Source organism: Gemmiger formicilis (assembly GCF_016900095.1).
GTDB lineage: Bacteria > Bacillota > Clostridia > Oscillospirales > Ruminococcaceae > Gemmiger > Gemmiger formicilis_A.
Genome location: NZ_JACJJP010000007.1, coordinates 56,060 through 113,345, shown reverse-complemented (window position 1 = coordinate 113,345; position 57,286 = coordinate 56,060). Strand labels below are relative to the sequence as shown.

The following is a 57,286-nucleotide window of genomic DNA, read 5'->3' as shown; positions in this document are numbered from 1 at the left end:
ACCGGCAATCCCGACGCCTATTTTGTCATGACCTGCGGCAGTGAGGTGGGCAACCCGGAACCCAACAATCGGGCGGTGTGCGGTACGGCAGGGCTGGAATACCGGGGCACGGCGCCGGTGGTCATGCCGGAAAACTACATTGCCATGTTCAGCGCTCCCGGGCCGGAGGAAGCCCGGCGCATCGTGGAGGCGGCCTCCCTCACCCTGGAAAAAATTGCCGAGACCTTACGCGGCGGCAAGGACCTGCCCCCCCTGCCGGTACACATGCTGGACAAGCTGAAATCCGGCCCCGTCAACGCCGGATTCTACCGGTTCTACGTCAAGGCCAAGCCCTTTACAGTGTCGGATGCCTGCGTGTCCTGTGGCCGATGCGAGGAAGCCTGTCCCCTGGGCAACATCCTGCTGCGGGACGGCCTGCCGGAATGGGGCGATTGCTGCACCCACTGCATGGCCTGCATCTGCGGGTGCCCGGTGCGCGCCATCGAGTACGGCCGCACCAGCAAGGGCAAAACCCGGTACCAGTGCCCGCCCTACAAAGCAAAGTAAAGCAAAACCCCGGAGCCGTGCAGGCTCCGGGATTTTTTTATGTGTGGGCGGTGCGCTTGCGGTAAACCCAATAGCCCACCGCGGCGGTAACCACCTCGGTGACCCAGAAGGCGTGCCACACGCCGTTGGCCTGCCAGAACAGGCTGAGCACAAAGGCGGTGGGGATAATGAACACCGCATACCGCAGCAGCGAGATGATGAGGGAGGCCCCGCCCATACCCAGGCCTTCCAGGGCACCGGAGGAGATGACCGACACCGAGGAGATGAGAAATCCCACGCTGATGATGCGCAGGGCGGCGGCCCCGGCGGCCACGGTTTCGGGATTCTGGGAAAACAGGCCGATGAGCTGCCCCGGAACGGCCTGGCAGAGCACGGTGCCCACCGCCATGATGGCGGCCGCCAGCCCCAGTGCCACCCGGTAGATTTTCTGCACACGGGCGTGTTCCCCGGCGCCGTAATTGTAGCCGATGATGGGCCGCATGCCCTGCACAATGCCGTTGGCGGGCAGATACAGGAAGGTCTGCAGCTTGTAGTACACCCCCAGCACCAGCACGTAGATCTGGGAGTAGGTGGCCAGAATCACATTGAGGGCGGAGATCAGCAGGGAGGGCAGGGCCAGGTTCAGGGAAGCGGGCACACCCACGGCGTACAGCCGGCCCAGAATGCGTCGGTTGGGGCGCAGATACCCTCGGCCGATGCGGATGTTCAGCGGGCGCAGGGTGTAGAAGATCAGGTACAGCAGCAGATTCACCGCCTGACCAATGCCGGTGGCCAGGGCGGCCCCCTCAATGCCCATGCGAGGGAAAGGGCCCAGACCGAAGATCAGAACGGGGTCCAGCAGGATGTTGGTCACACAGCCGCAGAGCATGCTGACCATGGACAATACCATCTGCCCCGCCGCCTGGTAGATTTTTTCAAAGGCCATGCCAAGGGCGTTGATCACCGAGAAAAGGAAGGCGATGCGGGCATACCGCACCCCCATATCGATCACCGCGGCGTCGGTGGTAAAGCACCGCAGAAACGCCGGCATCAGGGCGATGCACCCCACCGTGAGCACCAGGCCGTGCAGGGCGTTGCAGACCACGCCTTGTGTGGCGGCCTGGTTGGCGCGGCAGTTTTCCCCCGCGCCCAGGTAGTAGGAGATGACCGCGTTGATGCCGATGGCAAATCCGATGGCCACGGCGCTGATGAGGTTCTGTACCGGGAAGACCAGGGACAGAGCCGTCATGGCCTGCTCACTGATGCGGGCCACAAAATAGCTGTCCACGATGTTGTACAGCGACGACACCAGCATGGACAGCACCATAGGCAGAGACATGGACAACACCAGGGGCAGGACGGGTTTTTGCTTCATGAATGTTTGTTCCATAAGGGATGGGTTCCTCTTTCTTTTGCTCGGGCGTCACACACAAAAAAGCCACACGCACCGCCCTTTTCAGGGCCGGTTCGTGTGGCGAAAAGTAACGCGTATTTACCTAAAGTCCACAGCCGTCCCGTTGGGGGACGGTTTAACGGTTTATTATAATACCCCGTGCCGGGACAAATGTCAAGGGCTGCGACGCCGGAAAATCCTGCCGCATCTCAGTTTTTGATGTCCTCATAGAAGCTGAACCCGTTTTTGCCGTTTCGCTTGCTGTGGTACATGGCGGTGTCCGCCCGGTTCAGGGATCGGGCATAGTCAAAGTGTTCGCTGGTGACGCAGGTCAGCCCCATGCTGCAGGTCAGCACGTTGCCGGAATGGATGCGCAGCTGTTCCAGGAACTGGGTCAGGCGCTGTTCCAGGCTTTCCCGGGGGATGCTGCCCCGGATGTAGACCAGGAATTCGTCCCCGCCCATACGGCCGATCACGTCCCCCTTGCGGAAGGTCTGCAGCAGCTGCTGGGAGACGGTCTTGAGCATGGCGTCCCCCTCGATATGGCCGTGCAGGTCGTTGATCTGCTTGAAGTTGTCCACGTCCAGAAGCAACAGATACCCACAGGGGCTGGCGGTGGACTCGATGATGCTGCGGGTCATCTCCCGTTCAAAAGCGGTGCGGTTGTAGATATCGGTGAGGGGATCCCGGTTGGCCGCATCCAGCTGGGCCAGCTCCCGCTCCTTCTCGGCGTTCACATCCTTGAGGTACAGAAGGGCGTACACGCTGCCGGAAAGCTGTTCCCGGAACAGGTAGACGGTCAGCTCCACCCAGTGCCGCTCGTTGCCGATGTTGCGCCGGTAGTAGAACCGGTGGCTGAGATTGCCCTCGGCAAACATCTGTTCCCGGGCGGCGGCATCGGTGTAGCTTTGCAGCACCTTCACTTCCTCGCCGGTCAGGCACTGTTCCAGCGCTTCGGTCAGCGCCCGGAAGAAATGGCGGCCGGTGTTGCGGTAGTCCTTCTCATAGCAATGCCAGACGCCGCCCGCCGTCTGCAGTTCGTCCCGGTCCATGTCCACCTCGGCATAGGCGATGGCCTCGGACAGCAGCACCTGATAAAACCGCCGCATACGCATGGACTCCACATCCTGGGTATGCTGGGCGCCCATGGGCTCCACCAATACCAGGATGGTGTCCAGGTCCTGCAGTTTCTGGCTCAGATGCTGCAGGGTCAGGCGGAACCACTCATATTCCCCGTTTTTGGACCGCAGCTGCAACTGCAGCTGGCCCAGCTCATCCCGCATGCGCAGGCGGGAGAAGGCTTCCCGGAAGGCCGCGGCAAAGGCCGGGTGCACCAGCCCGCTTTCAATCCAGCTTTCGGGGAAGTTCTGCTCCTGCTGGTCCTCTCCCTGCAGCAGGAACCGCCGGGTGTGGAAGTAGACGGACCCGTTGAGTTCGTTGTACTCAAAGATATCCCGGTCGCAGGCTGCCGGAATGTAGGGCTGCATCTCCACGTCGTCCACCAGGCGGTGGTACCCTTTCAGGCAGATGCGGCCACCCTCATCGGCGGTGCGTACCCCGGTGCAGCGCACCATCACGTCTCCCCGCAGAGGATGTTTCCAGGTATATTCCATCTGGACCACCTTGCCGGAATCGATCATGCTCTGCATCGCCCGGTCCACATACTCGTAGTAGCCGGGGTTGATGCGGGAATACCAGAACTGGTAATACTCGGTTTCGTCCATGGTGTGGTCCACGCCCATGGCCGTGTTCATGGTGTCGTCCCCCAGCATACTCCGCCGGGCGGAGTGGGGGTCCTGGTAGATGGTCCACAGCCCCAGGCCCAGGCGGTCGATGATTTCCTGGCCATCATACTGCAAAAGCTGCTTGTACCGGCACTCGCTGCGCTCCTGGTGCAGGCGGGTGATCAGGAAATGGGCCAGAACCCGGATCTGGGAGTCGTCCCGGATGGAGTTCCGGGGGTTGTCCACCCCGATGAACCCGATGGTCCTGCCGCCATCCCGCAGGGGTACGGCGATGAGGCGGGTGATCTTCTGGGCGTTGAGCACCTCCCATTCCTCGGGGTTCTGGTCGCGCACCACATCCATGTTCAGGATATAGATGGTGCGGTCGCGGTCAAACTGCTGCATCCAGCGGTCCAAAGCCACCGGCGGCACCTGCTGCAAGTTGCCGTGCTGGGCTTCCACCCCGTCAGCACACCATTCAAAGGTATTGTCCCAGAATCCGGTCTGGCCGTGGGTGGGTTCAAACAGATAGGCGCGGTCGGCCTGGTAGTACTGCCCCACCGAGGCCAGTACCTTGTCCACGGCTTCGTCGTACCGGCTCTCCCCCGAAAGAATGGCGGTGTTTTCCACAATCTTCTGGGCAAAGGCCAGGCGTTCGCCGGTGTCCCGGCTGACATTTTCGTGCTTGGTGATGTCCGAGGCCACCTCCAGGCGCACCGGACGGCCCCGGTACTGGATCAGCTTGTCCCGCAGAAGGAAATGGCGGCCGCAATATTCGTTGTAGTGGTCCCAGACATAAAATCCGTCCTGCCGCAGCTGGCTGTTGGTGCAGTTGGGACAGGGGGTATCCCGCCCCTGCAACACCCGGTAGCATTTGCGGCCCTGGTAATCCCGCACCCCGAACAGGCTTTGCCCCGCCGGGTTCAGGTAATACAGCTCGCAGGTTTCGGGGTCGCTGATGTAATAGATGTTGCTTTCGGAATTGAGGATTTTCAGCGCCAGATCGCTTTCGGCACAGGGCGGTTCCGGCGGATGGACCGCGGCGCGGCGGGCATTCAGGGCCGCGGCCCGGTCCTTCCATTCCCGGTAGAGCGGGCTGTCCTGGTCCAGGAATCGGGCTTCCAGCTCCGCCGGTTCGCAGGGACGGGCGATCAGATACCCCTGCAGCAGCATGGGACGCAGTTCCTGCAATACCTGCAGTTCCTCCTCGCTCTCCACCCCTTCGCAGCAGACCCGGATGCGGCTGCTGTCCGCCAGCTGGATCATGTTGCTCAGCAGACGATAGTTGTAGGCGCTGCGATGGATGTTGTTGACGAACATGCCGTCAATCTTGATTTCGTCCACTTCCAGGTCTTTCAGCCGGCTCAGCCCGGAATAGCCGGTGCCGAAATCATCCACCGAAATTTCGATGCCGCTGAGTTTCCAGCGGCGGAAAATCTCGTTGATGCGGGCGTACTCCACCAGTTCCAGGCTCTCGGTCACTTCCAGGGTCAGGGCATTGCCGGGCAGGCCGCTTTCCTCCAGGGCATTCAGCACGTCCCGGGCAATGTTTTCCTGATAAAGCTGGGCGAAGGAGAGGTTGACGCTCATGCGGAAATCCGGCACCCGCTGCCGCCAGATCCGGCACTGGGCCAGCGCCTTGCGCAGGGTCCACAGCCCCACCTTGCCGATCAGCCCGGTCTGCTCCAGCAGAGGGATGAAATCCGTGGGGGAAACCGCCCCCCGCTGCCGGGACTGATAGCGCAGCAAAGCCTCGGCGCCGTACAGACGGAAGCTGTTGGTGAGCACCTGGGGCTGGTAAACCAGAGAGAATCCGCGGAAGTTGTCCTCCACGCTGTGGGTGAGCTCATCCTTGAGCTCCAGCACGCTGAGTTCCTTCTCGTAGTCCTCGGCGGAGAAGAAGACGATCTTGTCCCGGCCCTGCCGCTTGGCCGCTGCCAGCGCCACCTCGGCATACTGGTACAGGGTTTCGGCATCGGGGATCTTATAGGTCAGCAGGGGCACACACCCCGCCGAAAGGGTACAATAGTCGGCCATGCGCTTCTGCACATACCGGAATACCTGGGTGGCCCGCTCCTGGTCGGTGTCTGGCAAAACGGCCGCATAGCAATCGCCCACCGTGTGGTAGACCCGCTGGCGGCCGTAGACGGCCTCCTCAAAGGCGGCGTGAAGGCGCACCAGAAGGGTATCGCCGTAGCGGCGCCCATGCTTCAGGTTGATGGAACGCAGGTTGTCCACCCCAATGACCAGCAGGCTCGCCGGGGTCTTTTCCGCCAGATAGATTTCGGCGTCCTGCTTCAGGCGGTCCAGGTCGAACACGTCCGGACGGGAAACCTCCTCGGTTTCGCAGGCGGCAATGCGGCCGATCATCCACACGGGCCGGCCGTCCTCCTCCAGCTGGGCCTTGCCGCAGCTGGTGACCCAGATGTAATCCCCCGTATGGGTGCGCAGACGGTACCGGCCCTCATAGCGCACAGCCTCGCCCCGGCACAGGCGGCGGAACTGCATATCCACAATGGGGCGGTCCTGGGGGTGCACAATCTCGTACAACTGCCGCGGAGTGACGGTGTTGTCCTCCCCCCGCGGCAGGGCAAACCGGTCCCACATGTTTTGGGAAAAAACAGCGGACCGGTTTGCAAATTCATAGTAAAAATAGTATTCGTGGGAGCTTTCTCCCAAAAAATCCATAGCGTCCCGCGCGCCGCGAGACAATTGCTGCAGATCAAAGGCCATGATCTTCCCCCGACACCATTTTTGTATATTTTTATAAAAGGCCGCACCTATGTACGGTTCCTGTCCCATTATAACAAAGGCCGCCGGGGTTCGCAACCGGCGAAGGGTCTATCCTGAACAGGGCGGGACTGGTATAATAAGGAAAAAGCCGAAAGGAGGGGGCACCCATGCCACGGTTTTACCGCATCAGCGAACTGGCGCGCCTGTACGGCGTGAGCCCGGACCTGCTGCGCTATTACGAGGAGCAGCAGCTGCTGTGCCCCAAGCGCAGCGAAAACGGCTATCGCGCCTACAGCATTGAGGACGTGTGGCGGCTGAACGTGATCCGGGACCTGCGCACCCTGGACGTGCCGGTTCCCACCATCCGGGCCTATCTGCAGGACCACAGCGCCGCCACCACCCGCCAGCTGCTGGAGGACGAACTGGACCTGCTGGACAGCCGGATTGCCCGGCTCCAGGCCCTGCGCCGCACGGTACGCCAGCGGATGGACAGCTGTGAACGGGCGTACAGTCTGCCCCTGGGGGAGTGCTTTGCCCAGAAATTTCCCGCCAGGCGGTGCCATGCCCTGCACCAGCCCTACCACACCGACGCCGAGATGGACCCTCTGATCCAGCAGCTGCGCAGCTTTGACCCCGACCACCTGTATGTGTGGGGCAACGACGGCATCGGGTCCTATCTGGACCTGGACGCCGCCGGGCAGGGGGACTGTCAGCGGTACACCGGGGTGTTCATCCTGCATCCTAGGGGCGAAAGTTCCCTGCCCCGGGGGTTGTATCTCTGCCTGGCCTACCGGGGCCCCAACAGCCGGAATGCCGAGCTGGTGCCCCGTCTGCTGGCCGAAGCCGCCCGCCGGGGATACGAGCCCCAGGGGCCGCTGCTGGAATTTCTGTTGGCGGACATCCACATTTCGGGGGATGACGCCGACCACGTGACCGAACTGCAGCTGCGGGTGCGCCCGGCCAAAGACATGACATGAAACAGGCCGTTCCCCTTGCCGGGGAACGGCCTGTTTTACGGGAATCGGGACCCGTTTTCTCAGTTGTTGGTGTATTCGTCCGCCAGGGCCGCCAGAATGCGGGGGCTGGTCTCCCGGGTATCGGTCATGCGGATGGCGTTGCGCAGGGGCAGCACCGCACGGGGAGAGACGGACAGCTCATCGATGCCGATGGCCAGGAAGGTCTCGGTCAGGGTCAGGTCGGCGCCCAGCTCACCGCAGATGCCGGTCCAGATGCCGTTCTTGTGGGCGTTGTCGGCCACCATCTTCAGCATGCGCAGCACCGCCGGGTGATGGGGGTCATAGAAGCGGCCCAGGTCGTTGTTCTGACGGTCGCAGGCCAGAGTGTACTGGGTCAGGTCGTTGGTGCCGACGCTGAAGAAGTCCACTTCCTTGGCCAGGCGGTCGCTGAGCATGACGGCGGCGGGGGTTTCGATCATGATACCGATCTCCACGTCCTCGCTGTAGGGGATGCCCTCGGCCTTCAGTTCCCGCTTCACATCCTCACACTGGCGCTTGGCTTCCCGCACTTCCCACACGTTGGTGACCATGGGGAACATGATGCGCAGCTTGCCGAACGCAGAGGCACGGTACAGCGCGCGCAGCTGGGTGTGGAAGACTTCCGGCCGGGTCAGGCAGATGCGCAGGGCGCGCATGCCCATGGCGGGGTTTTCCTCGTGGGGCAGGTTGAAGTAGCCGATCTGCTTGTCCGCGCCGATGTCCAGGGTGCGGATGATGACTTCCTTGCCGTCCATATCGGCCAGAACCTGCTTGTAGGCTTCAAACTGCTGGTCCTCGGTGGGATAATCCTCGCAGTTCAGGTACAGGAATTCGCTGCGGAACAGTCCGATGCCGCCGCCGTCGTTGACCTGCACGGCGTGCACATCCTCGGGGCTGCCGATGTTGCAGTAAACCCGGATGCTCTTGCCGTCCTTGGTCACGTTGGGCTGGCCCTTCAGGGTTTCCAGCAGGCGCTGCAGGCGCAGCTGTTCTTCCCGCTTCTTCAGCATCTTGTCCCGGGTCATGTCGTCGGGGTCGATGACCACGCTGCCGGTGGCGCCGTCGATGATGACCTGGCGGCCTTCATACTCCGGTTTCAGGGCGTCGCCCACGCCCACGATAGCGGGAATGCCCATGGTGCGGGCCAGAATGGCGGTGTGGCTGGAACCGGAACCGCCGGCAGTGATGAAGCCCAGAATCTTGGACTTGTCCAGCTGGACGGTCTCGGAGGGAGCCAAATCGTCGGCGGCCAGCAGCACCGGCACGTCGGAGGCAATGCCGCCCTGCACAGCGCCGCCCAGAATGGCCAGCAGCCGGCGGGAAACGTCCTTCACGTCGGCGGCGCGGGCCTGCATATAGCTGTCGTCCATGGCCTCGAACATCTCGGCAAACTGCAGCGACGTGTCGGCGATGGCGGCCTCGGCATTCATCTTCTGGTTGGTGATGCGGTCTTCGATGGCTTCCTCATAGTCCAGGTCCTCCACCATCATCTGGTGGGTTTCAAACAGCATGGCGGCTTCGTCGCCTGCTTCGGCCCGGGCCTTCTCGGCCAGTTCGCCCAGCTGCTCGATGGCGCCGGTCTGGGCACCCTTGAACCGATGCCATTCGGCGTCGGTGTCCTCCACGGTATACCGCGGAATCGCGGTTTTGGCGCGGTGATAGAAATACAGCGGGCCGATGCCCACACCGGACGACACGCCCTTGCCCTGGATACTGATCATTGGCTTACACCTCACTCAATGCATAGCGATAGAAAAAGCGGCCAGCCAGGTGGCTGGCCGCGGACGAAGTCGGACAGAGAACTTACAGGTTGGCCTTGAAGAAAGCTTCCAGAGCCGGAGCGGCAGTGTCCTCGTCGGCGCCTTCCACCTTGACGGTGACGGTATCGCCGCACTTGACGCCCATGCCCATCAGGGCCATCAGCTTGAGGGCGTTGACCGACTTATCACCCTTGGTGATGGTGACAGCGCTCTGATATTTCTTAACTTCCTTGACCAGCAGGCCCGCCGGACGAGCGTGAATGCCAACGGCTTCCTGAATCGTATAAGTGAATTCTTTCATAGTCATTTCCTCCCATACGCACCGGTATTTCCGGTGCCAATGTGTTATTACTATAGTAGCATGTTCGGGCCGCAACGTCAACCAAAAGCGGACACAAAGTCTATCGCTTTTTCGTTCTTTTTGTATATTGGTGAAATTTTTGACAAAATTTTTTCCCGAAAAAGCGCCGTGTCCCCGATGCCGGGGTCCGTATAGACGGTCTTCCATTTGCCCGCCGGGCTCATCCTTCGATCAGACCCAGGCGGACAAAGGCGTTATACAGGCCGTTTTCCTCCACATCGTCAGTGACAAAGTCGGCGGCGGCACGGATCTCCGGCCCGCCGTTGCCCATGGCCACCCCCACGGCGCAGGCCTGCAGCAGGGGCACGTCCACCTTGGCGTCGCCGAAGCCGATGGTGTCGGCCCGGTCGGCCCCCAGATGGTCCAGCAGCACCTGAACCGCGTGGGCCTTGGTGATGTTCTTCACCCCCAGGTCACCGAAGAGGGCGGTCTCTCCCCTGCCGCCCCAGGTGCCGGGCTGCAGGTCGGGAAATTCCCGCGCCGAGTCCAGATGGTCCTGGTAGGTATGAAGAATGAAGCTGATCTTGTTCACGTCGTCCCGGTAGAACTGCGCCCCCTGCAGGCCGAACTGCAGGTCCGGAAAGATTTCCCGCACGGTCAGGCCTTCCACATCCTTGCCCTTGCGGCGGATGTATTCCAGCAGGGTGGGCAGGGCCACCTCCTCAAACCGTTCGCTGGCAAACAGGCCGTTGTTGCTTTCCAGGTAGAATTCCAGGCCCCGGGCGTGGAGCCAGTCCACCACCCGGCGGCACTGGTCCAGGGTCAGCAGCTGGTGCATGACCACCTTGCCGTCGTCCTCCACATAACTGCCGTTGCCCCCCAGCAGGCCGTTGATGCCCAGCTCCCACAGAGCGGGGTTGATCTCAGCCCGGCTGCGGCCGGTGCACAGATAGACCCGGTGCCCGTTGGCCCGCGCCTTGCGCACGGCCAGGGCGGCGGATTCCGGCAGGCGGTTCTGATAGTCCACCAGGGTGCCGTCTACATCCAGAAAAATGATCTTGGACATGAGCAGGGTTCCTTTCTTGTACATAACAGCGGGGCACACCGGGCCACGGCCCGGTGTGCCCCGTGCTTTTATGATGAAGTGGGGAATGTCGGAATCAGGTCAGGTCCTCGCCGTTGGTGGCAATGACCTTCTTGTACCAGTAGAACGAATCCTTGCGCAGGCGGCTGTAGTCGCCGGTGCCGTCGTCATACTTGTTCACGTAGATGAAACCGTAACGCTTGGCCATCTCGCCGGTGGAAGCGGAAACCAGGTCGATGCAGCCCCAGGGGGTGTAGCCCATCAGGTCCACGCCGTCCTTGACGGCTTCGGCCATCTGCTCGATGCGCTGACGCAGGTAGTCGATGCGGTAGCTGTCGTGCACGGTGCCGTCGGCTTCCAGGGTATCCCGGGCGCCCAGGCCGTTCTCCACCACCATCAGCGGAATGCGGTAGCGGTCGTAGATTTCGTTCAGGCTGTAGCGCAGGCCCTGAGGGTCGATCTGCCAGCCCCACTCGGAGGCCTTCAGATAAGGGTTCTTGTAGCCCTGGGCCACGTTGCCGTCGGTCTGGGCGGCATCCTTGTGGGTGGTGACACAGTTGGACATGTAGTAGCTGAAGGTGTAGAAGTCCACGGTGCCTTCCTTCAGAATCTCGGCATCGCCGGGTTCCATGTGGATGGTCACGCCCAGGTCCTCCCACAGCCGCTTGGCAAAGGCCGGATACTCACCCCGGACCTGCACGTCGGAGCAGTACCAGTTGGTCTTGCGCATGGCCTGCTGGTTGGCCAGGATGTCGGCCGGGTCGCAGGTGTAGGGGTAGGAGGTGATGAAGCAGTCCATGTTGCCCATCTTGTATTCGGGGTAGTTGTCATGGGCGTACTTCACGGCCAGAGCGCTGGCGATGAACTGATGATGCAAAGCCTGCAGGCGGGTCTGGGGATCGTCGGGCATGGCCACGGCGGGGCCGCGGTAACCCTGGCAGGTGCCCAGAGAGAGCACACCGCCGAAGGGCATCATGCCGGCGTTGATTTCGTTGAAGGTCAGCCAATACTTGACCTTGCCCTGGTACCGGGCAAAGATGGCCTTGCAGTAGTTCATGTAGAAGTCCACCAGCTTGCGGTCCGCCCAGCCGTTGTACTTCTCCACCAGGGCGTAGGGCAGCTCATAGTGGCTGATGGTGACCAGGGGTTCGATGCCGTGCTTCTTGCAGCAGTCGAAGACGCGGTCGTAGAAGGCCAGGCCGGCCTCGTTGGGCTCGGTCTCCTCCCCGGTGGGGAAGATGCGGGTCCAGTTGATGGAAGTACGGAAGGTCTTGAATCCCATCTCGGCAAAGAGGGCAATGTCTTCTTCATAGTGATGATAGAAGTCGATGGCCTCATGGCTGGGGTAGAACTTGTCCGGTTCAATGGTGGGGGTCAGCAGTTTGGGGGTGGTGTGGGTGCCGTTGGTGCACATATCGGGAATGCTGGGGCCCTTGCCGTCCACATCCCAGGCGCCTTCGAACTGGTTGGCGGCACAGGCACCGCCCCACAGGAAATCTTTGCGAAAAACCGAAGCCATAAAAGAATACCTCCCGATTTCGGTGGAATATTTTCAGGACCGCAGAGGGTGCCGCCGCTTTCGGGCGGCACCGCGGTCAGAACAGGTTCAGATGATCCGATTACTTCTTGGCGGGTTCATCCTTGTACAGGACCCAGGTGAGCACAAAGCCGATAACAGAAGCGATCACGGTGCCGATGAGCACGTAGATCATGTTCTGGATGCCGGTGTCGCCGATGGTGTCGATGTAGCTGGGCAGACCGAACAGGCCCAGGCCGCCCATGGTGAAGCTGCGGGTGCCCATGAAGCCGATGAAGGCGCCGCCCACGGCACCGCCGATGCAGGAGTAGATAAAGGGCTTCTTCTTGGGCAGGGTCACGCCGTAGATGGCGGGCTCGGTCACGCCGAAGATGCCGGAGATGAAGGCGGGCAGAGCCACCTTCTTCATCTTGTCGTCACGGGTCTTGAGCAGCATGGCCAGCACGACGAAGGTCTGGGCGAAGGAGACGCAGAAGTAGGGGCTGAGGATGAAGTCATAGCCCAGGTTGGAGTAGTTGATGAGGGCCAGAGGAACGATGCCCCAGTGCAGGCCGAAGATGACCAGAACCTGCCAGAAGGCGCCGATGAGGATGCCGGCGATGAGGCCGCCCACCACGAAGATGCCGTAGATGAAGCTGAAGATGGCGGTGAGCAGGTTGCACAGGATGGTGGCGATGGGGCCGATGACCAGGTAGGTCAGGGGGACCATGACGACCAGGGTGATGAAGGGAACCACGAAGAGCTTGATGACGTCGGGAATGACCTTACGCAGCCATTTTTCCAGCATGGCACCCACCGCGCAGGCGATGATGATGGGCACCACCAAGCTGGTGTAGCCGGAAGCGGGCATGATGACGGGGATGCCCAGGAAGGTGGTGTAGTAGCTCATCTCAAAGGGGGTGCCGCCCAACACGGTGCCCAGCACCTCGCCGCCGGTGATGTTGACCATGGCGGGATAGCACAGGGCAATACCGAGGGCCATGCCGATGAATTCGTTCATCTTGAACTTCTTGGCGGCGGTGTAGCCCAGGATGATGGGCAGGAAGTAGAAGAAGCCGTCGCCCACGGCGTACAGCACCTGGTAGGTGCCGCTGGATTCGGGCAGGATCTCCAGGAAGGAGAACAGAGCCAGCAGGCCCTTGATGATGCCGGTGGCGGCCAACACGCCCAGGGTGGGCTGGATGACGCCGGAGATCATATCGATGAGGATGCTCACGGGGCTCTTCTTCTCGCCGGAGGAAGTGTCGTCGCCGGTGGCGTTGCCGTCCTCATCCACCGAGCCGGCGCCCTGGAAGTGGCCCACTTCCAGCACTGCGTCGTACACGTCGGTGACGTTGTTGCCGATGACGACCTGATACTGGCCGCCGGACTGCATGACCTTGATCACGCCGTCGGTGGCTTCCAGGACTTCCTTGTTGGCCTTGGATTCATCCTTGAGCTTGAAGCGCAGGCGGGTGATGCAGTGGGCCACACTGTTGATGTTGGATTTGCCGCCCACGTTCTGGATAATAATGCGGGCAAGGCCATCGTATTTGCTGGGCATAAGACGATTCTCCTTTACTGTTTGATGGGTCTGTTCGGTCAGTTCGATCCTGACACGGCCGTTTTGCATGGTACAGCCCGCAACGCCCGGCAGTTCTGCCAGTGCGTCGGGGTCTGCCAGGCTCTGGTCCTTGACAGAAACCGAAAGGCGGCTGCCCCGGCGTGAGGCGCTCACAATATTGGCCGCGCCGCCCAGCGGCGGCAGGAATGCCGCGGGCAGATTGCCCGGGGTGTGTTCCGGCTCCATGGTGGTCACCTCACCTTTCCTTATGTCGGGGATTGCCGCAATACCGCGGAAAATGTATATGCACCGCCCTCGCGCGCCGGGCGTAGACATACCAACGTCAGAACAAGACAAAATCCGGCAAAAAAAGAACCCAAAACGCCTTCCCGACACCTGTGGCACAGCCGAAGGAAGGCCGCACTTCTGCGGGGAGTGTTTTGGGTAACGCCCCGCAAACCATGTACGGGTAACGATCCTGTCTTGTGTTTTTATTCCGCGTCCTCACCGGATGTTTGTTCGGATTTGACGCGATGGATGTGCATGGTCAGATACAGTTCCTCCTCCTCGGTGCAGGTCCAGCCGTAGCGGTCCTGGAGGTAGGTGGTGATCTGACGGGTGCAGGTGTAAATTTCGGGCTACTGGCGCCGCACGGCCAGAAACAGGTCCCGGCTGCCGGCGTCGGCAGGAAGAGGTTTGCCCTGCATCATCCGCTGCACCAGGTAGCGCAGATACATGGCGAATCGGGAGTAGTTGAAGCTGTCCCGGTCCAGGGTGATGCCGAAAGCCTTCTCCACGATTTCGGTGAGTTCGGTGATGACCTGCGCGCTCTGCATGGTGGCGTGCATGTCGCTGTTTTCGGCTTCGGCGTTGATGATATGCAGGGTGATGCTGACGGCTTCCTGTTCGGGAAGGTCCACCTGCAGACGGTCGCGCAGCATGTACAGCGCGCTGCGGCCCAGCTTGTACTCGTTGGGATACAGGTGGCGGATATCGTAGGCAAGCGGCGTGCGCAGGGTCATACCTGCGCGGGTGCGCTGGATGGCAAAGTTCAGATGATCGGCCAGGATAAAGGGCAGATTGGGGTTGAGCGGACAGTCCAGCTCTTCGTTAGCGTCCTCCGCAATATCGTCGGCGGCCAGGAAGATTTCTTCCGGGACCTCCTGCAGAAGGGCAAAGTATTTGTCGCTCACATCATAGAAGGTGCGCTGTACCTTGCTCAGGTCCTGCAGGGTGTAGGGCGTGGCGGGAAACCCCAGTCCTTTGCCGAATACCACCATTTCACGGCCTTTGGCGTCCCGGGCCAGGGCAATGTTGTTGATCTTTTTGATGATTTCCATGCGATCCCACCTGGTCGGAATGTTTGGCTGCAAGCTTTCTTGACAAAAAAATAACCTCGAAGGCATATACGCCAGCCGACACATTCTGGTATGGGTCGCTGTGTACAAGTAATGCCTCGGAGGTGAGTAACAATCTTGTTTCTGTATTTATGACACAGATTTATTCAAAATTTGTCCATAACCCTTTTGAACAAATTTACCGTCTTTGATTTGGGCAAATTGATCAGAGGCTGTTCAAAAAAGCTCGAATGGTGTCCTCCGGCCGGGGGGTGTGGTGGGCATACCGGTTGCGCAGTGCCTCGGCGGCGGTCTGCATGATGTAGGGATGTCCCACCAGGTCCAGCATGGCCACATCGTTGTAGTTGTCCCCGAAAGCCATCACGTCGGCGGGGTCAAAGCCCAGAACGTCGCACAGGCTGCGCACCCCCACCCCCTTGTTGGCCAGGGTGGTATCGATCCAGTACGGGCCCGCCACCGCGGCGTTGGCCCCGGCCCATTTGGGCACAAACCGGTCCACAAAGCCCTCCACCCCGTCGGGCAGATAGACACTGACCTTGACGATGTCCTCGGGGATCTGGGCAGGGTCGGTGATGACGGTGTGGTTGTTGCCGATCTCATGGATGCGGTGGTGCATGCCCAGGCCCCGCTCCATCAGGTAGCTGGTGTTTTCGCCGGAGAGCATGACCTCTCCCCGCCCGTCGGAATTGTTCCACATATCCCAGGCGATGTCCTCGGCCAGCTGACGGGGCATAGGGGTCTTGGCAATGACCTTGCCGTCCCGGTAAACCACTGCGCCGTTCTCACACAGGAAGACGCACCGGTCCGCCACCGGGGCAAACAGCTTGCGCAGGCTGGTGTACTGCCGGCCGCTGGCCGGGCAGAACAGGATGCCATGTCTGGCCAGTTCTCCGATTTCCTCAAAAATTTCGCCGCTGATCTCGCTGCGGCCGTACTGCAGCAGCGTACCGTCCAGGTCGCTGCAGATCATCTTCACTGCCATACTTTCCACTCCTCTTCCCTATTATGCCTTCCCGCAGGCGCGGGCATGCCGCCCGGCCAGGTCACAGTATTCCGCCACATTGTGGGCCAGTTCCGCCGCCTGCTCCGGTGTGACGGTGCCCCGCACCTTGCCGGGCACCCCCATGACCAGGCTGTGGGGCGGAATGACGGTATTCTCGGTGACCAGGGCGCCGGCCGCAATGAGGCAGCCTTCCCCCAGAACCGCCCCGTTGAGCACGGTGGCGTGCATGCCGATGAGGCAGTCGTCCCCCACGGTGCAGCCGTGTACCACGGCGCTGTGCCCGATGCTTACCCGCTTGCCGATGACCACATCCAGGTCCGGCCCGGTGTGCAGCACCGCATTGTCCTGCACGTTGGAATCTTCCCCCACCAGGATGCGGCCGGTGTCGGCCCGCAGGACCGCCCCGTACCACACGCTGCTGCCGGGTTCCAGGGTGACCTGACCAGCCAGCACCGCCGTGGGCGCCACAAAGGCCGCGTCCCGCACCTGCGGGGCGTGCCCGTCATACTCAATTCTGGGCATACTGTTCCCTCCCTTTGCCGTCCTCTATGATACAATACCCGGCCGCGCCGTGTAAAGGGGCCTGTGCCGGACGCTATCCCAAACAAAAACGGCCCCGCCGGAGCAGGGCCGCCCACAGCGCTCACAGAACCTTGGACAGGAAGGTCTTGAGGCGCTCGTTTTCGATGTTGCTGAAAAATTCCTGCGGGGGCTTGTCCACCTTGATCACGCCCTCGTCGATGAAGATGACGCGGTTGGCCACCTCCCGGGCAAAGCCCATCTCGTGGGTGACCACCACCATGGTCATGCCGCCCCGGGCCAGCTCCTTCATCAGTTCCAGAACCTCGCCCACCATCTCGGGGTCCAGGGCGCTGGTAGGCTCGTCAAAGAGCAGCACCTCCGGGTTCATGGCCAGGGCCCGCACAATGGCGATGCGCTGTTTCTGGCCGCCGGAAAGCATGTTGGGGTAGGTATCAGCCTTGCCTGCCAGACCGATGCGTTCCAGCAGTTCCATGGCCTTGGCATCGGCGGTTTTCTGGTCCATCAGACCCAGATGCACCGGCGCCAGGGTGATGTTCTTCTTCACCGTCAGGTGGGGGAAGAGGTTGAAGTGCTGGAACACCATGCCCATCTTGGCGCGCATGGCGTCGATGCCCTTCTCGGTCACTTCCTGGCCGTCCAGCAGGACAGTGCCCTCGTCCGGCTCTTCCAGCCGGTTCAGGCAGCGCAGGAAGGTGGACTTGCCGCAGCCGGAAGGCCCGACCAGGACGACCACATCGCCCTTGTTGATGGTCAGGTCCACACCCTTGAGGACCTGCAGCCCGTCATAGCTTTTTTTCAGACCTTTAACGACGATCACTCTGCGCCAGCCTCCTTTCAAACTTGCCCAACAGCCAGGTGAAGATCATGACCAGCACCAGGTAGATGACGGCGGTGCCCAGCAAGGGATACATGCACTCGTAGGTGCGGCTGTAGATGCCCTGGGCGGCATACAGCAGCTCCTTGCCGCCGATGACGGTGATCAGGGAAGTATCCTTGAGCAGGACGATGAACTCATTGCCCAGCGCCGGCAGGATGGAGCGGATGGCCTGGGGAATGACGATCTTGAGCATGGTGGTCATGTAATTGAGGCCCAGGCTGCGGCCGGCTTCCATCTGGCCGGGGTCCACGGCCATCAGGCCGCCGCGGATGATCTCGGACACATAGGCGCCGGAGTTGATGCCCAGGGTGAGCGCGCCCACCATGGTGAAGTTGCGGCTGGACGCAAAGATGACCATGCCCATAATCAGCAGCTGCACCATCATGGGGGTGCCGCGGATGACCGTGACGTAGATCTTGAGAAGAGCGTTCACAAAGCCCAGCAGGGCGTTGCGGTGGTGGGGGCGCTGCTGGTCGTGGGCCACACGCACCATGGCCACGGTGCCGCCCAGGATCACGCCGATGGCCAGGGCCACGGCCGTGACCACCAGGGTGGTGCCCACGCCTTCGATGTACTGCAGCCAGCGGTCGTTGGCCAGGAAAGCCCGGTAGAACTTGAGGAAACCGTCCTGCCAGGCAGTCAGCTTCTCGCCGTCACTGGCCAGGGCCGACAGCATTTCAAATTGTTGGGTCAGGTATGCCATGAAAGAGCCACCTTTCGTCGGAATGTGTAAAACCACAAAAGAGGCGGCCCTTCCGGGGCCGCCCCGCGGCGCTGTTCACGCCGTTGTGTTGTTATTCGGCAGAGGAGCTGGCAGCGTCGTCGGAGCTGATGTACTTGGCAACGATGCTGTCGATGGTGCCGTCCGCCTTCAGTTCGGCCAGAGCGCCGTTCAGGGCATCCAGCAGAGCGGTGTTGTCCTTGTTGACGCCGATGGCGTAATCCTCATTGGCGTACTCGGTGTCCAGAATCTTCAGACCCGGGTTGGCCTTGACGAATTCCTGAGCGGGGGCGTTGTCGATGACCACGCAGTCCACCTGACCGTTCATCAGAGCCTGCACAGCGGTGATGCCGTTGTCGTAAGCGACCACGTTTTCCTCACCGAAACCGCCGTTTTCCGGGGTGTCGGAGCAGTAAATGTAACCGGTGGTGGCAGCCTGGGTGCCGATGAGCTTGCCCTGCATGTCATCGATGGAGGCAATATCGGAATCTTCGGGGACGATGACCGACTGGATGCCCTTGGCGTAAGAATCGGTGAACTTCATGACGGCTTCACGGTCCTCGGTGACGGTGACACCGGCCATGACGATGTCGCTCTTGCCCTGCTGCACAGCCAGCAGCGCGGCGTCAAAGTCCATATCGTCGATCTGCAGTTCCAGGCCCAGCTTGTCGGCCAGGGCGCCGGCAATCTCCACGTCGATGCCCTCGAAGTCACCGGTATCGGTGGTCATTTCGTAGGGAGGGAAGGCGGCGTTGGTGGACATGGTCAGCACGCCGTCGGTGACGGTGGTGAAGTCGCCGGAAGCAGCCGCTTCGGAGGTGGCGGCTTCGGACTGGGTGCTGGTCTCGGCGGACGCAGCCTCGCTGGAAGAAGAGGTGCTCTCGGAGGAAGCACCGCAAGCGGTCACGCTGAACACCATGCCGGCGGCCAGCAGGACGGAAAGAAGCTTTTTCATGTGATTTACCCTCTTTTTGTACAGTGTTCTGTTCTTTTCCCTCATGTTCCGGCGGTGGTATGCCGCCGGGATACCCTTTAGTATAAGTTTGTATTTATTCATTGTCAATGAATAAATATTACATGTAACCATTTTCGGCAGTTCGTGCAAAAGCCTTCGGCCGCCCCGGTGGCTTTTTGGGCAGTTTTGGCACGAAAAAACGCCCCGTTCCCCGCGTGGAAGGCGGGAAAGGGGCGAAGGATGATTTTGTTCGCAGAATCGTCAAACCGGTCCGGCATCCTCCCGGGTATTCAGGCGATATCCGATTTTATACACCGTCTGGATCTCCTTTTCCAGGCCCAGCTTTCGGCGCAGGCGCTGGATATGTACGTCCACCGTGCGGGTGGCCCCCTGGTAGCCGTAGCCCCAGGCGATCTCCAGCAGCTTGGTGCGGCTCAGGGCCAGGTTGCGGTTGATGACCAGGGTTTCCAGCAAAGAATATTCCTGGGGGGTCAGGGCAACGGTGTGCCCGCCCCGCAGCACCTGCCGGCCGGCCATGTCCACCTCGATGTCATGGAAGCGGAATTCCCGGCCTGCATCGTTCTGGCCCAGGGCCTGCTGTACCGCCCCCATGAGCTCCATAACCTCAAAGGGCTTGACCAGGCAGCTGCGGTGCAATGCGGCCGGGCATACCTCCATCTGGGATTCGGTCACCAGGAGCAGCACGGGCTGGGCCTGAAAACGGCTCACCCCCGCAAAGCCGCCCACCCCGGGCAGCGCAAGGTCCAGCAGGACCAGATCATACACGTTCCGGCGCAGGCTTTCCAGGGCCTGCTGCGCATTGGCGGCCTGGTCACAGCGGTGACCTACCAGGCGCAGATTGACTGCCATACGCTGTGCGATGGCGCGTTCATTTTCAGCGATCAGGATCATTGCCATACTTCAACAGCCTCTTTACATTCAAAAATTCCGCAATATCCCCGCAGGGCTTCCTCTTCTGTTCATCACGGGCCGCATCTGCCGCAATTTACTTCCCGCTTATACTATATAACGAGCCATGTATCGAAGATGTTACAGAACGCCCCGTTTTTTGACTGTTTTTGGCAAAACTGCGCAATATTTGTTTGTTTCATCTCAATTTTGCCTTCCGCCTTCCTTCGTGGTATACTGGAGAAAAACACGGGTCCGGAACCCGCAACAAGGAGGAATACAAATGCAGCAGGTACGGGTGGCCCTGATCGGATTCGGCGGCATGGGCAGCCAATATGCGGCCATGATCCGGGACGGGCAGATCGACGGCATGGTGTTGGCGGGGGTGTGCTGCCGCAACGCCAAAGGGCAGGACACTTTGCGCCGGGAATACCCGGGTGTGGCCATCTACCGGGACGTGGAGGACACCGCTGCCCACGCCGGCGACTTTGACGCCGCCCTCATCGTGACGCCCCACACCAGCCATGTGGAGATTGCCGCCCGGATGGTGCGGGCGGGCAAGCACATCCTGCTGGACAAGCCCGCCGGGGTGTATGCCCGGCAGGTGCGGGAACTGGTGGCCGCGGCCAGAGCGGCGGGGGTCAGCTTCGGGATGATCTTCAACAACCGGGCCAACCCGGCTTTTGCCAAGGCCCGGGAACTGCTGCGCGCCGGGACCGTGGGCACGCCGGTGCGGGCGGTGTGGGTGTGCAACACCTGGTTCCGCACCCCGGCCTACCACAAATCCGCCCCCTGGCGCAGCAGCTGGGCCGGGGAATGCGGCGGGCTGCTCATCAACCAGAGCCAACACTATCTGGACCTGTGGCAGTGGCTGCTGGGGGCGCCGGATGCCGTCTACGCCGACCTTTCCTTCGGGCGGTATGCGCCCATCACGGTGGACGACGGGGTGGACATGCAGCTGTACTATGACAACGGCCTGCACGGCACCTTTATCAGCTCCACCGGGGAGGCCCCCGGCGTGAACCGGCTGGAAATCTGGGGCGACAAGGGGCGGCTGTGCGTGGAGGATACCGCCCGCCTGATCCTGGACGAAAACGAGATGTCCACCGCCGAGTTTGCGGCGGTGAACCAAGAACCCTACGCCGAATTGCCCCACCGCTGCCGGGAAATTCTGGTAGCGCCCAACCCGGAAATGTACCAGACGGTGTTGCGGCAGTTCTGCGACCATCTGCGCTTCGGTTCCCCCATGATTGCCGACGGGGAGGACGGCCTGCGGGCGGTGGAGCTGACCAACGCGGCCTATGTTTCGGCCTGGCAGGGGCGCAAGGTACGCCTGCCGGCGGATGACGGGGTCTATGAGACGCTGCTGCACCACAAAATTGCGGAGGAACAGAGCGGGTTCCTGGGCTGAGAAAAGGTTTGACCACACAGAAAAACGCCGTCCCGGCATGCCGGGGCGGCGTTTTTGGATTATACGGTTTTATTCCGCTTCCTTGGCCACAAAGACCAGCGCGGCGCAGCCCGGTCCGATGTGGGTGCCGATGGCGGCGCCCAGGCGGGCCACACGGCCGCCGGACAGGTGCAGGTTTTCATGCATGTAGCGGTGGATGGGGGCGGTGATGGTCTTCTGGTCAGAGTAGAGCAACACATAGCCGTAGCGCTCGTCCACCCCGCCCAGCTTGTCAATCTGCTTGAACAGGGCCACCATGGCGCCGGGACGGCCCCGGGCGGTGTCGGCCAGCTTGATCTCGCCGTCAATGACCGACAGCACCGGTTTGATGCCCAGCGCACCGCCCACCAGAGCCACGGCGGCCGGCAGGCGCCCGCCCTTGTGCAGGTGTTTCAGGCTGTCCACAATGCCCAGAATGCGGATGCGGCCCTTGAGCTCTTCCAGGGCGTCGGCAATCTCGTCCAGGGACTTGCCCTCCTCCCGCAGGCGCAAGGCTTCCCGGATGAGGATGGCTTCGCCCTGGGAGGCGGTGCGGGAATCCACAAACCGGACGTTCTCGAACTCACAGGTTTCGGCGGCCAGACGGGCGCACTGGAAGGTGCCCGATAGGTTGGAGGAGATGAGCACCGCCAGGACTTCATCCCCCGCGGCGGCGGCTTCCTCAAAGAACTGGATGAAGGTATCGGGAGAAGGCTGGCTGGTGCGGGGCAGTTTGCTCTCGGTGGTCAGGCGGGCGTAGTATTCGTCGCCGGTCATGTCCACCCCGTCCAGGATGGTTTCCCCGTCGGCAAACAGCACATGCAAAGGTACGACGGTCACCCCGGGACGGGTGGCATCGGCGGGGGTCAGGTCAGCGGCAGAGTCGGTCAGGATGCGAATCATACAGCAAGCCTCATTTCTCGGCGCAACCGTGCGGGCAGCAAAAGGTCGACCGTGTGTTTTTTCCTATTGTACCATACTTTTCCGGGATGTCAAAAATCGGACGGCTGTACAAGGGCCGGGTCAGTCCCGCCAGGTGAGCACCGCCACCAGGTTCACCACGCTGGAACACAGGATCATGATGCCCACCAGCCGCATGATCATGGCGGCGGAGGCACCGGGGGCAAACAGGGCGTAGACCCCCAGCAGCAGGCAGAGGATGCCCACCACCAGCGGAATCCACCAGGCCCGGTCCCCCCAGGCGCGGCGGGCCATGGCGGCCTGGATGTTGCTCATGCCGGTGACCAGCAGGAACACGCAGACGATGGTGCCCACCAACGCCACCAGCATACCGGGGCTGGCGATGAACAGCAGGCCGATGACCACCCCGCCCACGCTGATGGGCAGCAGCGGGCTGGAAATGAAGGTGGCCCGCTGGAAGGCCAGGGCGTTGGCCACCCCGCAGCCGCCGGCCAGCAGAATCAGCCAGCCGATGAGGCTGCACAGGGCGGCGGTGGCGTTCCAGGGCCGGGCCACCAGGAAAAGGCCCAGCACAATGCCGGCCACCGGCATGATCAGACGGTCCCATTGCAGATGTTTCATGGCAGATTGCCTCCTTATATGTTCCGCCGGGGTTACCGGGGAACTTATTCCGTTTTCGGCGCTCCGGCCGGGGCGCTGTCCTCCCGGCGGCGCAGACGGGGCGCGGTGCCGGGGGTGGGGTCCAGTTCCAGACCCAGCAGGTCGGCGGCCTGGCCGGGTTCCAGCTGCTGGACCGATTCCAGCTTGCGGGTGATGGCCCGGCTGCGGGTGCCGATGAGTTCTTCCAGATCGCTGCCGGTCTGGTTGAGGTGCCGCTGCATGGCCTGCAGCCCGGCGCCGAACTTTTCAAATTCAGTCTTGACCGCTGCCAGCACCTGCCATACTTCGCCGGAGCGTTTCTGGATGGCCAGGGTGCGGAAGCCCATCTGCAAAGCGTTGAGCAGCGCCGCCATGGTGGACGGGCCCGCCACACTGATCTGGAAATCCCGCTGCAACACTTCGGTCATGCCGGAGGAGACCACCTCGGCGTACAGCCCCTCAAAGGGCAGGAAGAGCACACCGAAGGCGGTGGTGTAGGGCACTTCGATATACTTGTCGTGGATGTCCTTGGCTTCCTGGCGCAGCACCGTGTCCAGCTGCTTGCGGGCGGCGGCCACGGCGGCAGCGTCCCCGGATTCCCGGGCGTCCACCAGTTTGGCATAGCTGTCGCCGGGGAATTTGGCGTCAATGGGCATCCAGACGGTGCCCCCCTGCCCCGGCAGTTTCACCGCAAATTCCACCCGGTTGGCACTGCCCGGCACGGTGGCCACGTTCTCGGCGTACTGGCCGGGGGCCAGGATCTCCTGCAGGATGGCCCCCAGCTGCACCTCACCCAGCATACCCCGGGTCTTGACGCCGGAAAGCACCCGCTTGAGTCCGCCCACGTCGGCGGCCAGGGTCTGCATCTCGCCCAGGCCCTTGTACACCTGTTCCAGCTGGGCGCTGACGGTGCGGAAGGAATCGGAGATGCGCTTTTGCAGGGTATCCTGGAGTTTTTCGTCCACCGTGCCCCGGATTTCGTCCAGTTTGCGGTTGTTGTCGTTGCGGATGGTGTTCAGCCCCTGGACCAGGGCTCCCCGCATGCCGTCCAGCCGGGCGGCGTTGGAATCCTCCAGCCCTTTCAGCCGCTTTTCCAGCAATGCCAGCTGGGCGGCGGTGGCGTCGCCGGCGGCTTTCTGGCGGGCGGCACCCGCCCGGTCGATGGCTTCCAGCCGGGCGGTGGCGGCCGCACTGCTCTGGCGCTGGTTTTCGGCCAGCAGGGCGCCCAGGTCCCGCACCGACGCCTGGGTGGCCCGGGCGGTTTCTGCCTGGGTGGTGCGCAGCTGGTCGGCCAGCAGGTCGGTTTCGGATTCGATGACCTTTTGCAGGGTGCGGGCCAGCTGGCCGTCGTCCCCTTCCTCCCGGTTGCGGCGCAGCAGCAGTACCAGCACTGCCGCCAGCATGCCGTTGGCCACCAGGGACAAAACCAGCAGCAGATAAATCAGCGGTTCCATATGTGTTTGTTTCTCCTCTTATTTGATGGGTTCAGTATACCACAGGGCCCCGCCGTTTACAACCATTTGTTGTTTGTTCATCCGGAAGTTCAGCGCAGTCCCAGCCAGAAGATCACCCCGAAGCCCATGGCGATGAACAGGGCGCCCAGCAGTTCGGCTTCCAGGCTGCGGCGCTCCACCACCTCGGGGTTGGCGGGGTTGTACCAGATCTCCACCACCGTACCGATGCTGTTGGGGCGTTCGGCCCAGAAGGAATCGTTGGTGGGGGCCACGTGGCGGATGCCGTCGGGGGAGGTGAACTCCACCACATAGCAGTATCCCCCGCTCCGCTTGCGGCGGGAAGAGCCCTGCCGCCGACATTCCAGCACCCGGGCGGGCAGGCACATGCCCCCGCGGACAATGCGGTATTTTTCCCACAGGCAGGCGGCGCCCAGCACAATGAACACCGCGCCCAGCACGCAGTAGATGAAATTCAGAACGGTCATAGAAGGCACCTCCGGGTCAGGTCAGGGAAAAGCTGCCTTCCAGCGCCAGATACTGGTCGAACAGCAGACGGCTCACACGCCCGCCGTACAAAAAGGCGGGGTGGTCGTTGACTTCCAGCTTGTTGGCAAAGTTCTTGCACATGAGCACCACCACATAGTCGCCGTAGGGGGTGTGCACCAGGCCGCCGTCGTTGCGGCAGGCGTCCATGCTGCCGCTCTTGCTGGCGGTGTAGATCAGGTCCGGATCGGCGCCGGATTCCTCGGCGTCGGTATAGTAGGGGGGCAGGTTGCCGGCCAGCATGGTGTTGTAGTGCTGCTGGCGCAGGATGGTGCGCATGGCCTGGCTGGCGGCGGGGCTGACCAGTTCTCCCCGGGCCAGCAGGGCAAAGAAATGCCCCATATCCCGGGGGGTGATGGTGCCCAGCGGCTGGCTCCAGTTGTCCGAAGCCAGGCGGCGGTGCAGGGTGGTGGCGCTGCATCCGATGGACCGGATGAAGGCGTTGATGGTGTCCAGCCCCAGATAATCGATGAGCATGTTGGTGGCAATGTTGTCGCTGCAGATGATCATGAGGGTGGCCACGTCGGCGGCGCGGAGCCGGGCACCGGGGCCCAGGGAGCGGATCATGCCGGAGCCGTCCACAAAATGCTTTTCCTCATAGGTGAGCACTTCGTCCAGACGGGCCTTGCCCTGTTCCGCCTGGTCGTACAGGCAGCCCAGCACAAAGATCTTGATGGTGGAGGCGGATTCAAAAGGTTCATCGGCGCCGCGCTCCACCACATGGCCGCGCAGGTCGTCGGCGTAGACGCACATGGTGGCGTCCAGGCCGCAGAGTTCGGCATCGATGCGCTTTTCCAGCGTAAGAGAAGGATGAGGCATGGGAGTTCTCCTTTATATGGAATCAGAGGTTTTCGGCAAAGAAGCGGGCGGCGTTGTCCCAGAAGATCTTTTCCACCTGGGTTTCGGTGAGCCCTGCCCTGCACAGGCCTTCGGCCAGGCGGGGCATATCCTGGGCACCGGCAATCTCCAGCTTGCCGCCGATGCCGTCGAAATCGCTGCCCAGGGCCAGGCAGTCCTCCCCGGCCAGGTTCAGGATGTACTTGGCATGGCGGGCCATGTCCTCCACCCGGCTGGTCAGGTGGTGACGGTCGGGGCCGTCGTCCAGGAAGGCCGGGCAGAAGTTCAGCCCGATGAGGCAGCCCTTCTCCCCCATGGCCCGCAGCAGGTCGTCGGGCAGGTTGCGCACATGGGGGCAGCAGGCCCGGGCGTTGGAGTGGCTGGCCACAAAGGGACGGGTGCTGTGGCGCAGCACATCCCGGATGCCCGCGTCGGACAGATGGGCCACGTCCACCAGCATGTGCAGGCGTTCCATCTCCTCCACAAACGCCACACCCCGGTCGGTCAGGCCACCGGTGGTGTTGGGGGCCACCGGCCAGGTGTCCTCGTTGTAATCGGGGCCCACGTTGGGCTCGGCCAGCTCATTCTTGTGGTTCCAGGTCAGGGTCATCATCCGCACGCCCAGACGGTAGAAATCCCGCAGGATGGCCAGATCCCCGCGGCAGGTGCCGCCCTCCTCCACCGTGAGCATGGCGCCGATGCGCGTTTGCCCGGCCAGGCGCTTCACGTCCTCGCCGGTGCGCACCCAGACCAGGTCGTCGGGGTAGCGGGCCAGCAGGTTGTGGAAGATGTCCATCTCCTGCAGTGCGGTGCGCATGGGGTCCTCCGGCGCGCCCAGGTCCACAAAGCAGGCAAAGCACTGCAGGCCGTAACCGGACTGCTTCAGCCGGTGCAGGTCGATCATCAGGTCATTGTGTTCAAAGCTCTTGGGGGTACCGCTGAGCTGGGCGTGGCGCAGTTCGGACAGAGTATCGCAGTGCAGATCCCAGACTTTCACCGCTTACACCCCCTCAAAGCCGGGCACGGCGGTGATGCCGATGCCCGGGGTCTCGTTCATGAGGATGCGGGCGCCCTCGTACACCGGGCCGCCGGTGTAGGGGTCCACGCTGCACAGGCTGGGGCCGTCCAGGTCCACGCAGGTGATCACAGACCGGGCCGCCGCCAGGTGGGCCGCCGCCGACACCGCCAGCTTGCTTTCCAGCATGCAGCCCATCATGCACTGCACGCCGTAAACTTCCGCCGCGGCGCAGATCTTCTGGGCCTGCCAGATGCCGCCGGTCTTCATCAGCTTGATGTTGATCATATCGGCCGCATGGCGCTGCAGCACGGTCAGGGCATCCGCCGGGGAGAAAACGCATTCGTCCGCCAGGATGGGGGTGGCCACCCGCTGGGTGATGTAGGCCAGGCCGTCAATGTCATGGGCGGGCACCGGCTGTTCCACCAGTTCCGGGTCCACGCCGGCATCCTCCAGGGCGGTGATGATGCGCACCGCCTGCTTGGCGGTCCAGCCCTGGTTGGCATCCACCCGCAGGGCCACGTCGGGGCCCACGGCTTCCCGGATGGCTTTCAGCCGGGGGATGTCGGCCAGACCTTCCTTGCCCACCTTGACCTTGAGCACGCGGAAGCCCTCGGCCACGGCGGACCGGGCATCCGCCACCATTTCCGGCACCGGATTCACCGAGATGGTCAGGTCGGTTTCCAGGGTGTTGCGGGCGCCGCCCAGCACCTTATACAAAGGTTTGCCGCAGCTTTTGGCAAAAAGGTCATAGACAGCCATGTCCACGGCCGCCTTGGCGCTGGTGTTGTGCACCATGCAGCGCTCCAATCTGGTCATAACCGTGTCCAGGTCCTCCACGTCCATGCCGGTCAGCGCCGGGGCGATGAACTCCTCCACGGCGGTGTGCAGCGAACCCAGGGTTTCGCCGGTGATGACCGCGGTAGGCGGCGCTTCGCCGTAGCCCACATCGCCAGTATTGGTTTCGACCCGGACCAGAAGATCATGGACGCTGTCCACCGTGCGCAGCGCCGTCTTGAAGGGGGTGCGCAGGGGGATCTGACATTCGGTGGTGGTAATCTTGGTGATTTTCATAGGATGCACCTGCTTTTATGATAAGATGACGGGCCAAAATCAGCCCAACAGATCGGCGAATTCGGAAAGGGCGTGGCAGACGGTGCCGTCATACCCCACGGTGGTGGTGGCCGCCGCCAGGGCGTTGAGCACCGATTCCTCGGCGGCTTCGGCGGCCGCCAGGAACAGGGGGTCCATCTTGTCTTCATTGAAGACCGCCCGGGTGGCGATTTCGGCGTTTTCGCCCCGGTGGATGTCGTGGGCGGTGGTGAACCCGATGGTGATATCCCCGCTGCCGTGGCCCCAGTAACTGCCCACCCGGGCCAGGCCGGCGGCGCACCGGCGGCAGACCCGGCCCAGCTGGCGGCTGGACAGGGGCAGGTCGGTGGCCAGCACCAGGATGCAGCTGCCCTTGTCCTCCGGCCGGGGTTCGCCCTGGATGCGGCGGCGGATTTCCGCCCCCACACAGCGGCCCAGGATGTTCAGCTCCGAAAGCTGGCCGTGGTTGCACAAAGCCAGCACCCCGATGCAGAAGTCCCGGCCGCCCACCGTGATCATCCGGCTGGCAGATCCAATGCCGCCCTTGAGTTCGTGGCAGATCATGCCGGCACCGGCGCCCACACAGCCCTGTTCAAAGTCGGCGGAGGCGGTCTCGATGGCGTGATAAACCTCCCGGCGGCCGATGACCCGGTGGGTGATATCGCTGAGGGTGCCGTCGTTGCACTCTCCCACCACCGGGTTGAAGCTGCGCAGCCTGTCCCCCCGGGCCTCACAGGCATCGGCGGTGTACTGCACCAGGGCGTCCCACACCTGCCCCACGTTCAGGGTGTTGGTGAGGGCGATGGGACTTTCCAGCTGGCCCAGCTCCTGGATCTGCACCAGGCCCGCGGTCTTGCCGAAACCGTTGATCACGTGGGCGGCGGCGGTGCAGCGGTGAGTATACACATCCGGCCGGGGCAGGATGACGGTGACCCCGGTGTGGTGGGTGGCGGTGTGGACGGTGGTATGCCCCACCCGCACGCCGGGCACATCGGTGATGGCGTTGCGGGGTCCGGCAGGCAGATGGCCGGGCACCAGGCCGTAATCGCGGATGGTGGGCATGGGTGCACTTCCTTTCAAAAGTAGGATATGGTAGAATAAAGAAAAATCACAAGTCCCGGCCCCGCCGGGCGGGGAGGAATCATGACCGAAATTTTGCTGAACGTGCCCCAGATTCTGCAGAATCCGGAGCTGCCCAACGGCTGCGAGATCACCAGCTGCTGCGAGGTGCTGCGGTATCTGGGCTTTGATGCCGACAAGTGTGAGCTGGCCGACCAGTACCTGCCCCGCAGCGAGAAGTGGTACGGCGCCGACCCCAACCGGGTGTACATGGGCAACCCCCACAAGGACGACGGCACCCCCGAGGAGGGGTACTACTGCTTTGCAGGCCCCATCGTGCAGGCGGCAAACGCCTATCTGGCCCGCCACGGCGGCGGATACACCGCCCATGACCTGACCGGGGCGGAGGAAGCCGACCTGGTGGCCCAGCTGGAGAAGGGACGGCCGGTGGTTTTCTGGGCATCGCTGCATTTTGCGGACATCGGCTACGCCGACGTAACGCCCTATCCCCTGACCGACGGCAGCCTGCACCGGGTGTTCCACACCCTGCACTGCATGGTGCTGTGCGGCGCCGACGACACCCACTTCACGGTGGCGGACCCCCTGGACTTCAACCGCCGGGTGCCCCGGGAACGGTTCATGCGGGTGTACCGCCAGCTGGGTAGCCGGGCGGTAGTGCTGGTGAAGGACGGCGAAACCCTGTAAGACAGAGCCAAAGAAGGTCGGCCTGAAAGCCGCACGTTGAGAATATCATACCCCGCCCGCCGCAAAACTGCAAGGTTTTTGCGACGGGCGGGGTATTGTTGTTATGGGAAGGGGAAATTACAGGGGCAGGAATTGCAGCACAATGCCGCAGACCGACCCGCCGGCCCACAGGATGCCGGTCATGAAGAGGTTCTGTTTCCAGCTGGGGTTGACACGCCAGAGCACGGCCAGGCCGATGCCCGCCCCGGCGCAGAGGCCGGCGAACAGGCTGCCGAAGCTGATGGCCCCCTGGGCGTACAGCTGGGCCAGCAGTACGCTGGCGGCGCAGTTGGGCACCAGGCCCACCAGAGCGGCGGCCATGGGCTGGAAGATGCCCATACCGGTGAGGAAGGCGGTGATGGTGTCCTCGCCGATGAGCTCGAAGGCAAAACCGATGAGGAAGCTGAACAGAAGGATGAAAAGGAAAATCTCCACCGTGTGGCGCAGGGCTGCCAGCAGAACGCCGCTGTGCTCCTCATGCTCCTCATGGCAGTCGATGTCGTCGGCGTGACCGGCGTAGCCGCCGTACAGCCTGGCGGGCAGGACCCGGCGCAGGGGGACGTCCAGCAGGAAGCCGCCCGCCACACCGGCCACCACCTTGCCGATGAGCAGCAGGGGCAGGGTGCCCCACAGGCTGGGTTCGGCGGCCAGCAGGGGCACGGCTTCGTCGCTGGTGGCCACAAAGACGGCCAGCAGCGCGCCGGGGGTGATGACCCGGCTGGCGTACAGGTTGGCGGCCAGGGCAGAGAACCCGCACTGGGGCACGATGCCCAGCACCGCGCCGGGCACAAAGCCCCAGCGCCCGCCGCCCGCCAGGGCGTTTTCGATACGTTCGCCGTGGTGGCGTTCCAGCCATTCGATGAGCAGATACGCCAGGAACAGGAAGGGCAGCATCTTGAGGCTGTCCTCCAGGGCATGTTCGATGGTGTGCAGAATGATGTGTTCCATGTGTGTTCCTTTTTGGTTGGAAGAGAAAGTGTGGAAAGAGTGGAAAACGGCGGTGAACGGCGCCGCCGTGACGGCAGGATACAAAGCCCGGCACCCCGGGCACAAAAAGCCAGGGGCGTGGCAGGCGTCCCTGGACAGGATGGGATTCAGCTTTCGTTTTCAAACCGGCGCAGCAACCGCACGGCCCAGCGGACTTTTTCTGCCGGGATGCGGGTGCGAAACCGCTCCATGCTGCGGGAGGAGAAGGGCACCGTGTCGGTGAAGGATTCAAACCCCAGGAAGTATTGCAGATAGGGGCTTTCCCGGATCAGGGCCACGGTTTCCCGGTCGGACACGCCGCAGGCCGCCCGCACGATCAGGCAGCCGAAGGCCACCCGGGCGGGCACTGCCACCTTGCCCACATGGCCAAAGTGACCGCTGTATTCTTTTTCAAACGCATCCCAGTCGATGGCGGCGGCCAGGCGCACCCAACGGTTTTGCTCGGCCAGTTCGCCGTGGTAGGGCGGCAGATAATCATAAATGCTCATCTGCTGTTCGCTTGTGCGGTACAAAGACCACGCCCCCTTTTTATCAATAACGTTGCAGCATCGGGAAGATCAAGGCCAGCACGGCCCAGGCCGCCTGGTACAGCACCAGGGCGGGCAGCGGCAGGGCCGCAATGCCCCCGGCCAGCACCATGATGACGGCCAGCACGCAGGACAGCAGCACCGACACCGACAGAATCATGGCGGCTTTGCGCTCGCCTTCGGCGGCGCCGGCGGCGGCTTCCAGGCCGCCCACATAACTCACAAAGCTGCCCAGATGCAGCATGTTTCCTTCGCTTTCGGGCAGCCAGGCAGTGGCCGGTTCCAGCGCCTTGCGGGCGGTGGCGTCCAGCACCCGCACCGTGCCGGTGGGCAGAGTGTAGGCGGCTTCCAGCAAGGCTTCGTCACAGTTGAAGTCGTCGCAGTCCACAATCAGGGACATGCCGGTGCGGCGCAGCCCGTCCAGCACCGCGGCGGTGTCGGGATCGGCCTGGTAGGCCACCTGGAACATGCTGAACAGCTTGCCCGACACAGCCAGGTAGATGACCCGGCGCTGGTTGACGGTGTGCCGCTGTTCATATTCCAGACTGGGCACCTGGATGTCGAACTTTTCCATCAGGTGGCGGTTGCCGGCCAGCACCCGCTCGCCGTTGATCCAGCCCACATAGCCCATACCGTACACCGTCTCGAAATCGTCCACCTTGTTCAGCAGCTTGCGGTTGTCCCCGATCATCCCCAGGAACACTTCCCGCAGGGTGGGGGCACCGCCGGCCATCATGGACGCGGCGTAGATGATGGCCAGGTCGATGCGCTCCTTGTTCACCGGCTTGATGCCGCAGAGCTTGACGCAGCCTTTGGGGAACAGGTCCTGGGTGGTCACCTGGATCACGTTCACCCGGCCCAGCTGACGGATGTCCCGCCAACCGGGAATCACCGCGCCCACCTGGGCGGCGCTGCGCTGCATCAGGCGGGCCGGCAGGGCGCTGAGCAGAGTGCCTGCCAGGGGCGCCCCCAGGCAGAGCACCGCGGCCATGGCGGTGAAGGCCAGGCCCGCGTCCTTGCGGTAGAGAAGAGTAAATACCAGGGCCGCCAGCGCCACACCGCCCACCAGACGGCCCAGCTGCTGCTGGTTCTTGTCCGAGGTGCGGTGGGAGCTGCTGGAAGCCAGGAAGTCTTTCATCAGCTGGGTGGGACGGCTGACCAGCACGTTGGGATGGGGCTGTTCCAGACCGCGGGTGACCGCCCGCAGGATGCCGGCGTCCTTCAGCCGGTAGGCCACAGCGTGGTCCACCTTGGCGCTGACCAGGGCAAAGTTCTCCCGGGTGGTGATGGCATCCAGCCGCTTGCCCAGGGCGTTGAAGCAGAGCACCAGGGCGGCGGGCCCCGCCAGCAGGCAGAGCTTGTCCGGGGCATACCAGTCCGGCTGGAGCAGGAAGGCCCCCAGCTGCACCACACCGCCCAGGGCGGCCAGGGCCGCCAGGGTGTCGGCGGTGGGACTCTTGACCAGGCCCACCAGTCCATCCAGCATGGTACGCCAGTTCAGGGCGCAGCAGAACACCAGCAGCACCAGCATGGTGGCCAGCAAGGGCGTGGCGCCGGCGGTGGTGTCCAGGGGGGCGGGCATGGGCAGGGTGCCCCCCGCCGCAATGCCCAGATACAACATGAGCGCCGCCGAAGCCCCCGACACAATGGCGGCCACGGTGAGCAGCAGGATCCGGTTGGCCAGGTCCCGGCGCACCGCGGGGGCATCGTCCAGCCGCTCGTATTCCTTATGGCGGGACGCCGGAGCGGTGTCCTCCTCCTCAAAGGGGGGCTCGGTCTTTTCGTCCTTGGTCTCATCCTCCGGCGCACCGGTCAGGCGGATGCCGCCCTTGGCCTTGGGGCGCGGGGCGGTGGGTTCCTCGATCTCCGAAGTATCGGTGAGGATGCTGGCCGCCTTGGCAAACCGGTCTTCCGATTCGGCGGGCTCCTCCTCGTTGATGGACTGTTCAATCTCCCGCACAAAGGCGCCGGTGTCCGGGCGGGGGCGGGGCTGGGCTTCCAGCTGGGCCATGAAATCCGCCGTGTCCGGGCTGACTTCGTGGGTGCCGGCATGGGCCAGGTCCGACGCAAAGGCGGCGGTATCTTCCTCGGTACGGCCGGCGGCAATATCGGCCAGGCGCACCTCCCCCGTCAGGGTGGCTGCCTCATCCCGGGAGATCTCCTCAAAGGTATCTTCCCGGGCGGTGGATACGGGCGGCTGTTCCACCGGCTGCCGTTGCACGGGCGGTTCTTCTTCCGCCGGGGCGGTCTGTTCCGGCTGGGGCGCCAGGGCGGGACGCACGCTCTGGGCCCGGGGCGCGGCCTGGGCGGCGCGGGCCGCGGTCTTGACCGCGGAGTCCTGCACCACCCCCAGATCCCGCAGAAAGTCCCGGGTATCCTCCTTCTGGTCGGTGTCCTCCTGTTCCAGGGGGATGTTGAAGGCGGTGGTGGATGTAACCTCGGCGGTGGGGGTCATGACCGGCTCGCCCACCGGTTCGCCGTGGGATTCCTGGGTTTCAGGGGCCGGTTCGGGGGTACGGGCCAGCTTCTGGCCCGGGGTAAATTCAATGGTGTTGCGTTTTTTGCGGTACACCGTACCGGTGGCGCCGGAAGAGCTGCCCCGCAAGGCCGCCCGGATGCCGCTGAGGGTGATGCCGCCGGTGGTGGCCGTGTGGTTGGGCAGGGCGGCCCCGGCATGGTGGGAGTGGTAGACCGTCTTTTCCACCGTGGGTTCTTCCGGTTCGGGCTGAGGCGCCGGGGCCTGGTAAGCGGGGGCGGCGGCTTCGCCGTCGTCCACCTCATCCGCATCATAGTAAGCTTCCTCCGGCTGGGGCGCCGGTTCGGTGTAAGGTTCCTCCTCCGGTTCGGGTTCCGGCTGGGGGGCGGGCTCTTCCCGCCGGCCGCCCAGGGATACATTGATGGGCACAAACTCGCCGGTGTCCTCGGCCTTGCCCAGGCCGAAGAAGCCCCGCTTGCGGCGGGAAGGGTCCCGCAGCTTGCCGTCCGAGTCGGGCAGGACCGCGGCGGTCTTGCCGAAGAACTGCTGGAACTGCTCCTTGCCCTCGTTCAGGGCATGGGTGTCGGCGTGGTCGGCGCCGGGAGCCATCTTGAGCAGGAAATTCTTGATAATGCTGGTGCGGGTGGTGTCCCCCAGGGTGTCCTCCCGGGCGGGAGTCGCCTGCCTGGGCTGCGGCGTTTCCTGCCGGGAAGCCTGCACGGGCCGGGTCTGCGGCCGGGTTTCGGGCTGCGGGGCCGGAACAGACTGGGTCTGCCGGGCGGGCGCGGCCTGCACCGGCGCCGTCTGGGTGGCGGCGGGCTGGGTTGCATTCTGCACCGGGCGGGTCTGCTGACGGACCGGGGCGGTCTGGACCGGCTGGGTCTGCCGCACCGGGGCGGTGCGGGTCTGGGCGGAAGGCTGGGCATCGGTGCGTTCCGGGCGGCGGAAAGCGGCCACCGGGGCAGACTGGGTCTGCCGGGACGGTTCCTGTGCACGGCGGGGCGACTTTTTCTTCAGCAGTTTCATGCTGGGCAGATCCCCCAGCAGGTCGTCCAGCACGGCGGTGGAGAAGCGGTCTTCGGCCACGCCGCCGCTGACCTCCACCTGGGGCAGGTCTTCCTTGCCGATGGGCCCCAGGGAATCGTGGGACGCACCGGGGGTAGCGGTGTCGATGCCCACGCTCTTGAGGATCTCGTCCACTTTCCGTTCATTTACACTGTCACGCACACCATCCCGGGCCTGCTGATGGCTCAGCTCTTCCAGGATGCGTTCCACCGAATCGTTGGTGCGTTTGCTTGGCATATCCTTCTCCCCTTCCCTGCCCGCTGTGCGGGCGGCGGCGCCGGAGTCCGGCGATCAGTGCCCGCGGCGGCACTGCATAATATGATACAAAAGGATTCCGGCGGCCACCGACACATTGTAGCTGTCCACGCCGCAGTCCCCCGCGGCCATATCCAGCGTGACGGCGCCGTCGCACAGTTTTTTGGTCAGAGCCGAAGGGCCGCTGCCCTCACTGCCCAGAACCAGCGCCACCGACCCGGTCAGGTCGGTGCGGTCGGGGGACTGTCCCCCCAGGTCGGCACAGTAGACAAAGACGCCTCGCTCTTTCAGGGTGCGGATGGCCTGGGCCAGATTGGGGACCCGGGCCACCGGGATGCGGGCGGCTGCCCCGGCGCTGGCTTTCATCACCGTGCCGGTGACGCTGACCCCGCCGCGGCGGGGAATGACCACCCCGTGGGCTCCGCACAGCAGCGCCGAGCGCAGAATGGCGCCCAGGTTGTGGGGGTCCTCGATGCCATCACACAGCACCAGGAAGGGGGGTTCCCCTTTGGCGGCTGCGGCGTCCAGCAGATCTTCCAGATCGGCGTATTGGATGCGGGCGGCCCAGGCCGCGATGCCCTGGTGGTCGGCGGTGCCGCACAGTTTTTGCAGCTTGCCGGAAGGCACCCGCTTGATCACCGCCCCGGCTTGTTTGCCCAGCGCGGTGAAGTAGGATACGGTGCGCGGGTCCAGGCTGTCCGCCAGCAGCAAGGTGTCCACCCCGGTGCCGGCACGCAGCAGTTCGGTGACGGGATTTTTGCCCCACACAAGGGTGTCGGGGCTTTCACTGGATTGGGTCCGGTTGTCCGGGCGTTCCGGTTTGTTCATCATGGTTCCTCCGGCGGGCGGGCAGGGCCGCACCCGCAAATGTATTGTATGCGGGCCTTGCGGCCCGGTTGCGGCAGCTATACGGATTATAGTATACCACAAAGGCGGGGGCTTTGTCACCTGCCAACCCGCGTCAAAAGTGCAGATTTTTTGCTTTTTCGCGGGGGTGTTTTTGCGCTGCGCCGCGCTTTATACAAAGCGTAATTCCACAAGAGGCGCTGTTCATTGTTGAAAACTCTGTTGAAAGTGTGGAAAACCCGCCCACCATGGGATTTTTCCACCAAAGGAGGGGATGTTTTCCACAGGCTGTTGAAAATTTTTCCACATAACGTTCCGGATAAACCCTTCTGTCAAGTTGGCAAAATTCCGATTTTCCTGCCAAAAGAACGGATTTTTCCCACAAAATGTCCAAGGATTTCCAGCGCGCTTTTCTTGTGCGGGCACCCGGGACGAAAAGTTCATCCCGGGCTTTTCATGCCCGCACAACCTCGCCGGACCCACCCGGTTTTCCCCTGGCAAGGGCCGTTTTCCGGGGTGAAACACCTGCCCTTCAGCGGTGTTCATATCAACCATTTTTGTCTTATCTGCGCGAATTTTGCCACAAGTGCGGCGCATAAAATATTTTTGTTGCTTTTTTGTCAATGTCAGGCTATAATGGGACTATACCCTAGTGACGCGCGGGGCGCACGGCTCCACGCGGATTTTTCCTGCAACGGAAACAGAAGAACATTGGGAGGTATCTTCACTATGCTGGTAAACGCAACGAATATGCTGCTGAAAGCGCGCGACGGTCATTACGCCGTCGGTCAGTTCAACATCAACAACCTGGAATGGACCAAGAGCATCCTGCTGACTGCGCAGGAGATGAACAGCCCCGTCATCCTCGGTGTTTCTGAGGGTGCCGGCAAGTATATGACCGGTTTCAAGACCGTGGCCGCCATGGTCCGCGCCATGGACGAAAGCCTGGGCATCACCGTTCCCGTGGCCCTGCACCTGGACCACGGCACCTATGAGGGTGCCAAGGCCTGCGTGGCCGCCGGCTTCACCTCCATCATGTTCGACGGCAGCCATTATCCCATCGACGAGAACGTTGCCAAGACCACCGAGCTGGTGGCTCTGGCCCATGACCACGGCCTGTCCATCGAGGCCGAAGTCGGCTCCATCGGCGGCGAGGAAGACGGCGTCATCGGTGCCGGCGAAGTGGCCGACCCCGCCGAGTGCGCCAAGATCGCTGCCCTGGGCATCGATTTCCTGGCTGCCGGCATCGGCAACATCCACGGCAAGTACCCCGCCAACTGGAAGGGCCTGGACTTTGAGGCTCTGGACAAGATCCATCAGGCCACCGACAACATCCCCCTGGTCCTGCACGGCGGCACGGGCATCCCGGCCGACATGATCCGCAAGGCCATCACCCTGGGTGTTTCCAAGATCAACGTCAACACCGAATGCCAGCTGAGCTTTGCCGACGCCACCCGCAAGTACATCGAAGCGGGCAAGGATCTGCAGGGCAAGGGCTTTGACCCCCGCAAGCTGCTGGCTCCCGGCGCCGAGGCCATCAAGGCCACCGTGCGCGAGAAGATCGAGCTGTTTGGCTCTGCCAACAAGGCCTGATTGTTCCCCCACAACCGAAAGAGGACCTGCCCCCAGGGCAGGCCCTCTTTTTTTGCTGCAAAAAGCCGGAAGGGTTCTGTCCTTCCGGCTTTGTCCATAAGCGCTCAGGCTCCCTGCTCCGCCTCATGCCCGCGCATGCGCAAAAAGTACAGCGGAATTTCAAACAGCAGCATGACGATCCAGCCGCCCGCACAGGCAAAGGCGATGCCGAAGATGCCCACCCGGGGAGCCAGCAGAACCGTGAATACCACCCGCAGGGATGTCTGGATAAAGGTACCGGCCAGGGTGATGCCCATGCGGCCCATGCCCCGGTAGTAGCCCTGGAACCCGTTGGTGAAGGCGGGCAGGATATAGAACACCGCCATGGCCGCCAGATACTGGCTGCCCAGGGCCGTGACCCGCTCGGCGCCCTCACCCGAAACGAACAGCGAGACGATGGGGGTGCGCAACACCGCCGTGATGCTGCCGATGAGAATCCAGTAGCAGAACTCCATGAGCAGACCCGCCAGGAACCCTGCCCGGATGCGGTCATACCGCTTGGCGCCCCGGTTCTGGGCGATGAAGGTGGTGATGCCCTGGGCCACGCTCTGTTCGGGGATACAGGCGAAATCGTCCATGCGGGTGACGGCGTTGTAGGCGGCCATCACATCCACCCCCAGCAGATTCACCTGCCCCTGGATGAGCACCTTGCCGATGGGCTGGCAGGCCTGCTGCAGGGCGGTCACACTGCCGTAGCGCAGGGTCTTGCCCAGCAGCGGACGGTCGATGTGCCATTCCTCCCGCAAGGGGCACAGGTCCGGCAGGCTGCGCGCCAGATACACCGCCGCCAGCACCGCGCTGACCCCCTGGGCAAAGACGGTGGTGGCCGCCGAACAGGCAATGCCGAAATCCAGCAGACCGATGAACACCAGGTCCAGCACCACGTTCAGGATGGAGGAAAACATGAGGAAGCGCAGGGGTGTCTTGGCATCGCCCACGCTTTTCAGCCCGGCGGCCAGGGCGTTGTAAAAGCAGGTGAAGGGCGCCCCCAGGAAGGTGATGCGCAGATACACCACCGTGATGTCGAAGATGTCCGCAGGCACCTCCTGCCAGCGCAGGATCTGGGGGGTGAAGACAAATCCCAGCGCCGCCACCGCCAGGGAAAACCAGGCCCCGGCAATAAGGGTGGTGGCCAGTTCCCGGCGCAGCCGGGGCCGGTCGTGGGCGCCGAAAAATTCGCTCATCAGCACCCCGGCGCCGATGGTGACGCCGGAGATAGCCAGGATGACCAGGTTCATCACCGGACCGGCGGCTCCCTCCGCCGCCAGGGCGTCCTTGCCGATAAAGCGGCCCACAATCACCGAATCGGCGGCGTTGTAAGCCAGCTGAAACCAGTTGCCCAGCATCAAGGGCAGTGCATACCGCCAAAGGTGACGGTAGGCACTGCCCTGGGTCATATCATTCATGAACAGGCCCCCTGCCGCGTTTTATCGGGAACGGCGGGCGTCCCGGTCCGCTTCGGTTTCGCGCTCAATGTAAATGGGCCGATGCTTGACTTCCAGATAGGTCTTGGCCAGGTATTCGCCCACAATGCCCAGGCAGAACAGCTGCACGCCGCTGCACAGCAGCATGATGCAGACCATGCTGGGCCAGCCGGAGGTGGGGTCCCCGAAGGCCAGGGCCCGCACCACCACAAACAGAATGCCCACAAAGGCCGCCAGGCAGAAAATCACGCCGGCACCCGCCGCAATGATCAGCGGGGCGGTGGAAAAGCCCACGATACCCTCGATGGAATACTTGAACAGACCCCAGAAATTCCACTTGGTCTGGCCGGCCACCCGTTCGATGTTCTCGTAATCAAACCACTTGGTCTTGAAGCCCACCCAGCTGAAAATGCCCTTGCTGAAGCGGTTGTACTCCGCCATGGAGAGCACCGCATCCACCATCTTGCGGCTCATCAGCCGGTAATCCCGGGCACCGTCCACAATCTCGGTGTCGCTGAGGCGGTTGATGATCTGGTAGAACTTGCGGGCAAACCAGCTGCGCACCGGGGGTTCCCCCTTGCGGGTGGTGCGGCGGGTGGCGGCGCAGTCGTAGTCGCCGGTGAGCAGGACATCCAGCATCTGGGGCAGCAGGGCCGGGGGATCCTGCAGGTCGGCGTCCAGCGTGGCCACATAATCGCCCTTGGCGGCTTTCAGCCCCGCATAGATGGCGGATTCCTTGCCGAAGTTGCGGCTGAAGGAAACGTACCGGACACGGGGATCCCGGTCATGCAGTTCCCGCGCCACGCGCAGGGTGCCGTCCCTGGATCCGTCGTCCACAAAAATAAACTCAAAATCCGTACCGTGGCTTTTCTTCATCTCGGCGGCCACACGGGACGCTTCCTGATAAAACAGCGGCATGGCTTCCTCTTCATTGTAACTGGGCACAACGAGGGAGATCAGCATAAAGGGAACCACCTTTCGGGCAGAAACTTTCTCTTATTATACAGCAGTCCGCGCATGGGTGCAACGGTCAGAAACAGACCAGCAAATATCCTTCCTGCCGACTTACCCCCGCAGGCAGGGTCTCGGCCAGGGCGTCGCCCGCCGTCTGCTGCTCCTGGGTGGGCCGGGCGTAGGTGTGACCCAGCTCTTCCATGAGCAGATACATCTGTTCGTGGGTGCCGAAGGCCGTCTGGGCCCAGTTGATCACCAGGGTCTGGGGGTTTTCGTACCGGTAAAGGGTCCCCTGGGGGCCGTCCAGCGCCGTGGCGATGACCCAGGCAGCGGTGTAGGCCGGGTTGCCCGCCGGAATGGCCGCCCGGGCTTCCAGCTCGGGGGAAAGCTCGATCACCCCGGTAAACACCACCGGCAGGGTGCCGGAGGGGTCCAGGGCAAGGAGGTCGGCAGCCGTCTGTTCCAGGATGGACTTTTCGTACTGCCAGCGGTCCCGGCCAAAGCGGAAATCATCCCTGAGGGCCCAGGCTTCGGTGCCCAGCAGCGCCACCGCCAGCACCCCGCACAGGGCGGTCAGCAGGGGTTTGCGCCGGGCGTCCAGGGCCTTGCCCAGCCAGAGCCAGGCCACAAAAGGCACAAACACCGCAAAGCACTGGCAGGCCCGGGCCATCTGGGAACCGGTGCCCTGCAAAAGTCCCAGGGAAAACTGGGAGAGAAGCAACCCCAGCGCCCACAGGCGACGGCCGCGGCGGGGTGCCGTCCACACCACCAAGGCCAGGCAGGCCAGCAGAAGCAAAGCCAAAGCCGGCACGGCCAGGGCTTCGGCGCCGTATTTGGTCAAAAATTCCCGCAGGGGGATGAGGATGGCGTCCCGCACGCTGTCCCGCCGGAACCAGAAGATGGTCTTGGCGGCGCTGCCGTTCTCCCCGGTCACGCCGTTGGCGGCCCGCAGCAGAGCGGCCGCACCGCTGCGCAGCACCAGCCCCGCTGCCAGCGGGCACAGCCCGATCACCAGGGCGCCGAAGCCCCGGCCCAAACGGCGCACCGGCCCGGCCAGCAGCAGGGCAAAAAGCAGGGTCAGCCAGACAGGGGCGAAGGATTCATACAACCCCAGAGCGAACATCAGGCACAGGGCCGCCCCGCCCAGCCCGGGCAGATGGCGTCGCCAGTCCCCTGCCATGGCCGGCCAGACCAGGCAGGCCGCCCCGACGCAGAGCAGATACCCCAGCCCCACGCCGCACTGGTTGGAATACATGAGGATTTCGGCGTGATAAGGCCAGAGCAGCAGTCCCCCCGCCAGCAGCAGCGCCCCCGGCAAAGAGGGCGTGCGCCCGGCGGCGGTATACAGCAAAGCGGCCAGCAGCACCCCCGCCAGAACCAGGCAAAGAGCAAAGAAGAATTCCGGCCAGAAAGGCTGATAGGTCATGATGCCGGTAAGCGCCTGGAGCAGCCAGACGGTGAACCGGCCCTGGCGCAGGAATTCCCCTCCCTGCTGGTAGGTGGCAATGGCCAGGTCGTCCATATCCACGGCGGGCACGGCCATGGCGTAGCCGTAGCCCAGGGCGGCCAGCGCCGCCAGCGCCACCCACAACAGCGGGCGGCGGGCCAGGCTGACCAGGGCGGGCCGTACCGAATTGTTTGTGTCTTGTTTCATTGTCTTATCCTTTGGCCGGAACTGCTTCCGGCCGGTTGATTTTGCGGCGGCGCAGTCCCAGTGCCACCAGCCCGGCCAGGGTCAGCAGGCTGACGGCCTCGGCGGCCCGCCAGAACCAGGGTTCGGCGTAATAGACCCGGATGGTACCGCTGTACCCGGCGGGAATCTGCACCTGGACCATCTTGCTGGCGGGGTCGCGGGTCACGGCAAAAGTCATGCCCGACCCGTCGTCGGCGGTGTAGTAGGGATAGTACAGCATGGGCACGGTGACGGTGCCGCCGTCGATACTCTGGCAGGTGACAGTGGCCCTCAGACCGTCAAGGCTGGTCTCGGTCAGCTCCACCCCGTCGGATTCTATGGCGCGAGGACCGGCAAAATCGGTTTTCTCGGTGCCGGCGGGCAGGTACTCCCCTGCCCCGGCGTCACAGGAATCCAGGGCGGCGGCGCTGTACCGGAACATGGTTTCGTTGTCGGTGAGGGCGCTCTGCACAAAACCGCCCCAGCTGACCAGGGTGAGCACCAGCAGCACCCCCGCGGACAGGTTGCGCAGGTCCGGGCGGGTGCGCAGCAGGCAGATGGCGCAGGCACCCGCCAGCACCCAGAACCAGGTGGCCGGGCTGAGGAACCGCCACACATACTGTACCATGGCCAGCAGTTTTCCCAGAACCGGGTTCAGGTTGTACAGGTTGTCCCAGGGGAAGACATCGCTGGCCAGCACCAGGCAGACCAGCCCGGCCCAGAAACCGAAGCTGCCCAGCTTCCATACCGGGTCTTTGCGGTCGCAGCGGCCCATGGCCGTAACCAGCAGGAAGAGCCCCGCCGCCAGCAGCAAGGCCAGGCCCAGGCCGATGGCCATTTCCTTATAAGTTCCCTGGTCCAGGCCCAGGTTGTACCGGTTGACCACCCCGCTGTAAGCAAGGTTCAGCATCTGCCCGAAGAACGCGGCGCCGTTGTGAGGGCCGGAGGTTTCCTGGGTGGTGATGACCAGGTCATCCCGCATATAATCGAACAGGGGCAGCAGGAACCACAGGTTGAGCAGCGCCGTGATGCCCACCACCTTGCACAGCGGGAAGAAGGTGTTTTTGCGCAGGGTGCGGCGCAGCAGCACCACGCAGCTGCCCAGGGTGAGGATGCCCACGATCTCGCCGCTGAGCAGGTGGGTCTGGATCAGGCCGGTGAAGCCGATGACCGCCGGCAGCCAGACCAGCGGCCGGGCCCGCTCCCCGTCGGGCTGGGTGAAGATCCGCCACAGCCCGTAGAACACCAGGGGCAAAAACATCATGGCGGTGTATTCCCCCACGGCGCCCCGCAGATAGATGTTCAGGATGCGGTAGATGGACAGGGTGTACAGCACGCTGCCGAACAGCGCCGCCCACTGGTTTTTGAGCATGCGGCGCAGGCAGTACCAGGCCACCAGGGCGGTGCCCAGGTTGATGACCACCGCATACACCTTGTAGGCCCCCTGCACCGTCACGCCAAAGAAGCGCAGCAGGGCCGGGAAATAGAGCAGCAGCTCCCCGTAAAACACCGACACGGCATAGCCCCGGCCGTCCAACCAGAAGGGCTGGATGCGCACCGGGAACTGGCCGGCGGCGATGCCCTGGGCCAGGCCCTCGATGCGGTTGAGGTGGAACTGCAGGTCGTGGCCTTGGATGAGCCCGCCGGTGAGCAGCGGCAGCGAGGCGATGAGCACCGCGCCCCCCAGCCCCAGGGCGGTGACGGCCCCTTTGGGACCGCCGGGCAGCACCAGCCGACCGGACCACAGCAGCCAGATCAGGTCCGCCGCCGCAAAGAAGACCAGACGGCAGAGCAGGTTGTACCAGGAATAGGCCTGGCTGTAAGAAATGACGATACTTTCCAGGGTAAAGCCGCTGCCGCCGGTGGAGATGCGCAGGGTGGCTTCCTCCTGGTCGCTGGGCACCAGGACCTGGAAGGTCACCGCCCGCATATCCTTGCGCAGGGTGACGGTATCGGCCAAGGCGGTGGATTTGTAGAAGTAGCAGGTCACATCGTCCCCGCCGCCCAGATAGGCCACGGTGACGTTGTACATGCCGGGTTCCAGTTTGAGCCAGCGGGTGGCCAGCACCTCGCCGGAAAGACCTTCCGCCACTTCGGTGCCCTGGGTGGTGTGGGTGATGCCTTCCTCCACCATGTCTCCCATGCTGTCGCTGAGCAGGGTGGTGGTGCCGCGCACGGCGCGGTCCTGCACAAAGCCCGCCGCCAGAAATACCAGTTCCAGCACCAGCACCGCCAGGACCAGCCAATGGCGGGGCTTTTGCAGGACTGCACGCAGGTTTTGGCGCATAACTGTTTCTCTCCTCTTCGGTTTTGGGGTGGTCGTGATATGCGAAAAGAGCCCCCGTCGGATGCGGGGGCTCTGAGGTTTATTTTGCGGCCAGGTTGACCAGCTTGCCCTTGACGTAGATCTCCTTGACCAGCGTCTTGCCGGTCAGGGCTTCGGTCACGGCAGGCTCCGCCTTGGCGGCGGCGATGGCATCGGCGGCTTCCACGTCGGCGGGAACCTTGATGCGGGCCTTGATCTTGCCGTTCACCTGTACGGCGATCTCGATGGTCTGCTCGGTGCACTTGGCTTCGTCGTACTTCGGCCAGGGATAGTAGGCCAGACGGTCCTCGTGGCCCATCTGCTCCCACAGTTCCTCGGTCATGTGCGGGGCGAAGGGGTTCAGCAGCTGCAGCAGCACCTCGTATTCGGGGCGGGTGGCGCCGCCGGCATCGGCCAGGGCGTTCACATAGATCATCAGCTGGGCGATGGCGGTGTTGGCCTTCAGGCTGTCGATGTCCTCGCCCACCTTCTTGATGGTGCGGTGCATCAGGGATTCCAGCTCGGGGCGCACGCCGCCTTCCACCAGCTTGTCCCCCATGGCCCAGATGCGGTCCAGGAAGCGCTTGCAGCCCTTGATGGAGGAGGTGTTCCAGGGCGCGGCCTTCTCAAAGTCGCCGATGAACATCTCGTACAGGCGCAGGGTGTCGGCGCCGTACTCGTTGACCACATCGTCGGGGTTGACTACGTTGCCCAGGCTCTTGGACATCTTGACCACCGGGTGTTCGGCCATCTCGCCGTACTTTTCCACCAGGTGTTCCTTGGCAGCCTTCTCGGAACCGAACTCCGCCACCAGCTTGCGCTGCTCGTCGGCGGGCAGATTCACGAAGCTGTGGGGATTCAGGCCCAGAATCATGCCGTGGGAGGTGCGCTTGGCGTAGGGCTCCTTGGTGGGCACCACGCCGATGTCATACAGGAACTTGTGCCAGAAACGGCTGTACAGCAGGTGCAGGGTGGTGTGCTCCATGCCGCCGTTGTACCAGTCCACCGGGCTCCAGTATTCCAGGGCTTCCTTGCTGGCAATGACATCCTTGTTGTGGGGGTCCATATAGCGCAGGAAGTACCAGCTGGAACCGGCCCACTGGGGCATGGTATCGGTTTCCCGCTTGGCGGGGCCGCCGCAGCACGGGCAGGTGGTGTTCACCCATTCGGTGTGGCGGGCCAGGGGGCTTTCGCCGTTCTCGCCGGGCTCAAAGTCCTTGATTTCGGGCAGGCGCAGGGGCAGCTCGCTCTCGGGCAGGGGCTGCCAGCCGCACTTTTCGCAGTAGACCATGGGGATGGGTTCGCCCCAGTACCGCTGACGGCTGAACACCCAGTCGCGGAGCTTGAAGTTGACCTTCTTGTGGCCCTTGCCGTTCTCTTCCAGCCAGGCGTACATCTTGTTCTTGGCGTCCTCCACCGACAGGCCGGTGAGGAAGCCGGAGTTGACCAGGGTGCCGGTGGCCACGTCGGTGAAGGCACCTTCGTCCAGGTTGGCGGGGGTGGTGCCGCGGACAACCTCCACGATGGGCAGGCCGAACTTCTTGGCGAACTCCCAGTCGCGGGTATCGTGGGCGGGCACGGCCATGATAGCGCCGGTGCCGTAGGTGGCCAGGACGTAGTCGGAAATGAAGATGGGCACACTCTGGCCGTTCACCGGGTTGACGGCCTCCACGCCCTGGATGCGCACACCGGTCTTTTCCTTGTTCAGCTCGGTGCGCTCAAATTCGGACTTGCGGGCGGCTTCCTGCTGGTAGGCGGTGATCTCGTCGGGGTTCTTGATGAGCCCGGCGTCCATCCACTTCTTCAGGTAGGCATGCTCGGGGGAGACGACCATATAGGTGCAGCCGAACAGGGTGTCGGCGCGGGTGGTGTAGACGGTGAGCACATCGCCGGCGGTGGTGTCGAAGTTGATTTCGGCGCCGTGGCTGCGGCCGATCCAGTTCTTCTGCTGGGTGGAGACGCGCTCGATGAAGTCCAGGCCGTCCAGATCATCGATGAGGCGGTCGGCATAGGCGGTGATCTTCAGCATCCACTGGCTCTTGACCTTGTGGACCACGGGGCTGCCACAGCGCTCGCACACGCCGTTGACCACCTCTTCGTTGGCCAGCACCACCTTGCAGCCGGTGCAGTAGTTGACGTTGGTCTCCTTCTTGTAGGCCAGACCCTTCTTGTACAGCTGCAGGAAGATCCACTGGGTCCACTTGTAGTATTCGGGGTCGGTGGTGTTGATCTCCCGGTCCCAGTCAAAGGACAGGCCCAGCGCCTGAAGCTGGCTCTTGAAGCGAGCCACGTTCTTGGCGGTGACAATCTCGGGGTTGATGTGGTTCTTCAGAGCGTAGTTCTCGGTAGGCAGGCCGAAGGCATCCCAGCCCATGGGATACAGCACGTTGTAGCCGCACTGGCGCTTTTTACGCGCCACAATGTCCAGGGCGGTGTAGCTGCGGGGGTGACCCACATGCAGGCCCGCGGCGGACGGATACGGAAATTCCACCAGAGCGTAGAATTTCGGCTTGGAATGATCGATCTCGGCGTGGAAGGTGTGCTCATCCTGCCACACCTTCTGCCATTTGGCTTCCACAGCTTTGAAGTCGTACTTCACGGTTGATCTCTCCCCACTATTTTACAATAATCGTATTTATTCGGCCGGTTTCATCCATTCGGCGGCGGGCATTTCGGCCGCGTCGGCCCAAAGGTGTTCCAGGTCGTAATAATCATGGGCTTCCTTGGTGAACACATGCACGATCACGCTGCCGTAATCCAGCAGCACCCAGCGCTTGCCGTCGTGGCCTTCGGTGCGCAGAGGATTGACCCCCTGCTGCGACAGCACAAAGTCCGCTTCGTCCGCCAGGGCGCCCACATGGGTGGTGGAAGTGCCGGTGGCAATGACGAAGTAATCGGTGACGGTGGTCAGGTCCTCGACCTTGAGAACGCGGATGTTCAGCGCCTTTTTGGCGTCCAGGGCACGCGCCAGTTCAATGGCCAGGGTCTTGCTATCCATAGTTTGTATCTCCTTCGAAATATTGCACTTACGCAGCGTTGTCCTCACTGGCGGAATCGGCGCCGTCGGTGCCTTCCTCGGTGGAGGAGGCATCCCCTTCGGGGGCCGGGGTCGGGGTGTCGTAGACGTACTCGCTGCTGGTATCCACACCGGACTCATCGGCGGCGTCGTTGACCTGCTCGTTGATGTCGGCCATAAACTGCACGTTGGGGTCGGAGGGGCTGCGTCCGCTGATATCCAGGACGTTATCCACCACCTGGAGTTCGCTGGCGTCCACGGGACCGGTGTTCTCGCGGTAGTAGGTGTTGAGCAGGTCGGCGGCCTCCTGACGGGCCACCACCACCACGTCGTTATCCGTGGTGCCGATGGGATAGTAGATCTGCCCCATATACACCGGAATCTGGGCCAGCATGATCTTGTTGCTGGAGACGTTCAGCAGGCTGACCGCCACGCTGATCAGGTCGGAGATGCTCAGGCTGGTATCCACCATGCTCAGGTAGAAGGGCAGGTTCTTGGCGATGTCCCACGCAGTCATGGAGCGCAGCTTGGCGAACATGGCGGCGTAGAAATAGCGCTGGGTGTTCAGGCGGCCCAGGTCGCTGTTGGCGTAGCTGTGACGGTTGCGCAGCAGGAACTCCGCCGCGGCGCCGTCCAGGTTGCGGTAGCCCTGTTCCAGGGCGCTGCCGCCGTAGGACATATCCTGGGGAATATAGCAGTACACGCCGCCCAGAATATCCACCAGTTCCACCAGTTTTTCCAGACGGATGCTCACATAGCCGTCGATGGGAATCTGGAATTCCTTGCTGACCTCCTCGCACAGGGCGTTGAGGTTGTTGTAGCCATCGGACCCCTGGGTCTTGGCGATGGCGTTGATCTGGTAGTTGCCGGAATAGCTTCTGTCGGTGGTGACGAAGATGTTGCGGGGAATCTGCAGCATCTTCACTTCCCCGGTTTCGTTGTTGAAGTGCATCCACATGATCATGTCGGTCATGCCGTCGTTGCTCTGGGAGTCTTCCCCCATGCCGTCCTCGGTGGAACGGTCGATGCCCACCAGCAGGATGTTGATTTCCTTGCCGGCAAATTCCTTGGGGGTGTTCAGCAGCTGGTTGAAGGTGATGTTGCCGCCGGTTTCGGGGCGCAGGGCGTTCACGATCAGGGCCAGGGTGCCGCCGAAGATCAGCACCAGCACCAGCAGGGTGACCAGCAGGACCTTCCACCAGGCCTTCTTCTTTTTCTTGCCGCCCTTCTTTTTTTCGCCGCCGTCATTGCCGCTGCCCTTGCGGCCCTTGCCGGGGCCTTTGGGGGGCACACCGCCGGCGGAAGCGCCGCTGCGGCGGGCGGAGGAAGCGGAAGCGGCACCCCCGCTGCGGGAAGTGCCGGAAGCGGCACGGGATACCTGGTCCGCCGGCTGTTGGGGCGCAGCGGCCGCCTTGGCGGCACGGGCTGCCTGGCGGGTTTCGTATTCGGTGTCGCCGTCAATATTGTAGGCGGGGCGTTCCCCCTGAGCGGAGCGCAGATCCAGATGCTGCACCCGGGCGCGGGTGCCGGCCGCAGCCTGCTTGGCCGCCGCCTGGCGGCGCAGGGCCATTGCCTGGCGCTGGGCCATGGTCAGCTCGGCTTCCTCCTGGCCGGGCAGCTGGGCTGCCGTGGGCTGGGCCGAACGGGTCGCCGGCTGCTGGGCACGATGGATGGTGCGGCCCTGCTGTTGTGCCGGCTGCCGGGATTCGGCAGGCTGCTGGGGATAGCGGGCGGTGTGCTGTACCGGCTGGTGAATGGTGCGCGGGGCGCTTTGCCCGGCCTGGGCCTGGCGTGCGGCCTGGTAGCGCTGCACATCGGCCGGCTGCACCGGCGTAAACTGGCGGCTGCGGCGGCTGCTGTCGGCAGCGGCCATCCGGGCACGGCGGCGGGCTTCCTCCAGCTGCTGGCTGGAAGTGGACCCGGCAGCGCCGGATGTACGAATGCTGCGCTGCGCGTCGCCGGCATGATACACCGTGCGCTGGGCGTCACCGGTGTTCAGTTTGCGTGGTTCGCTCATGGGCGTCCTCCCTTTTTGATGGTGGGGTGCGGCGGCCGGGGCCGGGGCATCCCTTCTGGGAATATGGTATGTTTATCCTTTTTGTGCAATGCGTGCCTGCAGGTCCTCGCAGGCCGCTACGGTCTGCGGGTCCAGTTTGCCGCCCTTCTTTTTCACAAAGGCGATGCTCTGCTGCAAGCTGTGCAGCAAAGCCATGTCCAGGTCCTGCATTTCTTCCTGCCGCAGCTGTTCCACCCCGGGATAGTTCCGCTCGGCGCTGGTGGCGTCGGCCATGTAGATGATCTTTTCCAGCAGGGTCATATCGGCCTTGCCGGTGGTATGGCACTCAATGGCGGAAAGAATCTGCGGGTCGGTGACCCCCCATTGGGTGGCGCACAGGATGGCGGCGGCAATGCCGTGCCACACCGGAGAAGGACGTGACGCGGCATTTTTAGCCATTATAGCATTGTCGGAAAAAATCTGCAACATTTCCTGCGGGGGCAGTTCTTTCGCAGCGTCATGCAAAAGTGCCGCCAGAGCGGCTTTTTCTTCGTCCGCGCCGTAGCGCCGGGCCAGTTCCACAGCCATATTTTTTACATTTACGGTGTGTTTGTACCGCTTGTGGGACAAACGGCCTTTTACCAATTCCTGGGCTTGTTCACAGGTCATGCTTTTTCCCCCTACTTTGTCAGAAAAAATCGATGGGCGGCAGGCAGGTTCCACCCCTTTACACCTTGTCGACCAGACCGTACAGTCCGTTTTGCCGGATGACGGCACGCACGGATTCGGGCAGAACACGGCGCAGGGTGTCGGCGTCCAGCGAACCGGAACGAATCTGGCTGGAGGCGCAGGGCACCGGCACCGCATGGGCAAAGAGCACCCGGCCGCCGTAGGGTTTCAGGGCATCGGCGGCGGCATGCAGGTCGGCACTGTCACCCCCTGCGCGGCTCTGGACCACCAGGGTGGCCAGGGCCAGGATGGCCTTCCACCGGTGCCAGTTTGTAAAGCTGAGCAGCATGTCACTGCCCAGGGCCAGATACAGGGCGGTGCCGGGGTAGGCATCCCGCAGCATCTGCAGGGTGTGCACCGTGTAGCTGCGGCCCTGCTGGTCGATCTCCCACCGGCTGACCTCCACACAGGGATCCACGGCGGTGAAACAGCCGCACATGGCCAGGCGCAGTTCGGCAGGGGTGGCGCTGGCCGCCTTGTGAGGCGGGATGCCGGCGGGCATGACCAGGACCTTGTCCGGGTGCACCGCCGCCATGACCGCACGCAGATTGTTCATGTGCCCCATGTGCGGCGGGTCAAAGGTTCCGCCGTACACAAGCAGCTTGCCCACCGCCGCCATGGGTTCAGCGGGCCGCGGCCAGCAGCGCGGTAAAGTCGGAGTCCTTGTCCTTCTGCAGGAACAGGACAAACTTGCGGCCGATGACCTGCACACACTGGGCGCCGGTGGCTTCGGCCAGGATCTGGGCGGCTTCCTTGGCGGAATACTCGCTGTTTTCCAGCACCTTGATCTTGATGAGTTCCCGGGCAGCCAGGCACTTGGACACCGCTTCGATCATGGCGGGGCCGATTTCCCCTTTGCCCACCTGGAACACGGGGTCCAGGGTGTTGGCGGCGCCGCGCAGGGCCGCGCGCTGTTTGCTGGTCAGAGTCTTCATAAATCTAAATCCTTTCGGTGATGTTGTTTTATTCGCCGAGAAATGCGGGCAGGGCCTGTTCCAGGCGTTCCATGGCCCGGCCGCGGTGGCTGATGGCGTCCTTTTCCCCGTCCGCCAGCTCGGCGTAGGACCGTCGGGCGGTGTTGGGGGTTGTGGTGCCGTCGGGCAGGCCCACACAGTCGGGCACAAAGAGCGGGTCATACCCGAAGCCGTTTTCCCCGGTCAGGCCGAAGGCCACGGTGCCGGGGCACTCCCCTTCCACCGTCAGTTCCCGGCCGTCGGGCAGCATGAGGCAGACGGCGGAGACAAACCGGGCGGCCCGCTTGCCGGCGGGGACATCCTTCATGGCGTCCAGCAGCTTCCGGTTGTTGGCGTCGTCGTCCCCGTGTACCCCCGCATAGCGGGCGCTGTACACGCCGGGGGCGCCGTTCAGGGCGTCCACGCACAGGCCGGAGTCGTCGGCCACGGTGGCAAGGCCGGTGGCTTTGCAGAAAGCTTCCGCCTTGATGCGGGCGTTTTCGGCAAAGGTGGTGCCGGTTTCCTCCGGGTCCAGGGTCACGCCCAGTTCCCGCAGGCTCTTCACCTCATGGCCGGCCCGCTCCAGAATGCGGCGCAGCTCCTTGAGCTTGCCCTGGTTGTTGGTGGCAGCGCAGAAGATCATGCCTGTTCCTCCTCTTTCTTGGGCAGTTCGGGCAGCAGGGCCTCGGAAAAGTCGGTGGCGGAGAAGAAAATCAAATCGTCGATCTTTTCCCCCACCCCCACAAAACGGATGGGCAGGCCCAGCTTTTCGTGCACGCCCAGGATGCAGCCGCCCTTGGGGGTGCCGTCCAGCTTGGTGAGCACCACGCCGGTGGCCCCCGCCGCCCGGCAGAATTCCTGAGCCTGGCTGATGGCGTTCTGGCCGGTGATGGCATCCAGAACCAGCAGCACTTCCAGACTGGCTTCGGGGCTGGCCTTTTTGACGCTGCGGGCGATCTTGGACAGCTCGTCCATCAGGCCCTTCTTGTTGTGCAGACGGCCAGCGGTATCGGCGATGACCATGTCATAGCCCCGGGCGTTGGCGCTCTGCACCGCGTCGAAGATGACGGCGGCGGGATCGGCGCCCTCCCCGGCCTTGACCAGGGGCACTCCGGCCCGGTCGGCCCAGGTTTCCAGCTGTTCGCTGGCCGCGGCACGGAAGGTATCCCCCGCCGCCAGCATGACCCGCTTGCCCAGGTCCTTGTACAGGTAGGCCAGCTTGGCAATGGTGGTGGTTTTGCCCACCCCGTTGACCCCGATGACCAGGACCACCGCCGGGTGACCGGTCAGGTCCATCTCGTCGTGGGGGGAGATTTCCAGCCGGATGATCTCCCGCAGCGCCTTGAGGGCCTGCTCGCCGGTCTTGAGGTGGTCGCGTTCCACCACGTCCCGCAGCTCATCCACCAGCCGCACGGCGGTGGACGGGCCCACATCGGCCAGAATCAGCTGTTCTTCCAGGTCGTTGTACAGATCATCGTCGATCTGGGAATTGGTCAGGGTGTTGACGATGGACTGGAAAAAGCCGGTGCGGGTCTTTTCCAGGCCGTCCTGCAGCTTCTTTTTTCTAAAACTGTCAAACAGGCCCATAGGGCACACCTCCGTGGGATATGTATAGGAAAATCCGGCGCGGTCAGTTGACCAGGTCGGCACTGACGTTGTTCAGGTCCAGGCGCAGCAGCTTGGAGACGCCGTCCTCCTGCATGGTCACACCGTACAGGACATCGGCGGCTTCCATGGTGCCGCGGCGGTGGGTGATGACGATGAACTGGGTCTTGTCGGTCATGCGGCGCAGATAGTTGGCATACCGGGTGACATTGACATCGTCCAGGGCGGCTTCGATCTCGTCCAGAATGCAGAAGGGCGAGGGGTTGACTTCCAGGATGGCAAAGTAGATGGAGATGGCCACCAGCGCCTGCTCGCCGCCCGAAAGGGCGGACAGGTTGCGGATGACCTTGCCCGGGGGGGACACTTCGATCTCGATGCCGGATTCCAGGACGTTGGATTCGTCCGACAGATACAGCCGGGCGGAACCGCCGCCGAACAGTTCCCGGAAGATATGGCCGAAGTTGCGGTTGATCTCCTTGAAGCTCTTGGAGAACATCTCCTCCATCTCGCCCCGCAGTTCCCCGATCATCCGGGTCAGCTCGGACTTGGAGCGCTCCACGTCGCTCACCTGGGCTTTGAGGAAATCGTACCGTTCCTTGACCTCTTTATATTCGTCGATGGCGCCCACGTTCACGTTGCCCAGAGCCCGGATCTTGCCCCGGACTTCGGCCACCTGACGGCGCAGGTCGGTGACGTTGGAAAATTCCACGCACAGGCCCTTGGCCTCCGCCTCGGTGAGCTGGTACTCGTCCCACAGCTTGGCGGCGGTGGTGTTCAGCTCGGTTTCGGCGGCGGTGCGGCGCTCGGCCAGGCGGGCCATCTCGCCGCTCATCCGTTCCCGCTCGTCGGTCAGGGCCCGGTTTTCCTGGCCCAGACGGGTGACGGCGGCTTCCTTCTCCATCCGGGCGGCGTTGGCCGTGCGGATGGTCTGTTCGGCGGCGGCGATCTTCTCCTTGGTTTCGGCGCGGGCCCGCTCGATCTCGGCCACACGCAGCTCGTTGGCCGCGATCTTCTGGCGGGCGGCCTCCATGGCAGCCTGCAGTTCCCGGGCCCGGGCTTCGGCTTCCCCGGTGCGGCCCCGCAGGGTCTCCAGGGCGGCCTCATGCAGGCCGATGTCCTTCTCCCCGGTGAGGCGGTTCATCTGGGCTTCGGAGAGAGAGGCGGTCAGGGCTTCCCGGCGGCGGCTGAGCTCGCCGGTGCTCTCGCCCAGCTGGGACAGCTCGGCGTTGTACTTGTCCAGTTCGGTCTGGGCGGCGGCGGCGCCGTTTTCGGCCTGGGCCCGGGCGGTGTCGTTCTCCTTCAGCTGGGTTTCCAGCTGCTGGATCTCGGCGCCCCGGCGCTGGGCCGCAGCGGTGCCCTCCTGCACGGCGGCGTCCAGCCGTTCCAGGTCCAGGCTGGCTTTCAGCCGGGCGGAGGCGGCGTTGACGCTCTCGCTCTCCGCCCCGGCCAGCTCGGCAGCCAGGGTATCGGCTTCTGCCTGGCGGGCTTTGGCTTCCCGCTCGGCGTCCGCCCGGCGCTGTTCCAGCTTCTTCAGCTTGACGCGCAGTTCTTCCAGCTCCTGCTTGCGGCTGAACACCCCCGCGCTGCGGGCGGTGGAACCACCGGTGAAGGAACCGCCGGCGTTGATGACCTGGCCGTCCAGAGTCACGATGCGGTTGCGGTAGCCCAGGTTCTTGGCCACGGCGGAAGCTTCTGCCAGGTCCTCCACCACGATGATGCGGCCCAGCAGGTTATCGATGATATGGCGGTAACGGTCGTCGGTGTCCACCAGGTCGGCGGCCACCTCGGCGGTGCCGGTAAGGCGGCCGTTGAACCGGTTGCCTTGGACGGTGTCCAGAGGCAGGAAGGTGGCGCGGCCGGCCCGCTCTTCTTTCAGGAAGGCGATGGCGGACCGGGCGCAGCGCTCGTCCTCCACCACGATGTTCTGCAGCGCAAAGCCCAGGGCCGTCTCGATGGCGGTCTCGTAGCCTTTGCGCACCGTGAGGATACCGGCCACCGGGCCGATGATGCCCCGCAGCCGGTTGGCCGCGGCGGCCCGCATGACCGTCTTGACGCTCTGCTGGTAGCCGTCCAGGTTGCGTTCCAGGTCTTCCAGAATGCGGATGCGCTGGGCGGTGTTGGAGCGGTCCCGGTCGGCCTTCTGCAGGGCGTCGGCGGCTTCGGCCTGCTGACGGCGGCGGCTTTCCAGCTTGAGTTTGAGCCCGGCCTTGATGTTGTCGCACCGGGTGACGTTGTCCTCCGCCTCTTTCAGGGCCTGGGCGGCCAGTTTCCGCTCGGCGTTCAGCCGGTCGGCGGCGCCGGAAGCGGCGGCGGCCTGGTTGCGCAGGCCCTCCAGCTGGGCACGGGCGGCTTCGGCGGCGGAAGTCAGGGATGCGGCCCGCACCTTCATGGTGGTGGCGGCGTCCTGCAGCCGGGCGATGGCGGCTTCCACCACGTCCCGGCGCTCGCCGCTCTGCAAGGCCTCCTGTTCCAGGGCGTTCATCTGCGCCCGCAGGTCGGAGATGGTCTTGTCCGCCTGGGCCAGCTGGGCGCGCAGGGTCTCGATGGCGTCCTGGTGCTCCCTGGTTTCGGCCTCAATGCCCTTGGCGCCCTCCCCGGCCCGGGCCAGTTCGGCCTCGGCGTCCCGGATCTGGGCCTGGGCGTGCTCGTTCTCGTTGTTCAGCACGGCGATCTGGCTGTCGCTGCCCGCCCCGGCTTCGGTCAGGGTGCGGATGTCGGCGTTGGCCTGCTCCACCTGGAGCATGAGCTGCTGGGCTTCCTCCCGCAGGGCTTCGGTCTTCTGGTCGAATTCATCCAGCTGGCGGGACAGGCGGGCGTAATCGGCCTCGGCAGCCTCATACCGGCGCTGCTGGTCCCGGGCGGCGTCCTGGGCACGGCGGATGGAGTCCACCCACAGGGTGACCTCCAGAGATTTGCGGGTCTCGGAGTATTCCAGGAACTTCTGGGCCTTCTCGCTGTCCCGCTTCAGCGGGCCCACCCGGCTTTCCAGTTCGCCCAGGATGTCCCGCAGGCGTTCCAGATTGCCTTCGGCGGCGGCCAGACGGCGCTCGGCCTCATTCTTGCGGTAGCGGAACCGGGCAATGCCGGAGGCTTCCTCAAAGATTTCCCGGCGCTCGGCGCTCTTGGCGCCCACGATCTCGGCCACGCGGCCCTGGCCGATGATGGCATAGCCGTCCCGGCCGAGGCCGGTATCCAGCAACAGTTCGTAGATATCTTTCAAACGGACGTTCTGCCCGTTGATGGTGTATTCACTTTCGCCGCTGCGGTAGTACCGGCGGCCGATGGTGACCTCCTCCGCGTCCATGGCCAGGCCGTGGTCGGCGTTGTCGATGGTCAGGCTGACGGCGGCGTAGCCCATGGCCCCGCGGGTCTGGGTGCCGCCGAAAATAACATCCTCCATCTTGCCCGCGCCGCGCAGCTGCTTGGAGCTGGTTTCGCCCATGACCCAGCGGATGGCGTCGGAGATATTGCTTTTGCCCGAACCGTTGGGGCCCACCACGCCGGTGATGCCGGCGCCGATGGCCACCTTGGTGCGGTCCGGGAAGGACTTGAAGCCCTGGATCTCAAGTTCTTTTAAGCGCATGCAGGCGGGTTCCTTTCATCAGGGATTCAGTTCGGCAAGGGCCTGCTTGGCGGCCTGCTGTTCCGCGGCCTTCTTGCTCCGGCCTTTGCCGGTGGCCAGGGCCTTGCCGTTGAGGGTGACTTGCACCTCAAAGGTCTTGTCGTGGTCGGGGCCGGACTGGCCCACCACCGCATACCGCAGTTCGGCGCCAGGTTTTTCCTGCACCAGTTCCTGCAGTTTGGTCTTGTAGTCGGGGTCCGCGGTCTTGCCCTCGGTGATGAAGGGCAGGATGAAGTTGCGGGCCACCTCCATGCCGCCGTCCAGATACAAAGCGGCGATGAGAGCCTCGAAGGCGTCGGACACCACGCTGGGGCGGGTGCGCCCGCCGCCCAGCTCCTCGCCGTGGCCCAGGCGCAGATAGCTGCCCAGGTCGATCTCGGCGGCAAAGCGGAAGAGGGCTTCCTCCGAAACCAGGGCGGCCCGCATGCGGGTCAGCTCACCTTCGGGGCGGGAGGAGTGATGGAACAGGTAGTCCGCCACCACCACCGACAGCACACTGTCGCCCAGGAATTCCAGGCGCTCGTTGTGGTGGGTGGGCACCTTGGATTCGTTGGCAAAGCTGGTGTGGGTCATGGCAATGCGCAGCAGGGCCGGGTTCTTGAACTGATAATGCAGCACCTGTTCCAGCTTTTCAAAAGAGCGGTTCGGCATACAGGATTCGTCCTTTCGGTTGACTCATTCCTGCACGGCGGCCATGGTCTCGGCCAGAGCCTTCTCCATGGTGCCGCACAGATCGTTTTCCACGCAGGTCTTGGCCTGGCGGATGGCATTCTTGATGCCCCGGGCCTTGCTGGACCCGTGGGCCTTGATGACCGGCCTGGCGGCGCCCAGCAGAGGCGCACCGCCCACTTCCTCCGAGTCCATCATCTTTTTCAGGCCCCGCAGGCCGTCCTTGATGGTCAGATAGGCCAGTTTTGTGAACAGATTCTTGAGGAAAATGGGCTTGAGCATCCCCAGCAGGCTGGTGGCCACGCCCTCGGTGAGCTTGAGCACCACGTTGCCCACAAACCCGTCGCAGACCACCACGTCCACCTTGCCTTCCGGGATGTAGCGGGGCTCGATGTTGCCCACGAACCGGATGGAGGGGTTGGCTTTCAGCTTCTGGTGGGCTTCCCGGTACATGGGGGTGCCCTTGTGGTCCTCGGCGCCGTTGTTGACCAGGGCCACGCTGGGATTGGGGCGGCCCATGACCTTCTCGGCATAGACGCTGCCCATGGTGCCGAAGGCGTTAAGCATGTCGGCGCGGCACTCGGCGTTGGCGCCGCAGTCCAGCAGCAGGTAGTGCTGCTGGATGCCGGGCATGGGGGTGGCCAGGGCCGGGCGCTTGACCCCCTTGACGGTGCGCACAATCAGGCTGGTGGCCACATGCAGCGCGCCGGTGGAGCCGGCGGAGACGAAGGCGTCGCCCTCACCCTTTTTGAGCATGGTCAGGCCCTTCACCAGGCTGGAATCCGGCTTGTGGCGGGCAGCCTTGACCGGGTCGTCCTCCATGGTGACCACTTCGGTGCAGTTCACGATCTCAAAAGGT

At 63.4% G+C, this 57,286-nt stretch carries 48 protein-coding genes (2 of these 48 cut by a window edge); 5 read left to right on the top strand and 43 right to left on the bottom strand.

The features are described 5' to 3' along the window. On the top strand, positions 1-546 hold the 3' portion of the coding sequence (locus tag H6B15_RS05255; protein WP_204646818.1) for an EFR1 family ferrodoxin. It extends 213 nt beyond the left edge of the window; only the last 546 of its 759 coding nucleotides appear in the window; its start codon lies beyond the left edge, outside the window; its stop codon occupies positions 544-546. Positions 547-583: 37 nt separating this feature from the next. Here the strand turns inward: H6B15_RS05255 and H6B15_RS05250 are convergent, their stop codons facing one another. Together H6B15_RS05250 and H6B15_RS05245 are read right to left on the bottom strand one after the other, a co-directional pair. Continuing rightward, positions 584-1,915: an MATE family efflux transporter gene (locus H6B15_RS05250; RefSeq protein WP_204646816.1), complete on the bottom strand. Its 1,332-nt coding sequence runs from the start codon at positions 1,913-1,915 to the stop codon at positions 584-586. A 212-nt stretch (positions 1,916-2,127) separates the two neighbouring features. After that, positions 2,128-6,375 carry an EAL domain-containing protein gene (locus tag H6B15_RS05245; protein ID WP_204646814.1) on the bottom strand — a complete coding sequence of 1,416 codons (4,248 nt, stop codon included), beginning with the start codon at positions 6,373-6,375 and terminating at the stop codon, positions 2,128-2,130. Between the two features lie 167 nt (positions 6,376-6,542). Between H6B15_RS05245 and H6B15_RS05240 the strand changes: the two genes are divergently transcribed. Continuing rightward, positions 6,543-7,352 (top strand): MerR family transcriptional regulator, encoded by an 810-nt coding sequence (locus H6B15_RS05240; protein WP_204646812.1) that lies wholly within the window; start codon positions 6,543-6,545, stop codon positions 7,350-7,352. Positions 7,353-7,411: 59 nt separating this feature from the next. Here H6B15_RS05240 and ptsP read toward each other — a convergent pair whose 3' ends face one another. From ptsP to H6B15_RS05175, 13 genes are all read right to left on the bottom strand, one after another. Beyond that, on the bottom strand, positions 7,412-9,091 hold the full coding sequence (gene ptsP / locus H6B15_RS05235; RefSeq protein ID WP_204646810.1) for a phosphoenolpyruvate--protein phosphotransferase: 1,680 nt from the start codon (positions 9,089-9,091) through the stop codon (positions 7,412-7,414). An 82-nt stretch (positions 9,092-9,173) separates the two neighbouring features. Beyond that, positions 9,174-9,431 carry an HPr family phosphocarrier protein gene (locus H6B15_RS05230; protein ID WP_204646808.1) on the bottom strand — a complete coding sequence of 86 codons (258 nt, stop codon included), beginning with the start codon at positions 9,429-9,431 and terminating at the stop codon, positions 9,174-9,176. A 220-nt stretch (positions 9,432-9,651) separates the two neighbouring features. Then, positions 9,652-10,497: a Cof-type HAD-IIB family hydrolase gene (locus tag H6B15_RS05225; RefSeq protein WP_204646805.1), complete on the bottom strand. Its 846-nt coding sequence runs from the start codon at positions 10,495-10,497 to the stop codon at positions 9,652-9,654. A 94-nt stretch (positions 10,498-10,591) separates the two neighbouring features. Next, positions 10,592-12,034: a glycoside hydrolase family 1 protein gene (locus H6B15_RS05220; protein ID WP_204646803.1), complete on the bottom strand. Its 1,443-nt coding sequence runs from the start codon at positions 12,032-12,034 to the stop codon at positions 10,592-10,594. A gap of 100 nt (positions 12,035-12,134) precedes the next feature. Then, positions 12,135-13,841, bottom strand: coding sequence for a PTS transporter subunit EIIC (locus H6B15_RS05215; RefSeq protein ID WP_243424292.1), 1,707 nt, complete (start codon positions 13,839-13,841; stop codon positions 12,135-12,137). Positions 13,842-14,086: 245 nt separating this feature from the next. Next, positions 14,087-14,227 (bottom strand): PRD domain-containing protein, encoded by a 141-nt coding sequence (locus H6B15_RS15855; RefSeq protein ID WP_204646844.1) that lies wholly within the window; start codon positions 14,225-14,227, stop codon positions 14,087-14,089. Between the two features lie 6 nt (positions 14,228-14,233). Next, on the bottom strand, positions 14,234-14,935 hold the full coding sequence (locus H6B15_RS05205; protein ID WP_207751492.1) for a PRD domain-containing protein: 702 nt from the start codon (positions 14,933-14,935) through the stop codon (positions 14,234-14,236). Positions 14,936-15,158: 223 nt separating this feature from the next. Further along, positions 15,159-15,935 carry an HAD family hydrolase gene (locus tag H6B15_RS05200; RefSeq protein ID WP_204646801.1) on the bottom strand — a complete coding sequence of 259 codons (777 nt, stop codon included), beginning with the start codon at positions 15,933-15,935 and terminating at the stop codon, positions 15,159-15,161. A 21-nt stretch (positions 15,936-15,956) separates the two neighbouring features. Continuing rightward, positions 15,957-16,478: a gamma carbonic anhydrase family protein gene (locus H6B15_RS05195; RefSeq protein ID WP_204646799.1), complete on the bottom strand. Its 522-nt coding sequence runs from the start codon at positions 16,476-16,478 to the stop codon at positions 15,957-15,959. A gap of 121 nt (positions 16,479-16,599) precedes the next feature. Then, positions 16,600-17,316, bottom strand: a complete 717-nt coding sequence (locus H6B15_RS05190) for an ATP-binding cassette domain-containing protein (protein ID WP_204646797.1) — start codon at positions 17,314-17,316, stop codon at positions 16,600-16,602. After that, positions 17,303-18,079 (bottom strand): amino acid ABC transporter permease, encoded by a 777-nt coding sequence (locus tag H6B15_RS05185; RefSeq protein ID WP_430661825.1) that lies wholly within the window; start codon positions 18,077-18,079, stop codon positions 17,303-17,305. The genes H6B15_RS05190 and H6B15_RS05185 overlap by 14 nt, the downstream gene beginning before the upstream one ends. Before the next feature lie 91 nt (positions 18,080-18,170). Continuing rightward, entirely contained in the window at positions 18,171-19,052 is an 882-nt protein-coding gene (locus tag H6B15_RS05180) for a transporter substrate-binding domain-containing protein (RefSeq protein ID WP_204646795.1), read from the bottom strand. A 261-nt stretch (positions 19,053-19,313) separates the two neighbouring features. Continuing rightward, positions 19,314-19,970: a response regulator transcription factor gene (locus H6B15_RS05175; protein WP_204646793.1), complete on the bottom strand. Its 657-nt coding sequence runs from the start codon at positions 19,968-19,970 to the stop codon at positions 19,314-19,316. 274 nt (positions 19,971-20,244) lie between these two features. On the opposite strand from H6B15_RS05175, the gene H6B15_RS05170 reads away from it, so the two are divergent. Beyond that, positions 20,245-21,372 (top strand): Gfo/Idh/MocA family protein, encoded by a 1,128-nt coding sequence (locus H6B15_RS05170; RefSeq protein ID WP_204646791.1) that lies wholly within the window; start codon positions 20,245-20,247, stop codon positions 21,370-21,372. Between the two features lie 69 nt (positions 21,373-21,441). Here H6B15_RS05170 and H6B15_RS05165 read toward each other — a convergent pair whose 3' ends face one another. The 8 genes from H6B15_RS05165 to H6B15_RS05130 form a co-directional block, all read right to left on the bottom strand. Further along, positions 21,442-22,293 carry a DegV family protein gene (locus H6B15_RS05165; RefSeq protein ID WP_204646789.1) on the bottom strand — a complete coding sequence of 284 codons (852 nt, stop codon included), beginning with the start codon at positions 22,291-22,293 and terminating at the stop codon, positions 21,442-21,444. A gap of 120 nt (positions 22,294-22,413) precedes the next feature. Further along, the gene (locus H6B15_RS05160) at positions 22,414-22,932 is read right to left on the bottom strand and encodes an HdeD family acid-resistance protein (protein ID WP_204646787.1); all 519 of its coding nucleotides are present in this window, start codon (positions 22,930-22,932) and stop codon (positions 22,414-22,416) included. Positions 22,933-22,976: 44 nt separating this feature from the next. Continuing rightward, a complete protein-coding gene (locus H6B15_RS05155; protein WP_204646784.1) occupies positions 22,977-24,404 on the bottom strand; it encodes a DNA recombination protein RmuC in 1,428 nt (475 codons plus the stop codon). An 89-nt stretch (positions 24,405-24,493) separates the two neighbouring features. Continuing rightward, positions 24,494-24,889, bottom strand: coding sequence for a DUF3592 domain-containing protein (locus H6B15_RS05150; protein WP_204646782.1), 396 nt, complete (start codon positions 24,887-24,889; stop codon positions 24,494-24,496). 16 nt (positions 24,890-24,905) lie between these two features. Next, positions 24,906-25,766, bottom strand: coding sequence for a serine hydrolase (locus H6B15_RS05145; protein WP_204646780.1), 861 nt, complete (start codon positions 25,764-25,766; stop codon positions 24,906-24,908). Positions 25,767-25,788: 22 nt separating this feature from the next. Further along, the gene (locus H6B15_RS05140) at positions 25,789-26,781 is read right to left on the bottom strand and encodes a membrane dipeptidase (RefSeq protein WP_204646778.1); all 993 of its coding nucleotides are present in this window, start codon (positions 26,779-26,781) and stop codon (positions 25,789-25,791) included. A gap of 3 nt (positions 26,782-26,784) precedes the next feature. Beyond that, positions 26,785-27,873 carry a dipeptide epimerase gene (locus H6B15_RS05135; RefSeq protein WP_204646776.1) on the bottom strand — a complete coding sequence of 363 codons (1,089 nt, stop codon included), beginning with the start codon at positions 27,871-27,873 and terminating at the stop codon, positions 26,785-26,787. Between the two features lie 39 nt (positions 27,874-27,912). Then, positions 27,913-28,953: a P1 family peptidase gene (locus tag H6B15_RS05130; protein ID WP_204646775.1), complete on the bottom strand. Its 1,041-nt coding sequence runs from the start codon at positions 28,951-28,953 to the stop codon at positions 27,913-27,915. 81 nt (positions 28,954-29,034) lie between these two features. Between H6B15_RS05130 and H6B15_RS05125 the strand changes: the two genes are divergently transcribed. Beyond that, positions 29,035-29,655, top strand: coding sequence for a C39 family peptidase (locus H6B15_RS05125; protein WP_204646774.1), 621 nt, complete (start codon positions 29,035-29,037; stop codon positions 29,653-29,655). Positions 29,656-29,772: 117 nt separating this feature from the next. On the opposite strand, the gene H6B15_RS05120 is transcribed toward H6B15_RS05125, so the two are convergent. From H6B15_RS05120 to H6B15_RS05100, 5 genes are all read right to left on the bottom strand, one after another. Next, the gene (locus H6B15_RS05120; RefSeq protein ID WP_204646773.1) at positions 29,773-30,642 is read right to left on the bottom strand and encodes an arsenic efflux protein; all 870 of its coding nucleotides are present in this window, start codon (positions 30,640-30,642) and stop codon (positions 29,773-29,775) included. Between the two features lie 146 nt (positions 30,643-30,788). Beyond that, a complete protein-coding gene (locus H6B15_RS05115) occupies positions 30,789-31,193 on the bottom strand; it encodes a transposase (protein WP_204646770.1) in 405 nt (134 codons plus the stop codon). Between the two features lie 19 nt (positions 31,194-31,212). Beyond that, entirely contained in the window at positions 31,213-34,986 is a 3,774-nt protein-coding gene (locus H6B15_RS05110; RefSeq protein WP_204646769.1) for a hypothetical protein, read from the bottom strand. A 54-nt stretch (positions 34,987-35,040) separates the two neighbouring features. After that, positions 35,041-35,835: a 23S rRNA (guanosine(2251)-2'-O)-methyltransferase RlmB gene (rlmB, locus tag H6B15_RS05105; RefSeq protein ID WP_430661824.1), complete on the bottom strand. Its 795-nt coding sequence runs from the start codon at positions 35,833-35,835 to the stop codon at positions 35,041-35,043. 219 nt (positions 35,836-36,054) lie between these two features. Continuing rightward, positions 36,055-36,447, bottom strand: a complete 393-nt coding sequence (locus tag H6B15_RS05100) for a hypothetical protein (protein WP_204646768.1) — start codon at positions 36,445-36,447, stop codon at positions 36,055-36,057. A gap of 132 nt (positions 36,448-36,579) precedes the next feature. Here H6B15_RS05100 and fba point away from each other — a divergent pair, with 132 nt between their 5' ends. Then, positions 36,580-37,443: a class II fructose-1,6-bisphosphate aldolase gene (fba, locus tag H6B15_RS05095; RefSeq protein ID WP_204646767.1), complete on the top strand. Its 864-nt coding sequence runs from the start codon at positions 36,580-36,582 to the stop codon at positions 37,441-37,443. Positions 37,444-37,547: 104 nt separating this feature from the next. On the opposite strand, the gene H6B15_RS05090 is transcribed toward fba, so the two are convergent. The 15 genes from H6B15_RS05090 to plsX all read right to left on the bottom strand — a co-directional run. Further along, positions 37,548-38,888 (bottom strand): MATE family efflux transporter, encoded by a 1,341-nt coding sequence (locus H6B15_RS05090; protein WP_345941938.1) that lies wholly within the window; start codon positions 38,886-38,888, stop codon positions 37,548-37,550. 21 nt (positions 38,889-38,909) lie between these two features. After that, on the bottom strand, positions 38,910-39,869 hold the full coding sequence (locus tag H6B15_RS05085) for a glycosyltransferase family 2 protein (RefSeq protein ID WP_204646766.1): 960 nt from the start codon (positions 39,867-39,869) through the stop codon (positions 38,910-38,912). Between the two features lie 67 nt (positions 39,870-39,936). Then, the gene (locus H6B15_RS05080; protein WP_204646765.1) at positions 39,937-41,514 is read right to left on the bottom strand and encodes a glucosyltransferase domain-containing protein; all 1,578 of its coding nucleotides are present in this window, start codon (positions 41,512-41,514) and stop codon (positions 39,937-39,939) included. 4 nt (positions 41,515-41,518) lie between these two features. After that, positions 41,519-43,819, bottom strand: a complete 2,301-nt coding sequence (locus H6B15_RS05075) for a 6-pyruvoyl-tetrahydropterin synthase-related protein (RefSeq protein ID WP_204646763.1) — start codon at positions 43,817-43,819, stop codon at positions 41,519-41,521. A 79-nt stretch (positions 43,820-43,898) separates the two neighbouring features. After that, entirely contained in the window at positions 43,899-46,436 is a 2,538-nt protein-coding gene (leuS, locus tag H6B15_RS05070) for a leucine--tRNA ligase (RefSeq protein WP_204646761.1), read from the bottom strand. A 36-nt stretch (positions 46,437-46,472) separates the two neighbouring features. Continuing rightward, the gene (gene rsfS, locus H6B15_RS05065; RefSeq protein ID WP_204646757.1) at positions 46,473-46,835 is read right to left on the bottom strand and encodes a ribosome silencing factor; all 363 of its coding nucleotides are present in this window, start codon (positions 46,833-46,835) and stop codon (positions 46,473-46,475) included. 28 nt (positions 46,836-46,863) lie between these two features. Continuing rightward, positions 46,864-48,870 carry an LCP family protein gene (locus H6B15_RS05060; protein ID WP_204646751.1) on the bottom strand — a complete coding sequence of 669 codons (2,007 nt, stop codon included), beginning with the start codon at positions 48,868-48,870 and terminating at the stop codon, positions 46,864-46,866. A gap of 72 nt (positions 48,871-48,942) precedes the next feature. Next, positions 48,943-49,518, bottom strand: coding sequence for a bis(5'-nucleosyl)-tetraphosphatase (symmetrical) YqeK (gene yqeK / locus H6B15_RS05055; protein ID WP_204646749.1), 576 nt, complete (start codon positions 49,516-49,518; stop codon positions 48,943-48,945). A 58-nt stretch (positions 49,519-49,576) separates the two neighbouring features. Further along, on the bottom strand, positions 49,577-50,197 hold the full coding sequence (nadD, locus tag H6B15_RS05050; protein WP_204646740.1) for a nicotinate (nicotinamide) nucleotide adenylyltransferase: 621 nt from the start codon (positions 50,195-50,197) through the stop codon (positions 49,577-49,579). A 4-nt stretch (positions 50,198-50,201) separates the two neighbouring features. Next, on the bottom strand, positions 50,202-50,513 hold the full coding sequence (locus H6B15_RS05045; protein ID WP_204646738.1) for a YhbY family RNA-binding protein: 312 nt from the start codon (positions 50,511-50,513) through the stop codon (positions 50,202-50,204). Positions 50,514-50,541: 28 nt separating this feature from the next. Then, the gene (gene rdgB, locus H6B15_RS05040; protein ID WP_204646737.1) at positions 50,542-51,174 is read right to left on the bottom strand and encodes an RdgB/HAM1 family non-canonical purine NTP pyrophosphatase; all 633 of its coding nucleotides are present in this window, start codon (positions 51,172-51,174) and stop codon (positions 50,542-50,544) included. Further along, positions 51,171-52,118 (bottom strand): signal recognition particle-docking protein FtsY, encoded by a 948-nt coding sequence (gene ftsY, locus H6B15_RS05035; RefSeq protein WP_204646733.1) that lies wholly within the window; start codon positions 52,116-52,118, stop codon positions 51,171-51,173. Before ftsY ends, rdgB begins: the two co-directional genes overlap by 4 nt. 43 nt (positions 52,119-52,161) lie before the next feature. After that, positions 52,162-55,719 carry a chromosome segregation protein SMC gene (smc, locus tag H6B15_RS05030; RefSeq protein WP_204646732.1) on the bottom strand — a complete coding sequence of 1,186 codons (3,558 nt, stop codon included), beginning with the start codon at positions 55,717-55,719 and terminating at the stop codon, positions 52,162-52,164. A gap of 18 nt (positions 55,720-55,737) precedes the next feature. Beyond that, on the bottom strand, positions 55,738-56,409 hold the full coding sequence (gene rnc / locus H6B15_RS05025) for a ribonuclease III (protein ID WP_204646730.1): 672 nt from the start codon (positions 56,407-56,409) through the stop codon (positions 55,738-55,740). A gap of 24 nt (positions 56,410-56,433) precedes the next feature. Further along, on the bottom strand, positions 56,434-57,286 hold the 3' portion of the coding sequence (gene plsX, locus H6B15_RS05020; RefSeq protein WP_204646729.1) for a phosphate acyltransferase PlsX. It continues 164 nt past the right edge of the window; 853 of the gene's 1,017 nt are visible here — the last part of the coding sequence; the start codon falls outside the window, past its right edge; the stop codon is at positions 56,434-56,436.

Excerpts from the sequence above, each read along its gene's own strand:
- rlmB (WP_430661824.1), bottom strand. The coding sequence starts at position 35,835 with ATGATGAACAAACCGGAACGCCCGGACAACCGGACCCAATCCAGTGAA.
- rsfS (WP_204646757.1), bottom strand. The coding sequence starts at position 46,835 with ATGGATAGCAAGACCCTGGCCATTGAACTGGCGCGTGCCCTGGACGCC.
- H6B15_RS05130 (WP_204646775.1), bottom strand. The coding sequence starts at position 28,953 with ATGCCCACCATCCGCGATTACGGCCTGGTGCCCGGCCATCTGCCTGCC.
- H6B15_RS05160 (WP_204646787.1), bottom strand. The coding sequence starts at position 22,932 with ATGAAACATCTGCAATGGGACCGTCTGATCATGCCGGTGGCCGGCATT.
- H6B15_RS05075 (WP_204646763.1), bottom strand. The coding sequence starts at position 43,819 with ATGCGCCAAAACCTGCGTGCAGTCCTGCAAAAGCCCCGCCATTGGCTG.
- H6B15_RS05240 (WP_204646812.1), top strand. The coding sequence starts at position 6,543 with ATGCCACGGTTTTACCGCATCAGCGAACTGGCGCGCCTGTACGGCGTG.
- H6B15_RS05045 (WP_204646738.1), bottom strand. The coding sequence starts at position 50,513 with ATGAAGACTCTGACCAGCAAACAGCGCGCGGCCCTGCGCGGCGCCGCC.
- H6B15_RS05155 (WP_204646784.1), bottom strand. The coding sequence starts at position 24,404 with ATGGAACCGCTGATTTATCTGCTGCTGGTTTTGTCCCTGGTGGCCAAC.
- H6B15_RS05180 (WP_204646795.1), bottom strand. The coding sequence starts at position 19,052 with ATGAAAAAGCTTCTTTCCGTCCTGCTGGCCGCCGGCATGGTGTTCAGC.
- H6B15_RS05220 (WP_204646803.1), bottom strand. The coding sequence starts at position 12,034 with ATGGCTTCGGTTTTTCGCAAAGATTTCCTGTGGGGCGGTGCCTGTGCC.
- fba (WP_204646767.1), top strand. The coding sequence starts at position 36,580 with ATGCTGGTAAACGCAACGAATATGCTGCTGAAAGCGCGCGACGGTCAT.
- H6B15_RS05090 (WP_345941938.1), bottom strand. The coding sequence starts at position 38,888 with ATGAATGATATGACCCAGGGCAGTGCCTACCGTCACCTTTGGCGGTAT.
- H6B15_RS05100 (WP_204646768.1), bottom strand. The coding sequence starts at position 36,447 with ATGCGCCGCACTTGTGGCAAAATTCGCGCAGATAAGACAAAAATGGTT.
- H6B15_RS05230 (WP_204646808.1), bottom strand. The coding sequence starts at position 9,431 with ATGAAAGAATTCACTTATACGATTCAGGAAGCCGTTGGCATTCACGCT.
- H6B15_RS05250 (WP_204646816.1), bottom strand. The coding sequence starts at position 1,915 with ATGGAACAAACATTCATGAAGCAAAAACCCGTCCTGCCCCTGGTGTTG.
- H6B15_RS05185 (WP_430661825.1), bottom strand. The coding sequence starts at position 18,079 with ATGGCATACCTGACCCAACAATTTGAAATGCTGTCGGCCCTGGCCAGT.
- H6B15_RS05135 (WP_204646776.1), bottom strand. The coding sequence starts at position 27,873 with ATGAAAATCACCAAGATTACCACCACCGAATGTCAGATCCCCCTGCGC.
- H6B15_RS05145 (WP_204646780.1), bottom strand. The coding sequence starts at position 25,766 with ATGCCTCATCCTTCTCTTACGCTGGAAAAGCGCATCGATGCCGAACTC.
- H6B15_RS05080 (WP_204646765.1), bottom strand. The coding sequence starts at position 41,514 with ATGAAACAAGACACAAACAATTCGGTACGGCCCGCCCTGGTCAGCCTG.
- H6B15_RS05200 (WP_204646801.1), bottom strand. The coding sequence starts at position 15,935 with ATGGCAGTGAAGATGATCTGCAGCGACCTGGACGGTACGCTGCTGCAG.
- H6B15_RS05085 (WP_204646766.1), bottom strand. The coding sequence starts at position 39,869 with ATGCTGATCTCCCTCGTTGTGCCCAGTTACAATGAAGAGGAAGCCATG.
- H6B15_RS05175 (WP_204646793.1), bottom strand. The coding sequence starts at position 19,970 with ATGGCAATGATCCTGATCGCTGAAAATGAACGCGCCATCGCACAGCGT.
- H6B15_RS05195 (WP_204646799.1), bottom strand. The coding sequence starts at position 16,478 with ATGCCCAGAATTGAGTATGACGGGCACGCCCCGCAGGTGCGGGACGCG.
- H6B15_RS05225 (WP_204646805.1), bottom strand. The coding sequence starts at position 10,497 with ATGTCCAAGATCATTTTTCTGGATGTAGACGGCACCCTGGTGGACTAT.
- rnc (WP_204646730.1), bottom strand. The coding sequence starts at position 56,409 with ATGCCGAACCGCTCTTTTGAAAAGCTGGAACAGGTGCTGCATTATCAG.
- H6B15_RS05205 (WP_207751492.1), bottom strand. The coding sequence starts at position 14,935 with ATGGAAATCATCAAAAAGATCAACAACATTGCCCTGGCCCGGGACGCC.
- yqeK (WP_204646749.1), bottom strand. The coding sequence starts at position 49,518 with ATGACCTGTGAACAAGCCCAGGAATTGGTAAAAGGCCGTTTGTCCCAC.
- nadD (WP_204646740.1), bottom strand. The coding sequence starts at position 50,197 with ATGGCGGCGGTGGGCAAGCTGCTTGTGTACGGCGGAACCTTTGACCCG.
- smc (WP_204646732.1), bottom strand. The coding sequence starts at position 55,719 with ATGCGCTTAAAAGAACTTGAGATCCAGGGCTTCAAGTCCTTCCCGGAC.
- H6B15_RS05245 (WP_204646814.1), bottom strand. The coding sequence starts at position 6,375 with ATGGCCTTTGATCTGCAGCAATTGTCTCGCGGCGCGCGGGACGCTATG.
- rdgB (WP_204646737.1), bottom strand. The coding sequence starts at position 51,174 with ATGATCTTCTGCGCTGCCACCAACAACCAGGGCAAGCTCAAGGAGCTG.
- H6B15_RS05060 (WP_204646751.1), bottom strand. The coding sequence starts at position 48,870 with ATGAGCGAACCACGCAAACTGAACACCGGTGACGCCCAGCGCACGGTG.
- H6B15_RS05120 (WP_204646773.1), bottom strand. The coding sequence starts at position 30,642 with ATGGAACACATCATTCTGCACACCATCGAACATGCCCTGGAGGACAGC.
- ftsY (WP_204646733.1), bottom strand. The coding sequence starts at position 52,118 with ATGGGCCTGTTTGACAGTTTTAGAAAAAAGAAGCTGCAGGACGGCCTG.
- H6B15_RS05165 (WP_204646789.1), bottom strand. The coding sequence starts at position 22,293 with ATGATTCGCATCCTGACCGACTCTGCCGCTGACCTGACCCCCGCCGAT.
- H6B15_RS05170 (WP_204646791.1), top strand. The coding sequence starts at position 20,245 with ATGCAGCAGGTACGGGTGGCCCTGATCGGATTCGGCGGCATGGGCAGC.
- H6B15_RS05125 (WP_204646774.1), top strand. The coding sequence starts at position 29,035 with ATGACCGAAATTTTGCTGAACGTGCCCCAGATTCTGCAGAATCCGGAG.
- ptsP (WP_204646810.1), bottom strand. The coding sequence starts at position 9,091 with ATGATCAGTATCCAGGGCAAGGGCGTGTCGTCCGGTGTGGGCATCGGC.
- H6B15_RS05110 (WP_204646769.1), bottom strand. The coding sequence starts at position 34,986 with ATGCCAAGCAAACGCACCAACGATTCGGTGGAACGCATCCTGGAAGAG.
- H6B15_RS05150 (WP_204646782.1), bottom strand. The coding sequence starts at position 24,889 with ATGACCGTTCTGAATTTCATCTACTGCGTGCTGGGCGCGGTGTTCATT.
- H6B15_RS05215 (WP_243424292.1), bottom strand. The coding sequence starts at position 13,841 with ATGGAGCCGGAACACACCCCGGGCAATCTGCCCGCGGCATTCCTGCCG.